This window comes from Bradyrhizobium sp. B039 (assembly GCF_038965675.1).
Taxonomy (GTDB): domain Bacteria; phylum Pseudomonadota; class Alphaproteobacteria; order Rhizobiales; family Xanthobacteraceae; genus Bradyrhizobium; species Bradyrhizobium diazoefficiens.
In genome coordinates this window covers 8,082,820-8,130,000 of record NZ_CP152416.1, presented here as the reverse complement: position 1 = coordinate 8,130,000, position 47,181 = coordinate 8,082,820, and the positions used below count along the sequence as shown (strand labels likewise).

45 protein-coding genes and 1 pseudogene (2 of these 46 cut by a window edge) are annotated in these 47,181 nt (G+C 64.6%); 18 read left to right on the top strand and 28 right to left on the bottom strand.

What is annotated here, in order from left to right; translation table 11 throughout:
• On the bottom strand, positions 1–214 hold the beginning of the coding sequence (locus AAFG50_RS38295) for a GFA family protein (protein ID WP_049832490.1). The gene continues 236 nt to the left of window position 1, outside the view; only the first 214 of its 450 coding nucleotides appear in the window; its start codon is at positions 212–214; its stop codon lies off the left edge, out of view.
• Between the two features lie 234 nt (positions 215–448).
• Between AAFG50_RS38295 and AAFG50_RS38290 the strand changes: the two genes are divergently transcribed.
• Together AAFG50_RS38290 and AAFG50_RS38285 are read left to right on the top strand one after the other, a co-directional pair.
• The gene (locus AAFG50_RS38290; RefSeq protein WP_011084225.1) at positions 449–1,039 is read left to right on the top strand and encodes a hypothetical protein; all 591 of its coding nucleotides are present in this window, start codon (positions 449–451) and stop codon (positions 1,037–1,039) included.
• A 136-nt stretch (positions 1,040–1,175) separates the two neighbouring features.
• Complete coding sequence (locus AAFG50_RS38285; RefSeq protein ID WP_028173526.1) at positions 1,176–1,949, top strand: SDR family oxidoreductase; 774 nt, start codon at positions 1,176–1,178, stop codon at positions 1,947–1,949.
• 3 nt (positions 1,950–1,952) lie between these two features.
• Here the strand turns inward: AAFG50_RS38285 and AAFG50_RS38280 are convergent, their stop codons facing one another.
• On the bottom strand, positions 1,953–2,840 hold the full coding sequence (locus AAFG50_RS38280; protein WP_131234208.1) for a hypothetical protein: 888 nt from the start codon (positions 2,838–2,840) through the stop codon (positions 1,953–1,955).
• Between the two features lie 11 nt (positions 2,841–2,851).
• A complete protein-coding gene (locus AAFG50_RS38275) occupies positions 2,852–4,210 on the bottom strand; it encodes an MBOAT family O-acyltransferase (RefSeq protein ID WP_028173524.1) in 1,359 nt (452 codons plus the stop codon).
• Between the two features lie 185 nt (positions 4,211–4,395).
• Between AAFG50_RS38275 and glpK the strand changes: the two genes are divergently transcribed.
• Both glpK and AAFG50_RS38265 read left to right on the top strand, forming a co-directional pair.
• Positions 4,396–5,898, top strand: coding sequence for a glycerol kinase GlpK (glpK, locus tag AAFG50_RS38270; protein WP_011084227.1), 1,503 nt, complete (start codon positions 4,396–4,398; stop codon positions 5,896–5,898).
• A 242-nt stretch (positions 5,899–6,140) separates the two neighbouring features.
• The gene (locus AAFG50_RS38265) at positions 6,141–6,734 is read left to right on the top strand and encodes a GNAT family N-acetyltransferase (protein ID WP_028173523.1); all 594 of its coding nucleotides are present in this window, start codon (positions 6,141–6,143) and stop codon (positions 6,732–6,734) included.
• Between the two features lie 437 nt (positions 6,735–7,171).
• Here the strand turns inward: AAFG50_RS38265 and AAFG50_RS38260 are convergent, their stop codons facing one another.
• Both AAFG50_RS38260 and AAFG50_RS38255 read right to left on the bottom strand, forming a co-directional pair.
• On the bottom strand, positions 7,172–7,579 hold the full coding sequence (locus AAFG50_RS38260) for a DUF6636 domain-containing protein (RefSeq protein WP_231166600.1): 408 nt from the start codon (positions 7,577–7,579) through the stop codon (positions 7,172–7,174).
• A 12-nt stretch (positions 7,580–7,591) separates the two neighbouring features.
• Positions 7,592–8,562: pseudogene (locus AAFG50_RS38255) on the bottom strand (threonine/serine dehydratase).
• A 27-nt stretch (positions 8,563–8,589) separates the two neighbouring features.
• Here AAFG50_RS38255 and AAFG50_RS38250 point away from each other — a divergent pair.
• Complete coding sequence (locus AAFG50_RS38250; protein ID WP_011084231.1) at positions 8,590–8,892, top strand: winged helix-turn-helix domain-containing protein; 303 nt, start codon at positions 8,590–8,592, stop codon at positions 8,890–8,892.
• Between the two features lie 131 nt (positions 8,893–9,023).
• The gene (locus tag AAFG50_RS38245; RefSeq protein WP_028173522.1) at positions 9,024–9,653 is read left to right on the top strand and encodes a glutathione S-transferase family protein; all 630 of its coding nucleotides are present in this window, start codon (positions 9,024–9,026) and stop codon (positions 9,651–9,653) included.
• A gap of 16 nt (positions 9,654–9,669) precedes the next feature.
• Here the strand turns inward: AAFG50_RS38245 and AAFG50_RS38240 are convergent, their stop codons facing one another.
• The 4 genes from AAFG50_RS38240 to metF form a co-directional block, all read right to left on the bottom strand.
• Positions 9,670–10,677, bottom strand: a complete 1,008-nt coding sequence (locus tag AAFG50_RS38240; RefSeq protein ID WP_028173521.1) for a DUF3592 domain-containing protein — start codon at positions 10,675–10,677, stop codon at positions 9,670–9,672.
• A 358-nt stretch (positions 10,678–11,035) separates the two neighbouring features.
• Positions 11,036–11,824 (bottom strand): hypothetical protein, encoded by a 789-nt coding sequence (locus AAFG50_RS38235; RefSeq protein WP_028173520.1) that lies wholly within the window; start codon positions 11,822–11,824, stop codon positions 11,036–11,038.
• Between the two features lie 596 nt (positions 11,825–12,420).
• A complete protein-coding gene (gene metH, locus AAFG50_RS38230) occupies positions 12,421–16,278 on the bottom strand; it encodes a methionine synthase (RefSeq protein ID WP_028173519.1) in 3,858 nt (1,285 codons plus the stop codon).
• Between the two features lie 6 nt (positions 16,279–16,284).
• Positions 16,285–17,196 (bottom strand): methylenetetrahydrofolate reductase [NAD(P)H], encoded by a 912-nt coding sequence (gene metF, locus AAFG50_RS38225; RefSeq protein WP_028173518.1) that lies wholly within the window; start codon positions 17,194–17,196, stop codon positions 16,285–16,287.
• A gap of 384 nt (positions 17,197–17,580) precedes the next feature.
• Here metF and AAFG50_RS38220 point away from each other — a divergent pair, with 384 nt between their 5' ends.
• Positions 17,581–18,594 carry an LLM class flavin-dependent oxidoreductase gene (locus tag AAFG50_RS38220; RefSeq protein ID WP_011084237.1) on the top strand — a complete coding sequence of 338 codons (1,014 nt, stop codon included), beginning with the start codon at positions 17,581–17,583 and terminating at the stop codon, positions 18,592–18,594.
• Positions 18,595–18,685: 91 nt separating this feature from the next.
• Here AAFG50_RS38220 and AAFG50_RS38215 read toward each other — a convergent pair whose 3' ends face one another.
• Together AAFG50_RS38215 and AAFG50_RS38210 are read right to left on the bottom strand one after the other, a co-directional pair.
• On the bottom strand, positions 18,686–19,546 hold the full coding sequence (locus tag AAFG50_RS38215; RefSeq protein ID WP_028173517.1) for a prephenate dehydratase: 861 nt from the start codon (positions 19,544–19,546) through the stop codon (positions 18,686–18,688).
• Between the two features lie 21 nt (positions 19,547–19,567).
• Complete coding sequence (locus AAFG50_RS38210; RefSeq protein ID WP_028173516.1) at positions 19,568–20,308, bottom strand: 3-deoxy-manno-octulosonate cytidylyltransferase; 741 nt, start codon at positions 20,306–20,308, stop codon at positions 19,568–19,570.
• Positions 20,309–20,528: 220 nt separating this feature from the next.
• Here AAFG50_RS38210 and AAFG50_RS38205 point away from each other — a divergent pair, with 220 nt between their 5' ends.
• The 6 genes from AAFG50_RS38205 (at position 20,529) to AAFG50_RS38180 (ending at position 29,043) form a co-directional block, all read left to right on the top strand.
• Entirely contained in the window at positions 20,529–21,083 is a 555-nt protein-coding gene (locus AAFG50_RS38205) for a cytochrome c family protein (RefSeq protein WP_011084240.1), read from the top strand.
• Positions 21,084–21,293: 210 nt separating this feature from the next.
• Positions 21,294–23,210, top strand: coding sequence for an extracellular solute-binding protein (locus tag AAFG50_RS38200; RefSeq protein ID WP_028173515.1), 1,917 nt, complete (start codon positions 21,294–21,296; stop codon positions 23,208–23,210).
• A 14-nt stretch (positions 23,211–23,224) separates the two neighbouring features.
• Entirely contained in the window at positions 23,225–25,111 is a 1,887-nt protein-coding gene (locus tag AAFG50_RS38195) for an extracellular solute-binding protein (protein ID WP_028173514.1), read from the top strand.
• A gap of 2 nt (positions 25,112–25,113) precedes the next feature.
• On the top strand, positions 25,114–26,223 hold the full coding sequence (locus tag AAFG50_RS38190; protein ID WP_011084243.1) for a microcin C ABC transporter permease YejB: 1,110 nt from the start codon (positions 25,114–25,116) through the stop codon (positions 26,221–26,223).
• The gene (locus tag AAFG50_RS38185; protein WP_028173513.1) at positions 26,223–27,401 is read left to right on the top strand and encodes an ABC transporter permease; all 1,179 of its coding nucleotides are present in this window, start codon (positions 26,223–26,225) and stop codon (positions 27,399–27,401) included. Before AAFG50_RS38190 ends, AAFG50_RS38185 begins: the two co-directional genes overlap by 1 nt.
• Before the next feature lie 4 nt (positions 27,402–27,405).
• Entirely contained in the window at positions 27,406–29,043 is a 1,638-nt protein-coding gene (locus tag AAFG50_RS38180) for an ABC transporter ATP-binding protein (protein ID WP_028173512.1), read from the top strand.
• 87 nt (positions 29,044–29,130) lie between these two features.
• Here the strand turns inward: AAFG50_RS38180 and AAFG50_RS38175 are convergent, their stop codons facing one another.
• A complete protein-coding gene (locus tag AAFG50_RS38175) occupies positions 29,131–29,361 on the bottom strand; it encodes a hypothetical protein (protein ID WP_028173511.1) in 231 nt (76 codons plus the stop codon).
• Between the two features lie 37 nt (positions 29,362–29,398).
• The gene (locus AAFG50_RS38170; RefSeq protein WP_028173510.1) at positions 29,399–29,680 is read right to left on the bottom strand and encodes a hypothetical protein; all 282 of its coding nucleotides are present in this window, start codon (positions 29,678–29,680) and stop codon (positions 29,399–29,401) included.
• A gap of 286 nt (positions 29,681–29,966) precedes the next feature.
• Here AAFG50_RS38170 and AAFG50_RS38165 point away from each other — a divergent pair, with 286 nt between their 5' ends.
• Positions 29,967–30,215, top strand: a complete 249-nt coding sequence (locus AAFG50_RS38165; RefSeq protein WP_131234207.1) for a hypothetical protein — start codon at positions 29,967–29,969, stop codon at positions 30,213–30,215.
• A 116-nt stretch (positions 30,216–30,331) separates the two neighbouring features.
• Here the strand turns inward: AAFG50_RS38165 and AAFG50_RS38160 are convergent, their stop codons facing one another.
• Both AAFG50_RS38160 and AAFG50_RS38155 read right to left on the bottom strand, forming a co-directional pair.
• Positions 30,332–31,186 carry a C40 family peptidase gene (locus tag AAFG50_RS38160; protein WP_028173509.1) on the bottom strand — a complete coding sequence of 285 codons (855 nt, stop codon included), beginning with the start codon at positions 31,184–31,186 and terminating at the stop codon, positions 30,332–30,334.
• On the bottom strand, positions 31,179–32,552 hold the full coding sequence (locus tag AAFG50_RS38155) for a leucyl aminopeptidase family protein (protein ID WP_028173508.1): 1,374 nt from the start codon (positions 32,550–32,552) through the stop codon (positions 31,179–31,181). The genes AAFG50_RS38160 and AAFG50_RS38155 overlap by 8 nt, the downstream gene beginning before the upstream one ends.
• A gap of 204 nt (positions 32,553–32,756) precedes the next feature.
• On the opposite strand from AAFG50_RS38155, the gene AAFG50_RS38150 reads away from it, so the two are divergent.
• Both AAFG50_RS38150 and AAFG50_RS38145 read left to right on the top strand, forming a co-directional pair.
• Positions 32,757–32,960, top strand: coding sequence for a hypothetical protein (locus AAFG50_RS38150; protein ID WP_011084249.1), 204 nt, complete (start codon positions 32,757–32,759; stop codon positions 32,958–32,960).
• Between the two features lie 209 nt (positions 32,961–33,169).
• A complete protein-coding gene (locus tag AAFG50_RS38145; protein ID WP_028173507.1) occupies positions 33,170–33,985 on the top strand; it encodes a tetratricopeptide repeat protein in 816 nt (271 codons plus the stop codon).
• Between the two features lie 62 nt (positions 33,986–34,047).
• Here the strand turns inward: AAFG50_RS38145 and AAFG50_RS38140 are convergent, their stop codons facing one another.
• From AAFG50_RS38140 to AAFG50_RS38095, 10 genes are all read right to left on the bottom strand, one after another.
• Entirely contained in the window at positions 34,048–35,022 is a 975-nt protein-coding gene (locus tag AAFG50_RS38140) for a type II secretion system F family protein (RefSeq protein WP_011084251.1), read from the bottom strand.
• 9 nt (positions 35,023–35,031) lie between these two features.
• Entirely contained in the window at positions 35,032–36,009 is a 978-nt protein-coding gene (locus AAFG50_RS38135) for a type II secretion system F family protein (RefSeq protein ID WP_028173506.1), read from the bottom strand.
• Positions 36,010–36,025: 16 nt separating this feature from the next.
• Positions 36,026–37,489, bottom strand: coding sequence for a CpaF family protein (locus tag AAFG50_RS38130; protein WP_028173505.1), 1,464 nt, complete (start codon positions 37,487–37,489; stop codon positions 36,026–36,028).
• A 21-nt stretch (positions 37,490–37,510) separates the two neighbouring features.
• Positions 37,511–38,779: an AAA family ATPase gene (locus tag AAFG50_RS38125; RefSeq protein ID WP_011084254.1), complete on the bottom strand. Its 1,269-nt coding sequence runs from the start codon at positions 38,777–38,779 to the stop codon at positions 37,511–37,513.
• Positions 38,776–39,510: a pilus assembly protein CpaD gene (locus tag AAFG50_RS38120; protein ID WP_011084255.1), complete on the bottom strand. Its 735-nt coding sequence runs from the start codon at positions 39,508–39,510 to the stop codon at positions 38,776–38,778. The genes AAFG50_RS38125 and AAFG50_RS38120 overlap by 4 nt, the downstream gene beginning before the upstream one ends.
• A 20-nt stretch (positions 39,511–39,530) precedes the next feature.
• Positions 39,531–41,006: a type II and III secretion system protein family protein gene (locus AAFG50_RS38115; RefSeq protein WP_028173504.1), complete on the bottom strand. Its 1,476-nt coding sequence runs from the start codon at positions 41,004–41,006 to the stop codon at positions 39,531–39,533.
• An 11-nt stretch (positions 41,007–41,017) separates the two neighbouring features.
• Positions 41,018–41,818 carry a Flp pilus assembly protein CpaB gene (gene cpaB, locus AAFG50_RS38110; RefSeq protein ID WP_028173503.1) on the bottom strand — a complete coding sequence of 267 codons (801 nt, stop codon included), beginning with the start codon at positions 41,816–41,818 and terminating at the stop codon, positions 41,018–41,020.
• Between the two features lie 127 nt (positions 41,819–41,945).
• The gene (locus AAFG50_RS38105) at positions 41,946–42,470 is read right to left on the bottom strand and encodes a prepilin peptidase (RefSeq protein ID WP_028173502.1); all 525 of its coding nucleotides are present in this window, start codon (positions 42,468–42,470) and stop codon (positions 41,946–41,948) included.
• A gap of 122 nt (positions 42,471–42,592) precedes the next feature.
• Complete coding sequence (locus tag AAFG50_RS38100; protein ID WP_165448137.1) at positions 42,593–42,739, bottom strand: hypothetical protein; 147 nt, start codon at positions 42,737–42,739, stop codon at positions 42,593–42,595.
• Between the two features lie 70 nt (positions 42,740–42,809).
• Positions 42,810–42,974 carry a Flp family type IVb pilin gene (locus AAFG50_RS38095; protein ID WP_011084259.1) on the bottom strand — a complete coding sequence of 55 codons (165 nt, stop codon included), beginning with the start codon at positions 42,972–42,974 and terminating at the stop codon, positions 42,810–42,812.
• Between the two features lie 265 nt (positions 42,975–43,239).
• On the opposite strand from AAFG50_RS38095, the gene AAFG50_RS38090 reads away from it, so the two are divergent.
• Both AAFG50_RS38090 and AAFG50_RS38085 read left to right on the top strand, forming a co-directional pair.
• A complete protein-coding gene (locus AAFG50_RS38090; RefSeq protein WP_028173501.1) occupies positions 43,240–44,067 on the top strand; it encodes a sterol desaturase family protein in 828 nt (275 codons plus the stop codon).
• A gap of 154 nt (positions 44,068–44,221) precedes the next feature.
• Positions 44,222–44,719, top strand: a complete 498-nt coding sequence (locus AAFG50_RS38085) for a pilus assembly protein N-terminal domain-containing protein (protein WP_011084261.1) — start codon at positions 44,222–44,224, stop codon at positions 44,717–44,719.
• Positions 44,720–44,818: 99 nt separating this feature from the next.
• On the opposite strand, the gene AAFG50_RS38080 is transcribed toward AAFG50_RS38085, so the two are convergent.
• The 3 genes from AAFG50_RS38080 to AAFG50_RS38070 form a co-directional block, all read right to left on the bottom strand.
• Positions 44,819–45,031, bottom strand: a complete 213-nt coding sequence (locus AAFG50_RS38080; protein ID WP_011084262.1) for a cold-shock protein — start codon at positions 45,029–45,031, stop codon at positions 44,819–44,821.
• A 276-nt stretch (positions 45,032–45,307) separates the two neighbouring features.
• Positions 45,308–45,598 carry a translation initiation factor IF-1 gene (infA, locus tag AAFG50_RS38075; RefSeq protein WP_011084263.1) on the bottom strand — a complete coding sequence of 97 codons (291 nt, stop codon included), beginning with the start codon at positions 45,596–45,598 and terminating at the stop codon, positions 45,308–45,310.
• Between the two features lie 23 nt (positions 45,599–45,621).
• Positions 45,622–47,181 carry the 3' portion of a DEAD/DEAH box helicase gene (locus AAFG50_RS38070; protein WP_011084264.1) on the bottom strand. It continues 33 nt past the right edge of the window, so 1,560 of the gene's 1,593 nt are visible here — the last part of the coding sequence; its start codon lies beyond the right edge, outside the window; it ends in the stop codon at positions 45,622–45,624.

The following is a 47,181-nucleotide window of genomic DNA, read 5'->3' as shown; positions in this document are numbered from 1 at the left end:
AGCAGAAAAAATGCTTCGCGCGGTGCGTATTCCATTCGTAGGCCGACAAGAGATCCTCGCCGCTCTCAACGGTGAGCGCACTCTCGTGCACCTTCGCCATCAGCGCGTGCTTCCGCCGGCACAGCGAGCAGTCGCAGGTCGTGAGCTCCGTGATTTCTGACACGAGGCTGAACGTCACCGCGCCGCAATGGCAGGATCCCCGATAGGTCGGCATCTTCGTCCCTGTGCTTGTCGATGCGTTCGAGCATCGGCGAGACGCTACCCGCCGTACAACAGACGAATTGCACGCAGGACAATGTTTGGTGATCGCCGCCGCCTCTACCGGGTTGTGATCATTCAGCCATGATCTCCCGCTAGCAGAACCACGCAAAGTTCATGCGTAGTTCATTTCAGGTTCCCTAGCTTTCCAGCGCCAAAACCAGCCAGCCCCCTTCAGGAGGAGACTCTTATGCCAGCATTGCTTCGTCCCGCCCTCACCGCGCTCGGCGTCGCGTGCCTTCTGTCCGCAGCATCGCTTGCCTCCTCCGGCACCGCGTTCGCGCAAGCCAAGCAGCAGACCGCGCCGGCCCCGCAGGCCGCGCCCGCGCAGGCACCGAGCCTCAAGCAGGTCGCGCTGACCGACAAGCAGCTCGACGGCGTGCTCGCCGCGCAGAAGGACATGGATGCGATCACGGAAAAGCTTCCCGAAAACACCGCGCCCGATCAGAAGGTGATCGCGCAGCTCGACGGCGTCGCCAAGAAAAACGGCTTCGCCGGCTACGACGATTACAACAACGTCGTCGACAATATCAGCCTGGTGCTCGGAGGCTTCGATCCCGCGACCAAGAAATATGTCGGCACCGAAGCCGTGATCAAGGCGCAGATCGCGCAGATCCAGGCCGACAAGAAGATGCCGGCCAAGGACAAGAAGGAAGCCCTCGACGAGCTCAACGAGGCGCTGAAGACGCCGGCGCCGGCGATCGAGAACAAGGGCAACATCGATCTGGTCGGCAAATATTACGACAAGCTGGTCGCAGCGCTCGGCGACGACCAGAACTGAGCCGTCAGGCGAAGCCTCCGTCAGCGCTACATCTGCCCCTCGACGGATCGAGCGAGGCCGGCCACACTCACCGCCGTCACGTCGCCCGGCCCCGGCCGGGCGATGTCGAATGAACAGGCGGAGGCTGGGAGGCACAATGAAAAACACCCCGTTCGATCTCACCGGAAAGGTCGCAATCGTCACCGGCTCGAGCCGCGGCATCGGCCGTTCCTCGGCAGAGCTGCTGGCCAGGTTAGGGGCCAAGGTCGTGGTCTCCTCGCGCAAGGCTGACGCCTGCAAGGAGGTCGCCGACGGCATCAACGCGGCCGGCGGCGATGCCATCGTCGTCCCCTGCAACATCGCGCGCAAGGCCGAGGTCGAGGCGCTGATCGCGGGCGCAACCACGCATTACGGCAAGATCGACATTCTCGTCTGCAACGCCGCGGTGAACCCGTATTACGGCCCGCTGCTCGACATCACCGACGAGGCCTTCGACAAGATCATGGGCTCGAACGTGAAGAGCAACATCTGGCTCTCCGCGCTTGCGATCCCGCAGATGGCCGAGCGGGGCAACGGCTCGGTGATCATCATCTCCTCGATCGGCGGCCTGCGCGGCTCCACCGTGATCGGTGCCTACGGCATCTCGAAAGCCGCCGACTTTGCGCTGTGCCGCTCGCTCGCCGGCGAATGGGGCCCGAAAGGCGTCCGCGTCAACTGCATCGCGCCCGGCCTCGTCAAGACCGACTTCGCCCGCGCGCTGTGGGAAGACGAAGCCATGCTGAAGCGCCGCACCGCCACTACGCCGCTGCGCCGCATCGGTGAGCCCGACGAGATCGCCGGCGCCGTGGCCTACCTCGCCTCCGACGCGTCGAGCTTCATGACCGGCCAGACCATCGTCATCGACGGCGGCGTGACGACGGCGGCGGTGTAGCCGTCACTTGTCCCGGCGTAGGCCGTCGCGTTCGCCGAGCGCGCTTTCGATGGCGCGCACGACGATCAGAGCCGATCGCTCGTCGAGATGTACACCATCGGCCCAGCGCAATTGGCCCCGCGGCGGATTGATCGGTAGCCACAGCGACTGATCCGGAAAAGCTGCGTGGACAATCGCCTTGCTCATGGCGACGAGGCGGGAGTCCTCGATCCCGGCCTCGAACGGAATCTCGATCAGGAAGGCACGGGATCCACGCCGCTGGACGTCGTCGATCAGCTCTCTGGTGCGCGCGACATTGACGCGCACCGGCCCTGTCGCCTCACCTTCATTCATCTGTCGCAGCGCCAGGTCGAGATAGGCCTTGTTGTCGAACGTGCTCGGCGGTTCCTTGAGCAGGCGATCCTGCTCGGCGCGAGCCTGTGCGGGATTGGGCGGCGCGTGATTCCACCTCTCATAGGCCGCAACCGCTGTGCGCACGGGGCGTAGGAACGGCGCTTCCGCGCGCGCGCTACCGGAGAATTGTCCGATCAGCTCGCTGTCGGGCTCGCGCGATAGGACGTTCGTCTCGATCAGGATGATCTTCGGCAAGCTCGGCTGTTTCGCGAGGATCTCGAGGACGGTGACCGGCGAGCCTCCGGCCAGCGCGAGATTGCGGAAGCGGGGAAGCGAGAAATATTCCTCCTTGAGACGCCAGGCGACAGAGCTGCCGACCAGCACGACGTCTGGGACCGGCTCTCTCAGATAGCGATTGAGGGTGATGCGGCTGCCGTCGCGGGTCGTGACGGACGGCTGCTCGAGCGCGGAGCCGAACCGCGCCGTGGCAAGACCGCAGACCAGCAGCAGCGCGACGGCTGCAGCCGCACATCTGATCAACCATGGAAGTCCGGACATCTGTGCCATCATCAGAACTGGAAATAGATGAAGGCGGCGTCTGGCCCCGCCTCGAGATAGGCCAATGCCGCAAGCGCACCATAGAGATACGGCTCCCATCGCCGCAACCTGCCACTGGCGAGCGCACCGAGGCCGAGATGCTGGATGAGAACGGGAAGGGCGTAGAGCAGGGCCATGCTACGAAACAGTTTTGTCGGATTGGGATTGTCCGTCGGCGTGAACATGCCTGCGAGGTAGCCGAGCGCGTGATCGAAGCTCGGCAGCTTGAAGAAGATCCAAAGCATCGTCACGCAGAAGAAGACGACGCCCACGCGGGCGACGCGCACGACAGGGCCGGCTTCGCCCAGCACCTTCAGAAACGGCCGCTCGACGACGAGCAGGAGGCCGTGCAGCATGCCCCACAATGCGTAGCTCAGGCTCGCGCCGTGCCAGAGGCCGCCAAGCGTCATCACGATCATCAGATTGAGGCCGGTTCTAGCCGGTCCCTTCCTGTTGCCGCCGAGCGGGATGTAGAGATAGGTCCTGAGCCAAACGGACAACGAGATGTGCCAGCGCGTCCAGAACTCGGAGAACGAAGCCGAGATGTAGGGCAAGTCGAAGTTGACCGGCAGGCGGTAGCCGAACAGCAGCCCGAGGCCGAGCGCGATTGCCGAATAGCCGAAGAAGTCGGCATAGATCTGGTAGCTGTACAGGAACACGAGCAGCCAGCGGTCCTGCGTGGCCACCGTCTCATAGAGCGGATAGTCCATGTAGGACGTCATCTCATTGAGATTGTTGGCGACGTAGAGCTTGAAGAAGAAGCCGGTCAGGATCCATTTGGCGGCTTCCGCGAAATCGACATTGGAGAGCTGTTTGGGGACGATCTGCGGCATAAACTGGCCCGCGCGCGTGATCGGTCCCGACACCAACTGCGGAAAGAAGATGATGTAGAGGAAGACGTCCCGCAGCGGCGGCGGCCGTTTCTCGCGCGTGAGGTCGACCAGAAGGCTGATGTTGTGGAACACGAAGAAGGAGATGCCGATCGGCAGCGGCAGCCGCAACAGGAAATCCACCGGCGCGAAGCCGATCGGGTAAGCTGTGGACGCATCGACGAGCAGAAATTTGTATTTGAAGAACGCCAGCAGCGCGAGATTGAAGACGATTCCAGCCGGCATCCAGATCGCGCGGTTGTCGAAGGCCAGCACCAGACAGAGATGGGTCCCGAGCACGGCGAGGAGCAGCAGAGGCAGCAGCGCTGGCTGACCCGAACCATAGAACACCAGGCTCGCAAGCACCAGCAGCTGGACCTGGAAGCGGCGTAAAGGCGGCAGATAATAGGCGCCGAACACGATCGCGACGAAGAGGCCAAACTGAAAGGAAGTGAATGTCATGTCGCCCCGAATTGCCCGGCCCGGCATGTATCATCTTCGCTCCCGCTGTCCTAGCCTCCCGGCTCGCCCGGGCGGTGCACCGTCAACCGCCTCGGCGGGCGTGGCGGCCTTGACCTTCCCGCTCTAATCCGCTCCTTTTGGCGCAACACAATGAACGCCACCAAGAAAACGCCAAGGTAGCTACCATGTCTTTCGTCCTCGCCATCGACCAGGGCACCACCTCCTCGCGCGCGATCGTGTTCCGCAGCGACATCTCGATTGCTGCGCGTGCGCAAGCCGAGTTTCCGCAGCATTTTCCGGCCTCGGGCTGGGTCGAGCACGAGCCGGAGGACATCTGGACCTCGACCGTGATGGTCTGCCGCGATGCGATCGCGCAGGCTGGCATCAGCGCGAAGGACATCGCCGCGATCGGCATCACCAACCAGCGCGAGACCACCGTGGTGTGGGACCGCGCCACCGGGCAGGCCGTGCACCGCGCCATCGTCTGGCAGGACCGGCGCACCGCCGACATCTGCGCGAAACTCAAGGCCGACGGCCGCGAGCCTGTGATCTCCGAGAAGACCGGCCTGATCATCGATCCCTATTTCTCCGGCACCAAGGTCGCCTGGATCCTCGACCACGTGCCCGGCGCACGGGCGCGCGCCGCGCGCGGCGAGCTGATGTTCGGCACCGTCGACTGCTACCTGCTCTGGCGCCTCACCGGCGGCAAGGTCCACGCCACCGACGCCACCAACGCCTCGCGCACGCTGCTGTTCAACATCCACACCGGCCAGTGGGACGACGAGCTGCTCGAGATCATCGGCGTGCCGCGCTCGATGCTGCCCGAGGTGAAGGATTCGTCCGCCCGTTTCGGTGAGAGCGTGCCCGACCTGTTCGGCGGCGCGATCGCGATCTCCGGCATCGCCGGCGACCAGCAGGCCGCGACCATCGGCCAGGCTTGCTTCCGCCCGGGCATGATGAAATCCACCTACGGCACCGGCTGCTTCGCGCTGCTCAACACCGGCACCACGCCCGTGGTATCGAAGAACAAGCTGCTCACCACGGTCGCCTACCAGCTCGACGGCAAACGTACCTATGCGCTCGAAGGCTCGATCTTCGTCGCCGGCAGCGCGGTGCAGTGGCTGCGCGACGGCCTCGGCATCATCAAGCACGCCGCCGAGACCGGACCTCTTGCTGATCAGTCCGACTCCATGCAGAGCGTCTATCTGGTCCCCGCCTTCGTCGGCATGGGCGCGCCCTACTGGAATCCGCGCGTGCGCGGCGCGCTGTTCGGCCTCACCCGCAACACGGGACCTGCCGAGCTCGCGCATGCCGCGCTGGAAAGCGTCTGCTACCAGACCTTCGACCTCTGGGCCGCGATGCGCGCCGACTGGCCGAGCTCGGAAACCGCCAGCGTCGTGCTGCGCGTCGACGGCGGCATGACCGCGTCGGACTGGACCATGCAGCGTCTCGCCGATCTCCTCGACGCGCCGGTCGATCGCCCCGTGATCCAGGAAACCACCGCGCTCGGCGCCGCCTATCTCGCCGGCCTCAATGCCGGCGTCTATCCCGAGCCGACCAAGTTCGCCGACAACTGGCGCCTCGAGCACCGATTCAAGCCGAACATGAGCGAGGCAACGCGCGAGCGGAAGCTCGCGGGCTGGGCGCGGGCGGTGAAGGGCGTGCTGGCGAGCGACGAGGGGGCGTGAGCGCGCCTAAAGCCGCGATGAAAGTGCGGCGAAGGAACGCGGCCCCAACACTATGGTCGTCCCGGCGAAGGCCGGGACCCATACCCGCAGGGAGAAGTTTTGCGAAAGCTCGGAGTGGGCGTCTTCGCGCCACGAACAGTCGTGGTTATGGGGCCCGGATCTGCGCTTACGCTTGTCCGGGACGACAATGGAGTGTGTAGCGCCGCTCTGGAGCCTCTCGCGATGAATCGGAACAAGCACGAATGATCCTCCCCGACGGCTATTCCGACATCCCCGCCGGCAAGATCGCCGCCGTCGTCACGCATCTTGAGATGACCGCACCTCCTGCGCGCCGTGACGATCCGCCCGGCGCCTGGACCCTGCGCAAGGCCGACGCGCCCGCGCTTCATTGGTATCGCGACCTCTTCCGCCGCGTCGGCGAGGAGTGGTTGTGGTTCTCGCGTGCGCGCATGAATGATGCCGAGCTCGCCGCAATCATCCACGCGCCGGACGTCGAGGTCTACGCCCTGGTCGCGGACGGCCGCGACGAGGGCCTGCTGGAGCTGGATTTCCGCGAGGCCGGCCAGTGCGAGCTGGTCTATTTCGGCGTCACCGCCGGCCTGATCGGGACGGGCGCCGCGCGCTTCCTGATGAACCGCGCGCTGGAGCTCGCATGGTCGCGCGACGTCCGCCGCGTCTGGGTGCACACCTGCACCTTCGACCATCCCTCCGCCGTCGCATTCTATCAGCGCTCCGGCTTCCGCCCCTTCCGCCGCCAGATCGAGATCGCCGATGATCCACGTCTCGATGGCACGGCGCCGCGGATGGCGGCGAAGCACGTGCCGATTATCGAATAGTGCGCGGCTGCCGCCCCACCGTCATTGCGAGGAGCTATTGCGACGAAGCAATCCAGGCTGTTTCCGCGGAAGGATCCTGGATTGCTTCGCTGCGCTCGCAATGACGGAGTGTGGGCGCCGCCCTCGCTCTTCGAATCGGCACATCAACGCGTGATGGCGCCGTAGCCCCGACGGAGCCAAGCGTAATCCCAGACGATGTCCCCGCATTCCGCTCCATGCGCGCTACGCCTCGCTCCTCGCCGTCATTCCGGGGCGCGCCACTTGGCGCGAGCCCGGAATCCATTTTGTCCGCATGAGACGGTGCACGATGGATTCCGGGTTCGCGCTCCGCGCGCCCCGGAATGACGGCAAGCCGCGAATTCGTAGCCCGATGGAACGCAGCGAAATCCGGGGCGGTTTCCCCGCATTCCGCTCCGCTCCATGCGGGCTACGGCTCGTCAAAACAACTCCTGCTTCCCCCTTGCCAGCGAGAACCCGTGCTGCATGGCGTTGAAGCAGGTCAGCCCCGCCTGCTCCGAGCGGCACGTGAACCCCGCCCGCCGCCACACCTCGCCATAGGCGAGCACCGGCAGCGATGGGTCCATCACCGTGTCGCCGGCGCAGATGCGCTCCGCGTTGCCCTTCGCGCTCATCTCGAAGGCGTGGCCGTAATCGAGATCGCAGTCAGCGGGCCGGCGCGGGCGCGTCTCCATGTTCATGATGTCGCAGCGGAGCACGCCTTGCCCGTTGTCGATGAAGAACTGGCAGACGATGTTTTTCGACGGCCCTCGGCGCTTGCGGCGCCGCCCCCGATCAACAGAAGCAGGGTCGATGCCAGGACGACGGCGCGGAGCCCGATCATGCAATCCCGCTTGAGACTAGCCGTCGAACTTCACCGCCGTGGTGTTGGCGCCGCAGAGCAGCACTGCGACGCGCTCGCGGGGTGAGGGACGATAGCGGCCGGACAGTAGCGCGGCAAATGCGGCTGCGCCGCCGGGCTCGGCCACGAGACGCAGGCTCGACCACAGCGCTGCCTGCGCCTGTCGGATCGCCTCGTCGCTGACCAGAACGACCCGCTCGACATGGGCCTGCGCGATCGGGAACATCAATTCACCGACGCGCCGCGGCGCGAGGCTGTCGGCGGCGAGGCCGCCGGCCGGCGCATCGACCGGTGCTCCCGCCGCGATAGCGGCGTGCAGGGTCGGTGACTGCTCCGGCTCGATCGCAACAACACGCGTCCTGCCAGCGTACCACGCCGCGATGCCGCCGATCAGGCCGCCGCCGCCAACCGCCACCAGCAGCGTATCGATGCCGGGCGCGTCCTGCTCCAGCTCCAGGGCGACGCTGCCCTGGCCGAGCAGGGTTTCGGCCTGGTCGTAGGCGTGAACGGCCATCGCACCGGTCCGTGCGACATGCGCTTCGCTCGCGGCGAGCGCATCGGCGTAGCGGCTGCCCGCGATCACGAGTTTCGCACCATTCCCCTTGATCCGCTCGGCCTTGGCTGGCGAGGTGATGTCGGGCACGAAGATCGTGGCGGGGATGCCGAGCCGCTGCGCCGCATAGGCGACCGCCGCCCCGTGATTGCCGCCGGATGCGGCGACCACGCCCGCCTCCGGCACCGGCCGCAGCAGCAGGTTGGCAAAAGCGCCCCGCGCCTTTGCTGCAGCATCTCGAGCTTGAACGTGATGGGCGCCGCCGGCAGGCCGAAATCGGCAAGATCGGCCATAACGAGTGGCGTGCGCCTTATGTGCGGACGAATGACGACCTCGGTCGCCGCAATCCGCTCCCGCGTGATGTCCATTGTCGCTGTCATGATGCCGTTCCCTATAGCGCATCGGAGAGTTGACATCAATTAGGTAATTAGCAAAATGGCTAAATGAAAGTCACTGTCGCCCTGCGCGCGCTGGCCAACGAGCGCCGCCTGCAGATCCTGGACTGGTTGCGGGATCCGCGGAAGCATTTTCGCGAGCAGGCCGATGGCGATCTGGTCGATGACGGCGTCTGCGGATTGCTGATCGCAGAGAAGCTCGGTGTCAGCGCGCCGACCCTGAGCGAGCACATGCGGGTCCTGACCGCCGCAAAGCTGGTGCGCGCCAAGCGGATCAAGCAGTGGACGATGTACAGGCGCAACGAAACCGCGATCGCCGCCATCAAGCGCTCGATCCAGGACGGCCTTTGATCGCGCAGATGTTGCTGCAGGCGACGTTGCACCCGACGCAATGCTCCATTTCCATCTTCTTTCTTGCGCCGAGCCGATCTTGTCGTGGAAACTGACCGGCCCTGCCGTGTTCCAACGAGTGAGCGCGAACCATGTTCCTGATCGGCCAATACGACTCCCCCTTCGTCCGCCGCGTCGCGATTGCGCTGCGGCTTTACGGGCTCGCCTTCGAGCACAGGCCGTGGTCCACCTTCGGCGATGCCGACAAGATCGCGCCCTATAATCCGCTGCGCCGCGTCCCGACGCTGGTGCTTGACGACGGCGAGGCGCTGATCGAGAGCGCGATCATCCTCGAATATCTCGATGAGCTGGTCGGCGAGGGCAAGGCGATGCTGCCGCGCAGCGGCGCCGAGCGACGACAGCACCTGCGCATCTGCGCGCTCGCTTCCGGTCTCGGCGACAAGGCGGTGAGCCTGCTCTATGAGCGCGTGCTGCGGAAGGAGCAGCTTGCGCTGTGGGTCGAGCGCTGCCAGGCGCAGATCGGCGACGTGCTCGGCGTGCTGGACGCCGAGCGCGCCAAGGTGACGACGCCATACTGGCTGGGCGACCGCATTGGCCACGCCGATATCGCGGTGGCCTGCGTCGTGCGCTTTACCCGCGAGGCGCATCCGCAATTGTTCGACGCGGCGCGCTATCCGGCGCTCGCGGCGCATGCCGAGCGCTGCGAGGCGCTGACGCCATTCCAGGAGATCGTGCAGCCGTTGGCACCGCCGATGGGGTGAGCCGCATCAAGCGCCTCTATGCGAACCCGACCTTGATCAGGATTGTCAGGAAAAGACCTCCGACGACCGCGCAGACCGCGGCACCGATCAGCGGCCCCAGCGCGCCCTCCCGGCTCGCAGGCTCCAGCACCGCATGTCCCGGTCGTTCCGGATCGTAATAAACTTTGACGTTCTGCCCGGGACGATATTTCGCTGCGGCCTTTTCGGCGACCTCGCGCAGCCCGGAGATCATGGTGCCGCCCCAATCGACCTCGGTGCCGATGAAGTCGCGCTTGTCGACCCTGTAGGCGTAGCGCAGGTCGACCTGATAGCGGTGCTGGAGCTTGCTGGACCGGGACTTGTCGTCGTCGTCGCTCTTCTCCTCGATGATTTCCTCGATCACGTCGCAACGGGTGACCCTGCCAGCCGCGGTCGGCCAGCGCAGGCTGGCGCTCGCCAGCCGGCGCGTCCGGACATACTCTGCGACGCAGAACACGCCGCCTACGAGCACGATGATCGGCAACGCGAACGCGAACAGCGGAACGCCGTTGTTTGTGTAGAGCACGTGACCCGCGAGCGAATGCGCGGTGAGGGTGGTGGCAATGAAGCCGAACACGATTGTGAACGCCACCAGTGCCGCGACGTTCTGCGCGGCAGCAGGTTCGAGCAACGCCTCGGTCGGTTGCTTCGGATCGACATGGACGTCGACATGCGCGCCGACCGGATATCGTCCGATCAGTTTTGCGGCCAGTACCCTCGTCGTGATGGCGGGGCCGCCGACAAAGACCTTGTCGCTTTCCAGCTCCTGGCCGCCGGCCTGATAGCGATAGCGGATGACAGGCTTGGCGTCGTTCCGATCGTCCGAGGCGTGCGTCGCCGGCTGATCGACCCTTGAGATCGTGATGATGCCCTCCACCTTGTCCCAGCTCCGCGCGGCCTGCATCCGGCCCCGCATGCGGACCAGATTGAACAGCATCAATCCAAACAGCGGCACCGAGATGCCGGCGGCAATCTGCGTCCACATCAATTGTTGGGCGTCCAGCATCCGATTCCCGGCTCCTCGGCGGCGATCGCCATTGGTCGCGGCGAGCGCGCGTTGCGTTCACGGCACTGCCGCCTTTTCGGGAGATCATGCAACCGCTGGTGCCGCCGAAGGCAGTGCTATCGCATGTGACTTCCTGGCGGAGGCCTGAGCGCACGCCTCGTCCTTCGAGACGACCGCTTCCAGCGGTCTCCTCAGGATGAGGCTGAGCGGCATCTTTGCCGGTCGAAATTGCTGCCGCGCACTCCGTCCTTATCCTGAGGGCCCGCCAAAGGCGGGCGTCTCGAAGGATGGGCCGCAGCGCAACGGCCTTAAGTGCGATTGCCCTGCCGCCGAAGGGATGAAGCGCGGGACGCAGGCCTTATTTCCGCGAACAGGGCTTGATCTCGCCCGCCGCGGTCTTCAGGACGATCGGATTGGGCGACAGTCTTATGCCGAAGAACAATTGGGAGCCGGACACCTTGTCGTCCGCCCCCTGATGGACGTCCAGGTCGAGCTTCGCTGCGATCTCGGATGTCAGCTTGGCCTTCTCCTCCATCGAGATCTTGTTGTGATATTTGATCTCGTAGACGACATCGGCCTCGAGGACGGACCGTGTCTGGCATACGACGCCGCCACTCGAAACGTTCTGGGCCACCGCGTCCTCGCATTCCGCCTTCAGCAATGCGTTCCGGGCCGAGATCAGCGACTCGTCGGAAATCAGCAGGATGTTGGCGTTCTCGAGCTTGAGGTTGACCGCTTCGACCTGCTGCATCCCGGCGACAGCCGACAGCTTCTCCCTCACCTCGGCCGAGACGTCGAGTTTCTTCTCGAGCGTTTGCTTCAAGTCCCGGTCGACGGTCCGTGATTTCTGGATCTTGCTGGCCAGGAGCGCAGGGTCGACATCGCAGGTCGGATGCAGTTCCAGCCGGCCGTTGCTCAGATACTCGATCGTGTTGATCGTGCCGGGACCGCCGAACGTGCTCGGCGGTACCACTTCGAAATATCCGGTCTCGGAGAGGATGGCCGTGATCGTCTGCTTCTTGCGCGGGAATCCGGCCCAGACTGCGACCATCACCAGGCCGATCGCGACAAATACCCCGCTACCAAGCCAAAGCCATTTGCGGCTGGTTACTTTCCCGGGCAGCACAACTGACTTCGTTCGCCGCATGGCACGTAGCCTTTCGGACAGTCCGCCGCGGCAATCGTGGGCAGGACGACAAGGGCGATCGCGGCGACGAACAGTGCAATGAACTGCTTCATATGTTCGATCCCAAGCAAACCGTCGGTTTGAAGGTAGTAGGCCGATAGATTAGCGAATCAAGGTTGAGCGGACAAGTGAACGAGTTCACACGCGGCGGGTTCCGTTGATGCGTGGGCCGTTGAGGCGGAGCGTTGCCAAGGGGCACCGCGTTCAAGAATTCGTGCAGCGGTTGGCGCTACATGTAGGCTCCCCAATGTCGTCCTGGCGAAAGCCAGGACCCATTACCCCATGGAGCAGTTTGGCGAAGATTCGTTGTTCGGTATTGCTAGCGATACCCACCGATGGATCACGCGGTATGGGTCCTGGCTTCCGCCAGGACGACACCGAAGGTGTGGTGCGCGCTTCCAACCGACGACGACAGGCACGGTGGGCGATGATCGAATATTACTGGTGTTTTGCCCGACGTCGCAAGCCGCTTCGGTAAGATCGAAATTCCTCAGGCCTTTCAACCCCATCCCTACTGTGCATGGGGTTGTTTTCGCATTTTTGATTTAGAGGCGGGTCTATCCCGCCCCCGCGCGCTTCTTCTGCCAGACGAGGTGCACCGCGCAAGTGCAGCCCGGCGGATGCGAGGCGAGGTCCTTTGACGTCTCGTCGTTCGCCGGCGTCGCCGCGAAGGCCTTGTCGGTCCCCTCTCGCGCCGGGATGTAGTTCAGCACCGGCGCGAGCCAACGCTCGGCCTCCGTGACCGTCATGCCCTTGCGCGCGGCGTAGTCTTCGACCTGATCGCGCTCGATCTTGCCGACGCCGAAATAATAGCTCGCGGGGTTCGCGAAATAGAGCCCGGACACAGAGGAGCCCGGCCACATCGCAAAGCTCTCGGTCAGCTTCACGCCGGCCGTGGCCTCGGCATCGAGCAGCTCGAACAGCGTCGCCTTCTCAGTGTGATCGGGCTGCGCGGGATAGCCCGGCGCGGGACGGATGCCCTGGTATCTTTCCAGGATCAGATCGTCGCAGGAGAGCGCCTCGTCCGGCGCATAGGCCCAGAACTCGCGGCGCACGCGCGCGTGCATGCGTTCGGCAAAGGCCTCGGCGAGGCGATCGGCCAGCGCCTTGCACAGGATCGAGGAGTAGTCGTCGTTCGCCATCTTGAAGCGGTCGGCGACCGCGTCCTCGCCGATCCCGGCGGTGACGACGAAGCCGCCGACGTAGTCGGGCACGCCCGTGTCAACCGGCGCGATGAAGTCGGCGAGCGCCGCGTTGAAACGGCCCTCGCGCTTTTCGAGCTGCTGGCGCAGCGTGTGCAGCGTGGCGATCTGCTTGGTCCGGCTCTCGTCGGCGTACAGCGCGATGTCGTCGCCGACCGCGTTCGCCGGCCAGAAGCCGACGGTGGCGCGCGCCCGGAACCATTTCTCCTTGACGATCAGGTCGAGCATCTTGCGCGCGTCGTCATAGAGCGAGCGCGCGACCTCGCCGACCTTGGCGTCGTCGAGGATCGCGGGGAAGCGGCCGGCGAGCTCCCAGGTCTGGAAGAACGGCGTCCAGTCGATATAGGGCACGAGCTCGGCGAGATCGTATGCGTCAAAGCTCTTGGTGCCGAGGAAGGTCGGCTTCACCGGCTTGTTCGCGGCAAAATCGACCTGCACGCGGTTCTTGCGGGCGTCTGCCAGCTTCAGCCGCTTCTTGTCGGCCTGCGCGCGCAGATGCGCGTCGGAGATCTTGGCGTATTCGGCGCGCACCTCGGCGGCATAGGCCACGCGCTTCTCCGGCGAGAGCAGCGCGGAGGCGACGCCGACGGCACGGCTGGCGTCGTTGACGTGCACGACGGGACCGGCGCGGTAGCTCGGGTCGATCTTGACCGCGGTATGCACGCGGCTCGTGGTGGCGCCGCCGATCAGCAGCGGCAGCTTCAAGCCCTCACGCTGCAATTCGCCGGCAAAGAACGCCATCTCGTCGAGCGAGGGCGTGATCAGGCCGGACAGGCCGACGATGTCGGCCTTCTCCGCCTTCACGGTCTCGACGATCTTGGCGGCCGGCACCATCACGCCGAGGTCGATGACCTCGAAATTGTTGCACTGGAGCACGATGCCGACGATGTTCTTGCCGATGTCGTGGACGTCGCCCTTGACGGTCGCGAGCACGATCTTGCCGGCGGAAGAAGAGCGTTCGGTGCCGATGCCGTTGGCGAGGTTGCGCGCCTTCTCTTCCTCCATGAACGGCATCAGCCAGGCGACCGCCTGCTTCATCACGCGCGCGGACTTCACCACCTGCGGCAAAAACATCTTGCCGTCGCCGAAGAGGTCGCCGACGACGTTCATGCCGGCCATCAGCGGGCCTTCGATGACGTCGAGCGGACGCGACGACGCCTTGCGGGCTTCCTCGGTATCCACTTCGATGAATTCGGTGATGCCGTGCACCAGCGAATGCGACAGCCGCTTCGCCACCGGCCATTCGCGCCAGGCGAGGTCGGCTTCCTTGGTCTGGGTCTTGTTGCCGCGGAATTTTTCCGCGAGCGCCAGCAGCCGCTCCGACGCGCCGGGGTCGCGGTTGAGGATGACGTCCTCGCACACCTGGCGCAGCTCGGGATCGATGTCGTCATAGACGATCATCTGTCCGGCATTGACGATGCCCATGTCCATGCCGGCCTTGATGGCGTGATACAGGAACACCGAGTGCATGGCCTCGCGCACCGGCTCGTTGCCGCGGAACGAGAACGAGAGGTTGGACACACCGCCAGAAATATGCGCGCCCGGCAGGTTCTGGCGGATCCAGCGCGTCGCCTCGATGAAGTCGACGCCGTAATTGTTGTGCTCCTCGATGCCGGTCGCAATCGCGAAGATGTTCGGATCGAAGATGATGTCCTCGGGCGGGAAGCCGACGCGGTTCACCAGGATGTCGTAGGCGCGCTTGCAGATCTCGGTCTTGCGCGCGAACGTATCGGCCTGGCCGACCTCGTCGAACGCCATGACCACGACAGCCGCGCCATGACGGCGGGCGATCTTGGCCTCGTGGATGAACTTCTCCTCGCCTTCCTTCATCGAGATCGAGTTGACGACCGGCTTGCCCTGCACGCATTTCAGGCCGGCCTCGATCACCGAGAATTTCGAGCTGTCGACCATCACGGGGACGCGGGCGATGTCGGGCTCGGCGGCGACGAGGTTGAGGAACGTCACCATCGCCGCTTCGGAGTCGAGCAGGCCCTCGTCCATGTTGACGTCGATGATCTGCGCGCCGTTCTCGACCTGGTCGCGTGCGACTTGCAGCGCGGCCGTGTAGTCGCCGGCGGTGATCAGTTTGCGAAAGCGTGCGGAGCCCGTGACGTTGGTGCGCTCGCCGACGTTCACGAAGGGAATGGCGTCCGTCAGGATGAAGGGCTCGAGACCGGAGAGCCTCAAGCGAGGCTCGATCTCCGGCACGATGCGCGGCTTGTGCGGGGCAACGGCCGCGGCGATTGCGGCAATATGGTCCGGCGTGGTGCCGCAGCAGCCGCCGACGATGTTGACGAGGCCGTCGCGCGCGAACTCGCCGACCAGGCGCGCCATGTATTCCGGCGTCTCGTCATACTGGCCGAACTCGTTGGGCAGGCCGGCATTGGGGTAAGCGCAGACCAGCGTATCGGCGACGCGGCCGATATCGGCGATATGCGCGCGCAGATCTTCGGCGCCGAGCGCGCAATTGAAGCCGATGGTGACGGGTTTTGCGTGCCGCACCGAATTCCAGAACGCTTCCGGCATCTGGCCCGAGAGCAGGCGGCCGGATTTGTCGGTGATGGTGCCCGACACCATCACCGGCATGTCGATGCCGCGCGCTTCGGTGATTTCGGCGATGGCGTAGAGCGCCGCCTTGGCGTTCAGCGTATCGAAGATGGTCTCGACCAGCAGCAGGTCGACGCCGCCGTCGAGCATGCCGCGGATCTGCTCGCCATAGGACTTGCGCAGATCGTCGAAGGTGACGGCGCGGTAGCCGGGGTTGGAGACGTCGGGCGAGATCGAGGCGGTGCGGTTGGTGGGGCCGATGGCGCCGGCGACGAAGCGCGGCTTGCCGTCCTCGGCTTCGACGCGCCTTGCGGCATTGCCGGCGAGGCGGGCGCCTTCGCGCGCCATCTCGTAGACGATGTCGGTGAGGTCGTAATCGGCCTGCGCGATCGAGGTGGTGGAAAAGGTGTTGGTCGCGACGATGTCGGCGCCGGCGCGAAGGTACGCGGCGTGGATGTCCTCGATCGCCTGCGGCTGGGTCAGGATCAGCAAATCGTTGTTGCCGCGCAGGTCGCGGTGGAAGTTCTTGAAGCGCTCGCCGCGGAAGGCGGCCTCGTCGAGCTGGAGGTTCTGGATCATCGTGCCCATTGCGCCGTCGAGCACCAGGATGCGCTCGCGCGCGGCGGCGAGCAGGGCAGTTCGCTTGGGAGAGGTGGGTACGGTCATGGTGTCTTACGCCGCCTTCTGCGCGCTCTTGGCGCGAATGCCGAGCAAATGGCTGATCGCGAACACGAGATCGGCGCGGTTCATGGTGTAGAAATGGAAGGTGTCGACGCCGTGCTTCGCCAGCTTCTGCACCTGGCCGGCGGCGACGGTGGCCGCCACGAGCTTGCGGGTCTCGGCGTCGTCGTCCAGGCCCTCGAATTTCTCCGCGAGCCAGTCCGGCACGGATGTGCCGGCGCGCGTCACGAAGGCTCTCGCCTGCTTGAAATTGTGCATGGGCATGATGCCCGGCACTACGGGGATGTTGATCCCGCGGGCGCGGACGCGGTCGAGATAGCGGAAGTAGAGGTCGTTATCGAAGAATACCTGCGTGATCGCGCGGGTCGCGCCTGCATCGACCTTGGCCTTGAGCGTGTCGATGTCGGCATCGAAGTCGCGCGCTTCAGGATGCTTCTCGGGGTAGGCGGACACAGAAACTTCGATATCGCCGTGGCGCTTCTTGATTCCCGCAACGAGGTCGGCAGAGCTCTGGTAACCGTCGGGATGGCTGGAATAGGGCGTGCCGATGCCGCCGGGCGGATCGCCGCGCAAGCCGACGATGTGGCGGACGCCGACCTCGTGGTAGCGGTCGACGATCTCGTCGATCTCGCCGCGCGAGGCGCCGACGCAGGTCAGGTGCGCGGCCGGCAGCAGCGCGGTCTCCTTGAGGATGCGGGCGATGGTCGAATGGGTGCGCTCGCGGGTCGAGCCGCCGGCGCCGTAGGTCACCGAGACGAATTTCGGGTCGAGCGGGGCGAGCCGGTTGATGGTCTCCCAGAGATTGCGCTCCATCTCCTCGGTCTTGGGCGGAAAGAACTCGAAGGAGATCGCAGGCCGCTTCAGGTGCCCGTCGGCTGTCGCAGGCTTCGTCAGATCAGTCATGGCACCACTCACTCCGGGTCTTCGCGGCCTGCGGTCAGGTCTAGATCAGGAGCCGCTAAGATAAGCCAACGCGGCCGCACTCGACAGCCCATCGGGGATGGGAAATGGCCCACTTGGCCCGGGATGTGTTGAATTTTTGTGCCTTCGGAATGAATTGTGGGAAGTGCGTCAATTCAATAAACTATGTAAAATCAATAATATATTTCGAATTGCGGTAGTCAAATGGTTGATCGTCGCGATGGGCAGGATGGAATCCAGCGTCACGCCAATGTCGTCTGTCCCAACGCTTCGTTTGGCGGGGCGTATCGGCTCGCGGTCCGCACACGCCAGACCTGCGCTGTCTGCCCATTGCCGCCGCGCAGCCCTCCACTACGTTAGCGCGCCATGATCCCGCTCTCAGTCCTTGACCTCTCCGTCGTCACCACAGGCACAAAACCCGCCGCGGCGCTGCGCAACAGCATCGATCTGGCGAAGCATGTCGATGGGCTCGGCTATGTCCGCTACTGGCTCGCCGAGCATCACAACCTCGCCTCCGTCGCGAGCCCGGCGCCCGACGTGATGATCGGGCAGATCGCGGCGGTGACGAAGCAGATCCGCGTCGGCTCCGGCGGGGTAATGCTGCCCAACCACGCGCCGCTGGTGGTGGCCGAGCGCTTCAAGATGCTGGAGGCGCTGTTTCCCGGCCGCATCGACCTGGGCCTCGGCCGCGCGCCCGGTACCGATGGTGCCACGGCCTACGCCCTGCGCAGCCGGCTCGATCGCCGCGAGGGCGACGATTTTCTGGAGCGGCTGCACGAACTGATCTTGTGGGAGACGAGAGAATTTCCGTCAGGGCACCCCTACAACAACGTCGTCGCGATGCCCGACGACACCAAGCTGCCGCCGATCTGGCTGCTCGGCTCCAGCGATTATTCGTCGGAACTGGCCGCGCAAGTCGGCATGGGCTTCGCCTTCGCGCATCATTTTGCGTCCCATGATGCGATTGATGCGATGGTGCATTACCGCAACCGCTTCCAGCCCTCGGCCTGGCGCGCCACGCCGCACGCGATCCTTGCCGTCGCCGTCATCGCGGCGGAGACCGACGAGGAAGCTGAAAAGCTCGCGACATCCTTCGACCTCAATCGCCTGCGCCGCGACCGCGGCCAGTATCTGCCGCTGCCGAGCGTCGAGGAGGCGCTGGCCTATCCCTACTCCGACGCCGAGCGCATCTCGATCGCCCGCAACCGCTCGCGCCTGTTCGTCGGCAGCCCTGCGACCGTGCAGAAGAAGCTCCAGCCGCTGATCGATTCCAGCAAGCCGGACGAATTGATGGTGATCACGGCGGTGTACGACCACGAGGCGCGAAAGAAGTCGTATTCGCTGCTGGCGGCGGCGTTCGGATTGGCGAAGGCGGCGTAAGCACTCACCGTCATTCCGGGGCGATGCGAAGCATCGAACCCGGAATCTCGAGGTTCCGGGTTCACGCTTTGCGTGCCCCGGAACGACGGCATCAATCCTGCTGCGTCTCGCTGAACGTCGCGCGGAACGGGTGCCCCGGGTAAACGCCGACGATGCGGAATTCGCGCGAGAAGAATTTCAGCTCCTCGATCGCGAAGGCGAGGCCCTTGTCTTCAGGATGGCCGTCGACGTCGGCATAAAACTGCGTGGCGAAGAAATTGCCGTCGACCATGTAGCTCTCGAGCTTGGTCATGTTGACGCCATTGGTGGCAAAGCCGCCGAGCGCCTTGTAGAGCGCGGCCGGCAAGTTGCGCACCCGGAAGACAAACGTGGTGACCAGCGGGCCCGACCCTTGCGCGGCCCATTTCGGCTCGCGCGCCAGCACCACGAAGCGCGTGGTGTTGTGGGCCTCGTCCTCGATATCCTCGGCGAGGATGTCGAGGCCGTAGATCTTTGCGGCCAGACGCGAGGCGATCGCGGCGACCGTCTTGTCCTTGCGCTCGGAGATGTCGCGTGCGCTGCCGGCGGTGTCGGCGTGCACGATCGGCTTGATGCCGAGCTTGCGGATGATGCGCCGGCACTGGCCGAGCGCGTGGACATGGCTCTCGACGGACTTGATGTCGGAGATCTTGGTCCCCTTCACCGCCATCAGCTGATGGCGGACCGGCAGAAACCATTCGCCGATGATGAAGAGGCCGGAGGCCGGCAGGAGGTGATGGATGTCGGCGACGCGGCCGGCGACCGAGTTCTCGATCGGGATCATGCCGAGATCGGCCTCGCCCGACGAGATCGCCGACAGGGCGTCCTCAAAGGTGGCGCAGGGCATCGGCTCGGCGTCGGGATAGGCCTCGACGATGGCGATGTGGGAATTGGCTCCGGGTTCGCCCTGGAATGCGATTTTCAGCTTGCTCATGATCGGCCTTGTAGCAGCGGCTCAGGATTTGGAAAGGATGCTGCGGGCGGTTTCGAGATCGGGCGGTGTGTCGACGCCGCGGGGTACGCTGTCGACGATCATGATGTCGATGCGCATGCCGGCTTCCACCGCCCGGAGTTGTTCCAGGCTTTCCTGCAGTTCTAAGGGCGAAGGCGGCAGCGACACGAACCGCTCCAGCGCAGCGCGGCGGTAGGCGTAAAGGCCGATGTGGTGGTAACGCGGTCCGTTGCCGTAAGGGGCCGTCGCGCGGGTGAAATATAGTGCGCGCAGCCGCCGCGGCCCGATCGGCGAGCCGACGGCCTTCACGACGCTCGGCGCGAGGTCCTCCTCCTCGGTGTGGATCTGCGAGGCCAGGGTCACGATGTCGACCGCGGGGTCGGCAAAGGGCGGCAGCACCTCGCGGATGGTCTGCGGCGTGATTGTCGGGAAATCGCCCTGGAGATTGATCACGATCTCGGCCTTGCCCTCGGGGTCGAGCTTCTGCATGGCCTCGTGGATGCGGTCCGAGCCGGAGGGGTGTGTGGCGCGGGTCATCACGGCCTCGCCGCCATGGGCTGCTACGACGGCCGCGATCTCCGGCGTGTCGGTAGCCACAGCGACGCGGCCGATGCCGGCGGCTTCCGCACGGCGCAGCACATGCACGATCATCGGCAGGCCCGCGATATCGGCGAGCGGCTTGCCGGGCAGGCGGGTGGCGGCCATGCGGGCCGGGATCAGCACCAGGATGCGGGGATCGGTCATCGGGTCAAGAGCCTGGAAACGGGGCGTTTTCCGCGCCGAGAAATGGGGTGGGGACGGGTTCAAAGCCGGGTCGCTTATACGGGTTGCCAGACCCCGGGCAAACCGATATCTCAATGGCAAAACTCGGGGGAAAGACAAGGAACGTGTGATTCTCCCGGGGCTCGTCCTGGCGGCCGCCCGGCCGCTCAATCCTTCTCAGCGGTGTGGGGCCTGGCCGGAAATGGACTCTTTCGAACTCAATAAGATTCTCGGTGCCGTGCTCGGCACCTGTCTCATCCTGCTGGTCACGAGCTTCACCGCGAATGCGCTGTTCTCGCCCAAGATGCCGGAAAAGCCGGGCTTCGAGATCGCCGTGAAGGAAGACGCCGGCCACGGCAAGGAAGGCGGCGCCGCCGCTGCGGCTTCCGAACCCATTGAGAAGTTGCTCCAGACCGCCTCGGTCGAGAAGGGCGCTGCCGCCGCCAAGAAGTGCGGCGCCTGCCACACCTTCGAGAAGGGCGGTCCGAATCGCGTCGGTCCGAACCTCTATGGCGTCGTCGGCGAGGCACGGGGCGAGGGCCGCAATGGCTTCAACTTCTCGGCGGCCATGAAGGGCAAGGGCGGCACCTGGACGTTCGACGACCTCAACAAGTTCATCGCCAATCCGAAGGGCTTCATCCCGGGCACCGCGATGGGCTTCGCCGGCATTCCCAAGGATTCCGAGCGCGCCGATGTCATCGCCTATCTGAATTCGCTGTCGGAGCATCCCAAGCCGCTGCCGACGGCGTCGAAGTAAGGCCTTAAAAACCCGTCTTGGAATATGCGGCCAGGCTGAAAAGCCTGGCCGTTTCCTTATCCGGGCCTCGCGAGGTCGTTATCGGGGCGTTTGGCCGCAGCGAATGGCGCGGCGGGCTACCAAGATGAGGAAAAAGCAACATATTCCGTCGAAACCTCGCCTATATTGGGAACTTAAAGGAGTAGCCTCCTTCAAGACAGGAATGTTGATTTGGCCATTACCCGACGCGATCTCCTGCTCACCGGCACTGCGGCTGCAGCGCTCCCCGCCCTCGGTTCCGTCGCGGGCGTTCCCGTCATCGGCACGGCCGCGGCGCAATCTGCCGGAGAAGCGGCTTCAAGCGCGTTCCCTTGGCGCCATGCGTTGTCGCTGTTCGGAAAGGTCAAGTACCCCGCCGACTTCAAGCGCTTCGACTACGTCAATCCGGAAGCGCCCAAGGGCGGGGTCGCGCGCCAGATCGCGGTCGGCACGTTCGACAATTTCAACATCGTCGTCTCCGGTGTGAAGGGCCAGGTTTCCGGAGCCGTCGCATTCATCTACGAATCCCTACTGACGCCCGCGCTCGACGAAGTCTCGACCGAATACGGCGCGCTGGCCGAAGCCGTCAGCCACCCGGACGATTTCTCTTTCGTCACCTATCGGTTGCGGTCACAAGCCAAATGGCATGACGGCAAGCCGGTGACCGCGGATGACGTGATCTTCTCGCTCGATTCCTTCAAGAAGCACCATCCGATGTACTCGGCGTACTACAGTCATGTGGTGAAGGCCGAAAAGGTCGGCGAGCGCGAGGTCAAATTCGTGTTCGACGCGCCGGGCAATCGCGAGCTGCCGCAGATTGTCGGGCAGCTCACGGTCCTGCCGAAGCACTGGTGGGAGGGAACGGACGCGCAGGGCCGCAAGCGCGATGTTTCCGCCACCACGCTCGAAGTGCCGCTTGGCTCCGGCCCCTACAGGGTCAAGGAATTCGTTGCCGGACGATCGATCGCGCTCGAGCGCGTCAAGGACTATTGGGGCCGCGACCTGCCCGCCAATGTCGGCCGCAACAATTTCGACGAGCTGCGCTACGAGTATTTCCGCGACGCCACCGTCGCGATCGAGGCTTTCAAGGCTGACCAGGTGGATTGGCGCACCGAGAACAGCGCCAAGAACTGGGCGACTGCCTACGACTTCCCGGCCGTCACCGAAAAGCGCGTGATCCTCGAGGAGTTCGCAAATCGCAGCTCGGGCGTGATGCAGGCCTTCGTGCCGAACCTGCGCCGCGCCAAGTTCAGCGATCCCCGCGTGCGCCGTGCGCTCAACTACGCGTTCGATTTCGAGGAGATGAACAAGCAGATATTCTACGGCCAGTACAAGCGCATCAGCAGCTATTTCGACGGCATCGAAGATCTCATGGCGACCGGCTTGCCGCAGGGCAAGGAGCTCGAGATCCTCGAAACCGTCCGCTCCGAGGTCCCGCCCGAAGTCTTCACGACGGCCTACGCCAATCCGGTTGGCGGCAGTCCGGAAGCCGTTCGCGACAATCTGCGCGAGGCGCTGCGCCTGTTCAAGGAGGCCGGCTATGAGGTGCGCGACCGCAAGCTGATCGACGTCAAGACCGGCACACAGTTCTCCGTGGAATTGCTGAATTCCGATCCGAGCTTCGAGCGGATCACGCTGTTCTACAAGCCGTCGCTGGAGCGGCTCGGCATCGCCGTCAGCGTGCGGACGGTCGATCCCACCCAGTACGAGAACAGGACACGCGAGTGGGATTTCGACATCGTCACCAACTCGTGGGGCGAGTCGCAGTCGCCGGGCAACGAGCAGCGCGAATTCTGGTCGTCCAAGACGGCCGACATCGCCGGTTCGCGCAACATTGCCGGCATCAAGAATCCGGCGATCGACAAGCTGATCGAGCGGGTGATCTACGCCAGGGATCGCGACGATCTCGCCGCAGCGACCAAGGCGCTCGATCGCGTGCTGCTGTGGAATCACTATGTCGTGCCGCAGTGGACCTATACGAAGGTGCGCACCGCGCGCTGGGACCGCTTCGGCCGGCCGTCGGAATTGCCCAGATACGGTCAGTCCGGCTTCCCGTTCATCTGGTGGTACGACGCAGACAAGGCGGCGCGGATCGCAAAGAAGTCGTGAAGGACATTTCCCGCATGACGCAGATGTCACGCCGCCATGTGCTTGTTTTGGGTGCCGGCGGCGCCCTCGGTGCATCCCTTGGCGCACCGCTGCTGCGCGGCGCGCGTGCTTCGGAGGCGGGGACCGAGGCGCACGGCATTTCGGCATTCGGCGATCTCAAATATCCCGCCGGCTTCCGTCATTTCGACTACGTCAATCTGGACGCGCCGAAGGGCGGCACGTTCTCGCTCATCCCGTCGGTGAAGGCGTACAACCAGTCCTATCAGACCTTCAACTCGCTCAACGCCTTCATCCTGAAGGGCGACGGCGCGCAAGGCATGGACATGACGTTCGTGCCGCTGATGGTGCGCGCCAACGACGAGCCGGACGCGATGTACGGCCTTGCCGCCAAATCCGTGCGGATATCGCCGGACAGGCTGGTCTATCGCTTCACGATGCGGCCCGAGGCGAAATTCCACGACGGCACCAAGCTCACTGCTCATGATGCGGCGTTTTCGCTGACGGCGCTGAAGACCAAGGGCCATCCGCTGATCATCGTGCAGATGCGTGACATGGTCAGCGCGGAGGCGATCGACGACGCGACGCTGGTCGTCACCTTTGCCAAGGGACGCGCGCGCGACGTGCCGCTCTATGTCGCGAGCCTGCCGATCTTCTCGAAGGCGTACTATGCGTCCCGCCCGTTCGACGAAACGTCGCTGGAGATTCCGCTGGGCTCGGGTCCGTACAAGGTCGGCAGGTTCGAGGTCAATCGTTACATCGAATACGAGCGGGTGAAGGACTGGTGGGCCGCCGATCTGCCGGTTTGCCGCGGCAGCTACAATTTCGACGTCGTGCGCTATGAGTTCTATCGCGATCGCGATGTCGCCTTCGAGGGCTTTACCGGCAAGAGTTATCTTTACCGCGAAGAGTTCACCTCCCGCATCTGGGCGACACGCTATGACTTTCCGGCCGTGAAAGATAATCGCGTCAAGCTCGAAACCGTACCCGACGACACGCCGTCCGGCGCGCAAGGCTGGTTCATCAACACGCGGCGCGAGAAGTTCAAAGACCCGCGCGTGCGCGAGGCCCTGATCAATGCCTTCGACTTCGAATGGACCAACAAGACCATCATGTACGGCGCCTATGCCCGTACGGTATCGCCGTTCCAGAACTCCGATCTCATGGCGGGCGATAGCGCGCCTTCGCCGGAAGAGCTGAAGCTGCTGGAGCCGTTTCGCGGTCAGGTTCCCGATGAAGTGTTCGCAGCACCGTTCACGCCGCCGGTCTCGGACGGCTCCGGGCAGGATCGAAGCCTGTTGCGCAAGGCGCAGCAACTGCTGAGCGAGGCCGGCGTGCCGATCAAGGACGGCAAACGGGTGCTGCCGAACGGCGACGTCTTCAGGATCGAGTTCCTGCTGGACGAGCCCTCCTTCCAGCCGCACCATGCGCCCTACATCAAGAACCTGGGCACGCTCGGCATCGAAGCGAGCGTGCGCCTCGTCGATGCCGTGCAACACAAGGCGCGCCAGGAAGATTTCGACTTCGACATGACGATCCAGCGTTTCAGCATGTCGGCGACGCCGGGCGATGCCATGCGTGCGTTCTTCTCATCGCAGGTTGCGAACACCAGGGGCTCGTACAATCTCGCCGGCGTTGCCAGCCCGGCCATCGACGCCATGATCGAGAAGATCATGGCGGCCGACAACCGCGAGGACTTGACGATCGCTTGCCGGGCCTTCGATCGGCTGTTTCGCGCCGGCCGCTATTGGGTGCCGCAGTGGTATAACAAGACGCACCGGCTCGCTTATTGGGATCTATTCGGTCATCCGCAGAAGCTGCCGCGTTACGCAAATGGCGTAGGCGCTCCCGATATCTGGTGGTCCGACCGCGCCAAGGCGGCCAAGCTCGAGCAGGCGAAATAATCATGAGCGCGTATATCGCCCGCCGCATCCTCCTGATGATCCCGACATTGCTCGGGATCCTCTTCGTCTCCTTCGTCGTCGTGCAGTTCGCGCCTGGCGGTCCTGTCGAGCGCGTGATTGCGCAACTCTCCGGCGCCGATACCGGCGGCACTTCGCGCATTTCGGGCGGTAGCGACTTTGCGCAGCGTGCCCCGGGGCAAGTCGGCGCGGGCGGCGATTCCATCAACTCGAAATATCGCGGCGCGCAGGGGCTCGACCCTGATTTCATCAAGAAGCTGGAGGCGCAATTCGGCTTCGACAAGCCCGCACCGGAACGCTTCGCGCTGATGGTGTGGAATTTCGCCCGCTTCGATTTCGGCAAGAGCTATTTTCGCGACGTCAGCGTGATTCAGCTGATCAAGGAGAAGCTGCCGGTCTCGATTTCGCTCGGCATCTGGTTGACGCTGATCACCTATCTGATCTCGATTCCGCTCGGCATCCGCAAGGCGGTGAAGGACGGCACGCGTTTCGACACCTGGACGTCGACCATTCTCGTGCTGGGCTATGCCATTCCCGGCTTTCTGTTCGCAATCCTCCTCATCATCCTGTTTGCCGGCGGCTCCTTCTTTAACTGGTTCCCGCTGCGCGGACTGACTTCGGACGGCTGGTCGCAGTTTCCCTGGTACTGGAAAATCCTCGATTATTTCTGGCACCTGACGCTGCCGCTGATCGCCATGGGGCTCGGCGCGTTCACCACCATGACGTTCCTGACCAAGAATTCGTTTTTGGATGAGATTCGCAAGCAATACGTCATGACCGCGCGCGCCAAGGGCTGCAGCGAGGGCCGGGTGCTTTACGGCCACGTCTTCCGCAATGCGATGCTGATCGTGATCGCCGGATTCCCCGGGACCTTCATCCACGCCTTCTTCTCAGGCTCGCTTCTGATCGAGACCATCTTCTCGCTGGACGGGCTCGGGCTGCTGAGCTTCGAGAGCGTGCTCAACCGCGACTATCCCGTGGTGTTCGGCACGCTCTACATCTTTTCGTTGGTCGGCCTCGTGATCAACCTGATCTCCGACCTGACCTATATGTGGATCGACCCCCGGATCGATTTCGAGGCGCGGGAGGTCTGATGACGGTTATCGCGCCGACGCCGATCGAGACCACGACCCAGTCTCCGCTGGGCGAGATCGTTCCGATCACGCGCAAGCCGTTCGCGCCTTCGCCGCTGAACAGGCGGCGATGGCAGAACTTCAAGGCCAACCGCCGCGGCTATTGGTCGTTCTGGATATTCATCGCCCTCTTCGTGATCTCGCTGTTCGCCGAGCTGATCGCCAACGATCGACCTTTCCTGGTCAAATTCGACGGCCGTCTCTATTGGCCCGCCTTCGTGACCTATTCGGAAACCACCTTCGGCGGCGATTTCGAGACGGCGGCCGACTACCGCGACCCCTACTTGCAGAAGCTCATCAAGGACAAGGGCGGCGCCATCGTCTGGCCCCTGATCCGCTATTCCTACGACACCCACAATCTCGACTTGCCGACGCCGGCGCCGTCGCCGCCGACCTGGATGCTCACCGAAGCGCAATGCAAGCCGGTGGTCGAGAAGAAGGGGCTGAAGAGCTGCCGCGACCTCGAATACAACTGGTTAGGTACGGACGACCAGGGGCGCGACGTGGTGGCGCGGCTGATCTATGGCTTCCGCATCTCGGTGCTGTTCGGCCTTTGCCTCACGATCATCTCATCCGTCATCGGCATCGCAGCGGGAGCGGTGCAGGGCTATTTCGGCGGCCGGGTCGATCTCATCTTCCAGCGCTTCATCGAGATATGGACGGCAATTCCGTCGCTCTATCTTCTCTTGATCCTGTCCTCGGTCCTCGTGCCCGGCTTCTTCGTGCTGCTCGGCATTCTCCTGCTGTTCTCCTGGGTCTCGCTGGTCGGTCTCGTGCGGGCCGAGTTCCTGCGCGGGCGCAACTTCGAATACATCCAGGCCGCCCGCGCGCTCGGCGTCTCCAACCCGGTCATCATGTTCCGTCACCTGCTGCCGAACGCGATGGTCGCGACCATGACGTTCCTGCCGTTCATCGTCTCCTCGTCGGTGATGACGCTGACGGCACTCGACTTCCTTGGCTTCGGCCTGCCGCCGGGCTCACCCTCGCTCGGCGAGCTGCTGTCACAGGCCAAGTCCAACGTGCAGGCGCCGTGGCTCGGTTTCTCCGGCTTCTTCTCGGTCGCGATCATGCTGTCGCTCCTGATCTTCATCGGCGAAGCCGTGCGCGACGCCTTCGATCCGCGCAAGACGTTCAGGTAAGCCAATGGACGCGATCAACCAGCCCCTGCTTGCCGTGCGCGACCTTTCGGTGGCCTTCCACCAGGGTGGCGCCACGACACTCGCGGTCGACAAGGTCTCGTTCCAGATCAAGCGCGGCGAATGCCTGGCGCTGGTCGGCGAATCCGGCTCCGGCAAGTCCGTGAGCGCGCTCTCGATCCTGAAGCTGCTGCCCTATCCGAACGCCTCGCATCCCTCGGGAAGCATCCGCTTCAAGGGACAGGAGCTGATCGACCAGTCCGAGCAGCAGATTCGGGAGGTCCGCGGCAGCGACATCTCCATCATCTTCCAGGAGCCGATGACCTCGCTCAATCCGCTGCACACGATCGAGGCGCAGATCGGCGAGATCATCCAGCTGCACAATCCCACCAGCAACGCGCTGGCGCGCAAGCGGACGCTGGAGCTGCTGACCCAGGTCGGCATCCCCGATCCGGAGACGCGGCTCAACAGCTATCCGCACCAGCTCTCTGGAGGCCAGCGCCAGCGCGTGATGATCGCGATGGCGCTCGCCAACGAGCCCGATCTGCTGATCGCCGACGAGCCGACCACGGCGCTGGACGTCACCGTGCAGGCGCAGATCCTGGCGCTGCTCGCCGAGATCCGCGCGCGGCTCGGCATGAGCCTGCTCTTCATCACCCATGATCTCGGCATCGTGCGCCGCATCGCCGACCACGTTTGCGTCATGAAGAGCGGCGAGATCGTCGAGCAGGGGCCGGTCGAGCAGGTGTTCAAGACGCCGAAGCATCCCTATACGCGCGACCTGCTCGCGGCCGAGCCGAAGCCGGATCCCGCGCCGCCGCAGCCGAATGCGCCGGTGGTGATGTCGGCCGACGATCTGAAAGTGTGGTTTCCGATCAAGCGCGGCTTGATGCGCAAGACGGTCGGCCACATCAAGGCGGTCGACGGCGTCAGCCTCGCCGTGCGCAAGGGCGAGACGCTCGGCGTCGTCGGCGAATCCGGCTCGGGCAAGACCACGCTGGGGCTGGCGCTGCTGCGGCTGATCTCCTCGAACGGGCGCATCGTGTTCCTGGGGAGAGACATCCAGGGCCTGCGCTTCAAGGAGATGCGGCCCTTCCGGCGCGACATGCAGATCGTGTTCCAGGATCCGTTCGGCTCGCTCAGCCCGCGCATGTCGGTCGCCGACATCATCGCCGAAGGCCTCACCGTGCATCAGCCGAAACTGTCGGGCGAGGAGCGTGAGGTGCGCGTCGTCAAGGCGCTCGAGGATGTCGGACTGAAACCGGACACCCGCTACCGCTATCCGCATGAGTTTTCCGGTGGCCAGCGCCAGCGCATCTCGATCGCGCGCGCGGTGGTGCTGGAGCCGGATTTCGTCGTGCTGGACGAGCCGACCAGCGCGCTCGACATGCTGTTCCAGGCGCAGATGGTCGATCTGTTGCGCGAGCTGCAGCGCAAGCGCGATCTCACCTACATGTTCATCTCGCACGATTTGCGCGTCGTCGCCTCGCTCGCCAGCCATCTGATCGTGATGCGCGGCGGCAAGGTGGTCGAGGAGGGGCAGGCGGCCGAGCTGTTCAAGAACCCGAAGAGCGATTACACGCGCGCGCTGTTCGCGGCAGCCTTCCGGCTGGAGACGGCCGGGAACGGCTCGGTGGCGACGTAGCCCGGCATTCCGGTCGCGCGACAGCGCGAGCCCCAGGGACGCTTCTGCTGGTGGCCGAAGCGGGCCGCACCTACCAGTCGGGTTGATCTACGCGGCGCGTTCCTTGTCTAATTGTTCCTCGACCGTGGTCGCTGTTTCTTCCAACTTCTTTTCGTAATTGCCCGCGAGCTTCTCAATACTATCGGCCCACATCCTCAGCATTGAGACCTGAAAGTGGATCATCGGCATCAAGGCATTCATGCCGATTGCTGTCGCTGCGGCGATGCGCCGTTGTGGGTCGCCCGCGAGATGGTTTGCAGTAACGGTCTTGTCTGCCATGCTGTTCGCTCCTTCGCGCTGGTGTTATGGCCTAAAGTCACCTCTCGGGTTGTGAATTGCGTGCTTCCAAACACTCGGCCAAAACGTGATCTGCCGCGAGTCGCGCACATTGGTCGTCATGCAATTCATCCAATTTTTTCAAGTAGGCGACTGCGGCGACTTGCAGGAGATCGAAATCATCTTCGCCGGTATCGCGAAGACTGGCGATGTAGCGATAGAGGGCGGAACGCCTGTTATCATTCTCGCTGATGCCGCTGTGGAGCAGCAGGTAGTTCCGCCAAGCGAACGCACACGCGCCTTCTCTGGCCTGAGAACTCATGGGGCACCTCCCAAAGGCAGAAAGACTGACGACATGTTTCGTTCCGCAATTCTCCCAATTGTAACGTTGTTCCGTAGTTGCGCCGCGAGATGCCTATCAGCCGGGGCGGGTTGCCTTTCGAGTGACGGGTTGCCCGAATGATCGTGCGTGTATTCCCTGGAAAATGAGCCTGGGGAACGTACGAGACTTCCGGTTCTCTCTGCGCTGGAGTGTCGCAGCCCGCTTCGCTCAAATATGTCGATATCCACGGTAATATCTGGCCGTCGAGCTTACCGCGGAGGCGGTGATGGCTTCAAAGCTGTCTTCTGGCACCGTTGTCTTGCTACTGGTTGGAGCAACGGTGCTTTTGATCGCAAGGCCACCTGTGTGGATGCTGCTGCTGCTCGGTTCCTTCGCGCTGGCGGCGCTGTATATCGTCGTGCGAACAAAGTCGCGTTACGATCCGCTCGATCCACGCTTCGGCAGCTGCATCCCTCCGATTTCCAAGCCGAAGGCCAGCGCCGGTAATGTGCCCAAGCAACATAGCGACGTCTGACATCCATCAGATGCGGATCCGCTTCCAAGACCGACATTCGGCCATACCGGTTTCAACGTCGCCTTCGGAGAGTAAAGCGGACGCGGCAAATTAGCGGTGAATTATGAGCACACGCCCTAGAGCCGCTTGATCGCCACGACCTCGCTGCCGGCCTGCTTGATCCGTGCAATGGCCGGCTCGATCGGCTCGATCACCGTCGCCATATGATGCGCGTTGGCGTGAACCATGGTACCGGCGTCGCGGACGATGGCGACGTGGCCCTTCCAGAAGATTAGGTCGCCGCGTTGCAGCTTGCTCTGCTCGTGAGGCTCCAGGGCTCGTCCAAGGCCGGCCTGCTGCATGTCGCTGTCGCGCGGGCAGCCGGTGCCGGCCGCCGTCAGCGAGACCTGCACGAGACCCGAGCAATCGATGCCGAGGCTGCTCTTGCCGCCCCAGAGGTAGGGCGTGCCGACGAAGCGTTCGGCCACCGCAACGAAGTCCGGCTCGCGATGATCGAGCGGGCCGAGATGCGCCTTCGGCAGATAAGCTCCGTCGCGCATCACCGCGAAGCTGCCGTCCTCGCGCGCCACCGCAATCTTCGATCCCATCACGAGCGTGCCGGCTGGCGGCAGCTTGATCGAGGGGCCCGGGAACGCAAACGTCCGCAGCGCGCTGACCTTGTGCGTCGGGGCGGCCGTCGGCTTCGTGAGCGCCGCATCGGGAAGCCAGCCGACATAGCCGTCACTTCCCAGCTGGCCCCAGGCCCAGCCCTCGCCATTGCGATCGTAGACCGTGACGCGCTCGCCGCGCAGCGCCTCCGTCATCAGCATCGCGTCCGAGGACGGCTGTTCGCGCACCGCTGCAATCGCGTCCGTCACCTCGAATTCCTCGCCGGTGACGAAACGCTCCGCCTGCACCTTGCCTTCGAGATATTTGGCGGCGAGGTCGGCCCGCGCCGGTGTCAGCCTTGGATCGTGTCCTGGATCATGCATAGCGCTCGCTCAGCAATGTGTAGATGGCGCGCGCGGCCTGGCACTCGCCGCCTTCGGGGCGCGCCGGCTTCGCCGACGGCGTCCAGCCATAGATGTCGACATGCAGCCAGCTCTTGGCCTGGTCGACGAAGCGTTGCAGGAACAGCGCGCAGGTGATCGAGCCGGCAAAGCCGCCGGACGGTGCGTTGGTGATGGTGGCGGTCTTGGAGTCCAGCCACGCATCGTAGGCCGGCCACAGCGGCATGCGCCACAACGGGTCGTTCTCCTTGACGGCGCAGCGCGCGACGTCGGCGGCAAGCGTCTCATCATTGGTGTAAAAGGGCGGTAAATCCGGCCCCAGCGCGACGCGTGCAGCTCCCGTCAGTGTGCCGAGATCGATCAGCAGGTCGGGCTTCTCCTCGTCGGCGAGCGCCAGGGCATCGGCGAGCACGAGCCGCCCTTCGGCGTCCGTGTTGCCGATCTCGACCGTGATCCCCTTGCGCGATTTAAAAATGTCGAGCGGGCGGAAGGCGTTGCCGGCGACCGCATTCTCGACCGCCGGAATCAGCACGCGCAGCCGGATCTTCAGCTTCGCGTCCATTACCATGCGCGCGAGCGCCAGAACGTTGGCGGCGCCGCCCATGTCCTTCTTCATGATCAGCATGCCGCTCGACGGCTTCAGGTCGAGCCCGCCGGTGTCGAAGCACACGCCCTTGCCGACCAGCGTCACCTTGGGATGGGCGGGATCGCCCCAGCCGATGTCGATCAGCCGCGGCGCGCGGTCCGAGGCCATGCCGACGGCGTGGATCAGCGGAAAATCCGTCCTCAGATCCTCGCCGATGGTGCAGGCAAAGCTCGCGCCGAATTCGCTGGCGAGCTCTTGGGCGGCTGCGGCGAGCTCCTCCGGCCCCATGTCGTTGGACGGCGTGTTGATGAGGTCGCGCGCCAGCATCGCGGCATCGGCCATGCGGCTGATCTCGACGGCGTCGACGCCGTCAGGCGGCACCAGGCGGACATCGGGGCCATCAGCCTTGCGGTAGCGGGCGAAGCGGTAGCAGCCGAGCGCGAAGGCGAGTGCGGCGAGCCGTGCATCGTGCGGTGCATTCGCAAAGCGATAGGTGCCCGGCGGCAACAGGCCGGGCAGGGCGCCCGGCCGGAACAGGTCGCGGGATCTTGCGCCCTCGTCCTCGAGGCCGAACAGCACTTGCGCGATCGTACCGCCGGGGGCGGGCAGGGCGAGATAGCCGCCCGGCTTGGCGGCGAAGGCGTTCGCCGTGGCGAACTGGCGTTGCGCCGGCGGCAGCGTCTCGGCGACCTGATCCCAGCTCGACTTGGTGACGAAGGTGATCGGGATGGCGGTTGGCGACGTCTCGAAGACAGAAGGCATTGGCGGGTCCAGGTCGTCAGATCAAGCTGGTTATGCGGATGAGGGAGACTTCGCAGAGTTCTGCGGTGGCCGCAATCGGCTTTGCCGTCACCGTTGAGCGAGCGGCTACTCGCAGCAAGGGGGCCATGCTAGGTTCCGGCAACGGCCGCCAGGTGCAAGGAGATCGCCGGTGGCCGAAAGCGAAGCCTGCCGGGAGGAAATGCAATGGACGTGGTGTGGAGTATGGTCACTTTCATCGGCCAGGTCGTCGAGGCGATTTTCAGCTATGTCGAGCATCATCATTGGATCTTCGCGTTCCTTGCCGGCGGCTACGTCTTCTATCTCCACGACCGCTCCGTCCATGCGCGCTTCGACGCGCTCGACAAGCGCGTCGACGAAATCCGCAAGCGGCTTGCCATCGAATATTGATCGGGTGAAACGAAACCGGCGACGGGCAGATCTCCAGACCTGAACGAGCAGGTGAAGGCGTTCGGCCTCGACCTCGGTCTCGGCGGAGAGGTGCCGCCGCGGACGCCGCCGTGAGAGGGGCAGGCATCCCAGCGTTAACCCGCCATTAGGGTTAACAGTCTATTGCTGGCGCGTTCGGCTCGATCCATCCGCTCGAGAGTCAAAGCGTCATGCGTCAACGGTTCAGTCCTGCCCGGCTTCTCGCATCTGCCTCGCTCGTTGCGGTGGTGGCCATGAGCCTCGGCGGCTGCACGGCAATGTCAAAGCTCTCCGACGTCACCGGATCGATCGGGTCGCGCGCGGAGGCCCCCCCTCCCAGCGATCCCGCAGGCGCCGTCGAAGTCTATGGCGAGCGTTACCGTGCCAATCCCAAGGACGCCGAGGCCGCGCTCGGCTATGGTCAGGCCTTGCGCGCCAACGGCCAGCGCGCCCAGGCCGCCGCCGTTCTCGAGCAGGCGACCATCGCCAATCCCGGCAACAAGGCGCTGCTCGCCCAGTACGGCCGTGCACTCGCCGACAACGGCAATTTCCAGCAGGCCTTCGACGTGCTGTCGAAAGCGCATTCACCCGACAATCCGGACTGGCGTCTGCTCTCGGTGCAGGGCACGGCGCTCGATCAGATGGGCCGTCACGATGAGGCGCGTTCCTATTATGCGAGCGCGCTGAAGATCGCGCCGGGCGATCCCGGCGTGCTGTCCAATCTCGGCCTGTCCTACATGCTGTCGAGAGACCTTCCCAAGGCCGAAGAGGCGTTGCGGCAGGCCTACGCCTCGCCGCGCGCGAGCGCGCGGGTGCGGCAGAATCTCGGCCTGGTCGTCGGTCTCCAGGGCCGCTTTGCCGAAGCCGAGACTATCGTGAAGGCGGACCTGCCGCCGGAGCAGGCCGCAGCCAACGTCGCCTATCTCAAGGAAATGCTGAGCCGCAGCGACGTCCCACGCGGCGCACCGAAGCGGACGCCCGTCGCCGCGCTCAGCCGACCCGACTGATCCGACCCGATCGTCTCATCCCAAAGCCGCTCGCGCGAACCGCACGCGGCTCAAGTCTTGCGTCACTGCATCTCGGAGATCTTGATGCCGGTCGGCCCGAGAATGACGACGAACAGCACCGGCAGGAAGAACAGGATCATCGGCACCGTCAGCTTCGGCGGCAGCGCAGCGGCCTTCTTCTCGGCCTCGGTCATGCGCATGTCGCGGTTTTCCTGCGCCATGACGCGCAGGGAATGTCCGAGCGGAGTGCCGTAACGTTCCGCCTGCTGGAGCGCCAGACACACCGACTTGACGCCCTCGAGCCCGGTGCGCCGCGCCAGGTTCTCATAGGCGACCTTGCGGTCCTGCAAATAGGACAGCTCGGCGGTGGTCAGCGTGAACTCTTCCGACAGCGCGATCGACTGGCCGACGATTTCGGTGGCGACTTTCCGGAATGCCATTTCGACCGACATGCCGGATTCGATGCAGATCAGCAGCAGGTCGAGCGCGTCGGGAAAGGCGCGCTTGATCGAAAGCTGGCGCTTGGAGATCGCGTTCTTGAGGAACAGCATCGGGGCCTGAAGCCCGAGATAGGCGGCGCCGATGCAGATGCCGATCTTGACCGGCACCGGTTTCTCCATATGCGCGATCAGGAACACGTACAGGACCGAGCCCACGAACAGGGTGATCGGAGCGACCATGCGCGCAAACAGGAAGGTGATGTAGGGCGCCTGACCGCGGTAGCCGGCCATGATGAGCTTGTCGCGGGCAGCTTCCTGCGCGAGCCATTTGGTGAGGTTGAAATCCTCGACGACCTTGGAGACGAGCTGCTTCGGGGTCTGGCGCAGCGAGACCTTCTCGCTCTTGTTGAGGCGCTCGCGCTCGCGCTGCCGGATCCGCTCGCGCTCGCTCGCCACCGCCTTCATGCGCTTGGAGAGGCCTTCGCCGGCGAACAGCGGCATCACCAGCGTATAGACGGTAGCGCTGGCGGCGATGGCCGCCAGCAGCATGGTCATGAAACGGACGTCATGCAGTTTCGAAACCAGAAATTCGACCATACGCCACCGTCAGAAATCGAAGTTGATCATCTTCTTCATCACCATGATGCCGACCGACATCCAGACGACGCAGCCGACCAGCATGAGCTGCCCGGTAGGATGGGTCCACAGCAGGGAGATGTAGTGCGGCGTCGTGAGATAGACGAGAAACATCACGATCGGCGGCAGCGAGCCGATGATGGCGGCCGAAGCCTTGGCCTCCATCGACATCGCCTGGATCTTTTCCCTCATCTTCTTGCGGTCGCGCAGCACCTTGGAGAGGTTGCCCAGCGCTTCGGAGAGGTTGCCGCCCGACTTCTGCTGGATCGAGATGACGATGCCGAAGAAGTTGGCTTCCGGCAGCGGCATGCGATCGTAGAGGCGCGAGCAGGCTTCGCCGAGCGGCATGCCGATCGCCTGCGTCTCGATGATGGCCAGGAACTCGCTGCGCAGCGGCTCGGGCGAATCGGCGGCGACCACCTTGATCGATTCGAACAGCGGCAGGCCCGCCTTGATGCCGCGGACGATCACGTCGACGGCGTCGGGCAGCGCGGCCAGGAATTTGCTTTCGCGGCGCTTCTTCAGGAAGCTGAGTGCCCAGCGCGGCAAGCCGAAGCCGCCGGCGAAGGCGAGGCCGGCGCCGCCGAGCAGGCCGCCACCGACGAACATGGCGGCTACGAACAGCACGCCCGCCACGACGGCGGACACGATCCAGAATTTCTGCGGCGTCCAGTCCAGCCCCGCCTGCGACAGGCGGATGTTGAGCGGAACGCTCTTCTCCTGCTGACGTCGTGCCTCGAGATCCTTCAGCGAAGTCTCGACCTGCTCACGGCGTGAGCGCTGGCTCTTTTCGGTCTGCTTGGCCGCGGGCGCGTCGGCGCGCGCGATCGAGGCACGGCGGTTTTCCGCCTTCCGCTCCCCGGACAGCAACGGATAGAGGAAGACCCAGGCGATGCCGCCGACAGCGGCGGTGGCGAGGAAGGCGAGGGCGAGGACCTGCATGTTCATGGCGGCGCTGACCTGCTCACGTCGTTGGCGCCACTTCCGCCGCATCGAGTGCGGCGGCAAGGCGCTTCTCGTCGCCGTAATAGCGAGCGCGTTCCCAGAACTTCGGACGGCCGATGCCGGTCGAGCGGTGCCGCCCGATGATCTTGCCGTTGGCGTCCTCGCCGATCATGTCGTAGAGGAAGATGTCCTGGGTGATGATGGTGTCGCCTTCCATGCCCATCACCTCGGTGATGTGCGTGATGCGGCGCGAGCCGTCGCGCAGGCGCGCGGCCTGGACGATGACGTCGATCGAGGCGCAGATCATCTCGCGGATGGTCCGCGACGGCAGCGAGAAGCCGCCCATCGTGATCATGGATTCGCAGCGCGACAGCGCCTCGCGCGGGTTGTTGGCGTGCAGCGTGCCCATCGAGCCGTCATGGCCGGTGTTCATGGCCTGAAGCAGGTCGAACGCCTCGGGTCCGCGGACCTCGCCGACGATGATGCGTTCGGGGCGCATACGCAGGCAGTTGCGCACCAGCTCGCGCATGGTGATCTGGCCCTCGCCCTCGATGTTGGGCGGGCGGGTTTCGAGCCGCACCACGTGGGGCTGCTGGAGCTGAAGCTCGGCCGCGTCCTCGCAGGTGATGATGCGCTCGTCGTGCTCGATGTAGTTGGTGAGGCAGTTGAGCAGCGTGGTCTTGCCCGAGCCGGTACCGCCGGAGATCAGCACGTTGCAGCGGACGCGGCCGATGATTTGGAGGATCTCGGCGCCCTCCGGCGAGATTGCGCCGAACTTGACGAGCTGATCCAGGGTCAGCTTGTCCTTCTTGAACTTGCGGATGGTGAGTGCGGGCCCGTCGATCGACAGCGGCGGCACGATCGCGTTGACACGGGAGCCATCGGCAAGGCGCGCGTCGCAGATCGGCGAGGATTCGTCGACGCGCCGGCCGACCTGGCTGACGATGCGCTGGCAGATGTTGAGGAGCTGCTGGTTGTCGCGGAAGCGGATACCGGTGCGCTGGATCTTGCCGCCGACTTCGATGTAGACGGTGTTGGCGCCGTTGACCATGATGTCGGCGATGTCGTCGCGCGACAACAGCGGCTCCAGCGGGCCGTAGCCGAGCACGTCGTTGCAGATGTCGTCGAGCAGCTCTTCCTGCTCGGCGATCGACATCACGATGTTCTTGATCGCGATGATCTCGTTGACGATGTCGCGGATTTCCTCGCGGGCCGATTCCGAATCGAGCTTGGCGAGCTGGGCGAGGTCGATGGCCTCGATCAGCGCGCCGAAGATGGTCGCCTTGACCTCGTAGTAATTGTCCGAGCGGCGGGTTTCCATCGCCGGCGCAGGCCTCGCCGGGGCAAGCGGCGGCGAGGCGACGGCCGGCGGGGGCGGCGCGCGCGACACCGTCGGCGCCGGAGCCGGGGCAGGCTCTGGCGACACGGCGCCGGGCTTCGGGGCCCGAAGGTCGGTGTCTGTTCCGCTACGCTTACCGAACACTTAACGACTCCATGCGGCGGCTTATTTTCCCCGCAACTTATCAATCAGGGGTGAAAGCAGGGACGACTTTTGTTTCTTCGTTTCGCTGCGGCCGGTCAGGCGCTGGGCGATCTGGAGGAACATCTCGATCGATTTGTGGTTGGCGGAGATCTCCGCGATCATCTGGCCGTTGTTGGCCGCCGAGCCGAAGATCTGCGGCTCGAACGGGATCGAGACGACCGGCTGGCTCTCGATCGCCTTGGCGAACTCCGTAGCGGCGATTTCGGGACGTTTCGGCACTCCGACCTGGTTCAGGCAGTAGAGCGGCGGCCGGTCGTTGGGGCGCGAGGCCTTCAGCAGGTCGAACAGGTTCTTGGTATTGCGCAAATTGGCGAGGTCGGGCGCCGCCACGATCAGGATGTCGTCCGCCCCGATCAGAGCGCGCTTGGTCCAGCCCGACCATTGGTGCGGGATGTCGAGCACGATGCAGGGCATGGTGGAGCGCAGCGTGTCGAACACGGAATCGAAGGCGTCGGTGCCGAAATCGTAGACCCGGTCCAGCGTCGCCGGCGCCGCCAGCAGGCTGAGGTGGTCGGTGCATTTCGACAGCAGGCGGTCGATGAAGGCGGTATCGACGCGATCGGGCGAGAACACGGCGTCCGCAATGCCTTGCGGCGGGTCCTGGTTGTAGTCGAGCCCGGCGGTGCCGAAGGCGAGGTCGAGATCGGCGACGACCGCGTCCATCGCGAGGTCGCGCGCGATCGCCCAGGCGACGTTATGGGAGATGGTGGACGCGCCGACGCCGCCCTTGGCGCCGACCACGGCGATGATGCGGCCGACCGCCTTGGCTTCCGGCGCGGAGAACAGGTTGCAGATCGAGCGCACGACGTCGATCGCGCCAACCGGCGCGAGCACGTAGTCGCTGACGCCGCGGCGCACCAGCTCGCGATAGAGCATGACGTCGTTGATGCGGCCGATCACGACCACGCGGGTGCCGGCGTCGCAGACGGTGGCGAGCTGGTCGAGCCCGCCCAGGAGGTCGTTGCGGCCGTCGCTCTCGAGCACGATCACGTTCGGCGTGGGCGCCGAGCGGTAGGCTTCGACCGCAGCCGCCATGCCGCCCATCTGGATCTTCAGGTGGGCCTTGCCGAGACGGCGATCCTCGCCGGCCGACTGTACCGCGGCAGCAGTTTCCACGGTCTCGCAGAAGGCCTGGACCGAGACGCGCGGCGCAGGCGCGATATGCTCCTCGGCCGGCGGCGGAGCTGCTTCCGGCTGCTCTTCGTGTGTTTGCCTGGCGTAGCTGATCATTTGCCGGTGTCGCTGAGTTTGGCCCTGTCGGCCTCAGGATAGGAGACCGCCGTCGGTACTCCCTTGCGATACTTCTCGAACGCGGCGGTGCGCCGTGTCGTATAGGAAGGTGTCTCCGGCCGCGGCTGCTCGAGGTCCGAGGGATTGTCGACCATGGCTGCGAGGTTGCGCTGATAGGCGCAGCCGTAATTGTAGTATTCCTTGTTCTCGAACCAGCCCTTGTTCTTCATCGAGGGGCCGATGTCCTCCGGCCACAGGCCGCAGGGGCCCGCGACTGCGGCGATCTTGGAATAGGTCAGCCGGATCGGCGGCAGGAAACGCTTGTCTTCCGGCTGGTAGGGGCGGGCGATGATGCCGCGTGGCGGAACGCCTGCCGCCGCCAGCATCGCCTGGATCTCACGCATCGACTCCGCGACCGGACGCGCGTTGGGCGTGCCGGACGGCGCGTCGATATGGATGGCGCCGGTGCCCTCATGCAGCCAGGCCGATGCCAGGCCCATCACGTCGGCGCGCTGGGCCGCAGTCAACCCGCCGCGGGCGTGGCCGACGAAGACGACGATCGAGCGGTTCTGCTCCTCGATCGCGATCGGATGACGCTGCTTGTAACTGTCGGGAATGGAGGCGGTGACCGCTTCGTCGTGCTGGCAGCCGCCGAGCGCAAGCCCGATGCCGACGAGCGCGCCACCGAAGCCGATGGCGCCTCTGCGAATCTGGGGTGGTCTTGTGGTCATAACGAAGTCCCCGTTCCGCCTTAGTCGGTGATGAAGCCGTAGGTGCCGCGGTAGTTCCGGCCCGGCTCGGTCCGGCCAGGCACGCCGTAGATGCGGTTGATGTTGCCGAGCAGCTCGACCTGCGGATCGGCAGGCGCGGAGAATCCGTCATCCGGCCGCGACAGATCCTTTTGCGCCACCGCGCGAACGATATAGGGCGTCACGATCACGACCAGCTCGGTCGCGTTGTTGACGAAGTCGCGGCTGCGGAACAGCGTGCCGAGGATCGGGAGCTGCATCAGGCCCGGCAGCCCGCTGACCGCCTGCTTGGTCTGCTGCTGGATCAGGCCGGCCATCGCCATCGCGCCGCCGGAGGGAATCTCCAGCGACGTCTCCGCCCGGCGGGTCTTGATCGAAGGCACCGTGAGCGAGTTCACCGACGTGGAGGTCACGGCCTGCGACAGCGTGATCGCATTCTCGTTCGACAGTTCCGAAACCTCGGTCATCACCCGCAGGCTGATCTTGCCCTCGGTCAGCACCACGGGCGTGAAGTTGAGCGAGATGCCGAACTTCTTGAAGCTGATCTGGGTGGTACAGACATGCGTCGTGGGATCGCACGCATAGCCCGCCGGTACCGGGAATTCGCCGCCGGCGATGAAGGTCGCCGACTCGCCGGAGATCGCGGTCAGGTTCGGCTCGGCCAGCGTCCGGATCACGCCGGCGGTCTCCATCGCGCGCAGGGTGGCCTGCACCGACGGCGTCGCGCCGAACTTCGTGGTCAGACTGTTGCCGTCCACCAGATTTTTGCCAAGAGCGGTGAACGGGTTGGAGTTGCTGAAGGTCACCACGGAGGTACCGTAGTTGAGGTTGGCGGTGAGGTCGATGCCGAGCTGCTTGACGATGCTGCGCGCGACTTCGGCGACTGTCACCTTGAGCATGACCTGATCGCGGCCGCGGACCACGATCGAGTTCACGACCTTGTCGGCGCCGCCGGCGAGGCGCGCGGCGAGATCATTGGCCTGCTGCGCTTCCATCGGATTCGCCGCCGTGCCGGTCAGCACGATGCCTTCGCCGAGGCCGTCGATCTGGATGTCGGAATTGGGCAGGATCTGCTTCAGCGCGGCGCGCACGCCGTTGAGGTCGCGCTTGACCGCGATGTCATAGGCCGCGATCTGCTGGCCGGCGGAATCGAAGAACACGATGTTGGTCTGCCCGACCGCGGCGCCGATGATGTAGGCGCGCTGCGACGAGCGGACCACCGCATTGGCGATCTTGGGGTCGGCGACCAGCACATCCTTGATGTCGCGCGGAAGGTCGATCACGATGGACTTGCCGACGCCGAGCGAGAGGAAGCGCGCGTTCATCTGGCCGTCGGCCGCGACCGGCGCTGCGGGGCGATAGTCGGCGGCGACCACGGGGGTCAGTGCCGGGTTGAGCACCAGCGCGAGGGCGGCCGAAAACGACAGGGCGCGGACCATTGAGGTTCGCATCGTCGCCAAATCTGCCCTGCATTTCATATCGACTGACCTCATCGTGCCTTCGCCGTCGAGCTTGGGATACCGTAGCGAATGATCGAAACGCCATCGCGCCTCTGTGCGGAATCATCGAGCGTGATCTCGCTCATCTTGACGTCGACGATGCTGCGCAGCGCCAGCGACAGCGTGCCGCTCTGGCGGGCGGCGGAAAGCGTCGCCGTCTGCGTGGGGTTGAGCTCGAGGGTGGCGGTCTTGCCGACCACCGTATTCTGGCCGTCCTTCTCCTTCGGCGCCTGGTCGATGGCCAGGACGCGGATGTTGGCCAGGATGATCTCGGACGTGACGATATCGGGGGCGCCGTTGCTCGGGTCCGGGTTCTTGAGGCGGCGCGTCAGAAGCACGTCGACGCGATCGTTGGGCAGGATGAAGCCGCCTGCGCCGGTCTCCGGCGAGATCTCGGTCGAGATCGCGCGCATGCCGGTGGGCAGGATTGCCGCCATGAAGCCGGAGCCTTCGGCCTTGACCAGTTTCTGGTCGCGGATCGGCTCACCCTGGATGAAGGGGGCGCGCGCGATCGAGCCGGTCACCTGGGTCACGCCCTCGGGGCGCTCGTTGCGGCGGATGAAGGTGGCGCTGGCGGTCGCGGCCGGCCAGGTCTGCCATTGCACGTCTTCCGGTTTCACGGTCTGGCCGAGGCCGATGTCGTTCTTGGCCACCAGCACGTCGACGGTTGGAAGCTGCGCGACCGGAGCCGCCGGAGGCGGCGCAGAATTGTCCGAGCCGCTCGCCAGGTACGCGGCGACACCGCCGGCGCAGATGGCGACCGTCAGGACGACAATGCGTGCCCTATTCATACGCTTCACTTTCCAACAAACGCCGCGACGCAGCCGCCGCCGTAATCGGCAGTTGACCAGCTATTCGTCAAAGCATGGTTAATGAGGCGTATCTAAATCGCCTTAACGCCTGGTTTACCCGGAGCGTTCAACGCAGTGCGAGATGAGTGAGGTCGATCGCCTTTACCCACTCGGTTTCCGGGTAGACCATCAGCGCGCTCAGTGCGAGCGCGATGCCATAGGGAATGCCGCTCTCCTTGGCGTGCAGTCGCGCAAGCCAAGCCTGGCCCGCGAGGCCGTAGGGCAGCGGCCATTGCCGGAACTGGAGCAGGAGCAGCGTCAGCGCTCCGCCGAACAGCGAGGCGTAGAGCAGGAAGTTCATCAATGGCGCGAAGCCGAACCAGAGCGCGACGGAGGCCGCGACCTTGGCGTCGCCGCCGCCGACCCAGCCCATCGCAAAACAGGTGAAGGCCACGACCAGGACAAGCGCGCCGGCGCCGACATGGCCCAGCATCTCGTAAGGTGCCATGCCACCGGTGAGGGCGAGCGCGAAGAAGCCTGCGACCAGCGCCAGCGAGACGCGGTTCGAGATCGTCATCGTGAAGAGATCGCTCGCGGCGGCGAACGCCATCAGGGCCGGGAAGAGCAGAAGGCGCGCAAGGTCGAGGATCATGGGCTGCGTCTTGAGGCCTGGGTTCGTCGCGATATCTGGCGTCGCCCGATGCTACCCTGCAGAGCTAAACAAACCGACAACGGCGGCTGTGGCCTCGACAGGGCGGATCGCGCGAGGCGTGCTCACCAGAGGCTGGCAATGCGCGCGGCGAGTGCGAGCGTCGCAAGCAGCAGTGCAAGGCAGACCCAGTAGGCCGGCGAGCCGGTCTGCGCCGCCTCCGCCTCGCTCGCCGCAACCGCGGCATCGGTTCTGTACTTGCGTAACGCCACTGGAACTCGCCGTACTCAGAAAAACAAAGGCCCCGGATGTCCGGGGCTTTTGCCGTCGCCTGTCGGTCGCTTACTTCAGCGAGGTGCTGATCGAGGTGAACTTGGTGTTCAGCGTGCTGCCGAGGTTGTTGACGACGGTGATGATGGCCAGCGCGATGCCGGCGGCGATCAGGCCGTATTCGATGGCGGTGGCGCCGGATTCATCCTTGGCGAAACGCGCAATCAGGTTCTTCATGAACAAACTCCATCTGGGGTTGGATCGCCTCGTTCGGCGCTGTCTTTGACGCTAAGAGCATGAAAGCCGAGCTCTTTCGGTAGAGTTAATTCGATCGTGCAAACCCGATCCCTGCGCGATGCTTTTGCCCAGAGTGAATTTCGCCTTAAGGCCCGCTGGAATTCGCTGCGGTTCTAACGTACCGCAAGTGCGTCGCCGGCTTCACCCTCCCTTAAATTTCGCGGAGTAGGCGTAGGAGGACCAGCAATCCGGAAGAGAGGCGACGATGTCGAGCCTGCCCATGCAAGTCGCCCTGATGCTCGGCGAGACCATCGCGAAGGTGGTCCCCATCACCCTCGCGCTCGCGGCGGTCTTCACCGTGCTCGAGCATTTCTGGGCCTGCAATCCCGGCACGCCCTGGTGGCGCAAGCGGGAGATCGTCACCGACATCTGCTATTGGTTCTTCGTTCCGGTGTTCGCCCGCACCATGCGGATCGGGCTCTTGATCGTCGGCGCGAGTCTCCTCTTCAACATCCACGATGCCGACGGTCTCATCGCCTTCTACGACAATGGCCACGGCCCGCTGGCGCTATTGCCGCTCTGGGTCCAGGCTGTCCTCTTCCTGGTCCTGTCGGATTTCATGTTGTACTGGCTGCACCGGTTGTTCCACGGCGGCGAGTTCTGGAAGTATCACGCGATCCATCACTCCTCGGAGGAGATCAGCTGGATTTCGGCGGCCCGCTTCCATCCCGTCAATCTCGTGCTCGGCTCGATCGGGGTCGACGTCGTGCTGCTGATGGCCGGCATTTCCCCGAATGTCATGATCTGGCTTGCCCCGTTCACGACCTTCCACTCGGCCTTCGTGCACGCCAATCTGAACTGGACCTTCGGACCGTTCAAATACGTGCTGGCGACGCCGGTGTTCCACCGCTGGCACCACACCTCGCTCGAGGAGGGCGGCGACACCAATTTCGCCGGGACCTTCCCGCTCTGGGACGTGCTGTTCGGCACCTTCCGCATGCCGGAGGGGCAACTGCCGCAGGATTACGGCAAGGACGAAGCGACCATGCCCAGGGAGATCGCGGGCCAGCTCGCTTATCCGTTCCGCCGCTAGCACGACCGCGAGGACTTTAAAACGCCAGTCCGCTCAAACAATAGTCGGCGAATTTGCGGAACGTTCACGAATTGAGGGCAGGTTAGCGCGGTCGGGCACCGGCTCCGCTGTATCAATCGCTTCTGCCGGTTTGTGACGTCCCGGGGGTAAGAGTATGCGTAAAGAACTGCTGCGCCGCCATGCGCGCGTGTGTCTTCTGGTTGCGGCCGCGGTGCTGGCATCGCCGGCTGCCGGTCTTGCCGAATCCACCGCCGATACCATCGCCGTCAATGTCGACCAGGCCAAGCTGGTCCGGCTGCCCGGCAAGGTTGCGACCATCGTGGTCGGCAATCCCCTGATCGCCGACGTCACGCTCCAGCCCGGCGGCATGATCGTCGTGACCGGGAAGGGCTACGGCGCCACCAATTTCATCGCGCTCGACAGGGGCGGCGAGATCCTGGTCGACCGCCAGATCCAGGTCGAAGGTCCGAGCGACCGGCTCGTCACCGTCTACCGCGGGGTCGAGCGTGAGTCCTATAGCTGCATGCCGATTTGCCAGCGTCGCGTGACGCTGGGCGACAGCGACAACTTCTTCAACACCACGATGAGCCAGGCCGGTTCGCTGAGCAGCAATGCCAGCGGCAACGCCGGCGCGGGCGCCAAGACCAACTAGCAGGACCGCCCCGTTCTTCGAACATGAAAAAAGGCCGTGCGTCGCGCACGGCCTTTTCTGTTGCGTTGGCTCGTTCGCGCGAGCCGAAACTCCGTCGACTCAGCCAGCGGAGCGAAGATTGTCGGCGGCCGACTTGCCGGACCGGCGATCGGCAACGATCTCGTAGGAGATCTTCTGGCCTTCGCGCAGCGTGCCGAGACCGGCGCGCTCGACGGCGCTGATGTGCACGAACACGTCCTTGCCGCCGTCGTCGGGCTGGATGAAGCCAAAGCCCTTGGTCGCGTTAAACCACTTCACGGTTCCCATGCTCACGGGGGTAGTTCCTTCTCAGATACACAATGTAAGAGCCCGCTCGCGCGGGCAGGTTAGATCGAATTTCTGGAAGGGTCGTCAGCGTGTCTGAACCGGCTGTACCGGTGGATGCCAATGTCGTCCGGCCGAAAATCGATTAATTCATTTTATTGGAAATGAGGCTTCAAAACAATCCTGACGCGCACGATTTTTTGATCCGCCGCGATGTGCGCGGCAGATCAGCATACAGGTCAGCATTTCGATTCCGCGCTTGCGCGCGGAATCGTCGTTCGCCGCCTAGCGGCGGCGGAACTGGCCACCGCGCTGCGCGCCACCCCGCGGCGGTCCGCCGGATGTTGCGGGACGTTCGTCCTTGTGGCGGAAAATCAGCCGGCCCTTCTCGAGATCGTAGGGCGACATCTCCACCGTCACGCGATCGCCCGCGAGCGTCTTGATGCGGTTCTTCTTCATCTTGCCGGCGGTGTAGGCAACGATCTCGTGCCCGGCGTCGAGCTGCACGCGGTAGCGGGCGTCGGGGAGGATTTCGGTGACCAGTCCTTCGAACTGGATCAGCTCTTCCTTAGCCATGAATGTCTCCAGGTCGTGGACGGCTAGTGCGAATAGGGTTTGCGAGTTGGTTGGCCCATCGGCCGACTGTCCCGGCGCAAAAAGGCAACGCCTTGTATCCCATCAGGCGTCCCAGCGCTATGCGCGGAACGCTGTTCAGGGCGGTCGGTTTGCGAAGAGTGCATCTTGCCGCCGGAGCGGCGGCGACGAGACCCCTTTGAGGCCTTCGGGCCGCTGCCGGGCCTTCCGTCGACGTGGCGCGCGTCGCCATGCCGGCCTTCACCGGGCCGTCCATCACCCTGCTTGCCGGCGCTGTGGTGGCGTCCGTCGCCGTGCCTTTCGTCGGTACGCCGTCCGTCACCGTGGCGCTCACCATGCCTTGCGCCTTGCGGACGCTGGCCCGGGCGGCCCGGCCGGCCCTGTCGTTGCTGCGACGGGGGCGGACCCGCATCGCGGCGGCCGGCATCGGTGCGGAGGTCTTCGCGCGGCAGCGCCACCTTGATCAGCCGCTCGATGTCGCGGAGATAGCTGAGCTCCTCGCCGCCTGCGACCAGCGAGATCGCGGTGCCTTCGGCGCCGGCGCGCGCGGTGCGGCCGATGCGGTGGACGTAAGTCTCGGGCACGTTGGGCAGGTCGAAATTGATGACGTGGGTGATGCCGTCGACATCGATGCCACGGGCGGCGATGTCGGTGGCGACCAGCGTGCGGATGTCGCCGGAGCGGAACTGGGCGAGCGTGCGCTCGCGATGGTTCTGCGACTTGTTGCCGTGGATGGCGCTGGCGGCGATGCCGGCCTTCTCGAGCGTCTTCACGACCTTGTCGGCGCCGTGCTTGGTGCGGGTGAAGACCAGCGCGCGGTTGATCGGCTCGTCCTTCAGGAGCTTGGTCAGGAAGGCGGGCTTGGCCGAGAAGTCGACTTGGAGGATACGCTGGTTGATGCGCTCGGCGGTCGAGGAGACCGGGGTCACCGCGACACGGGCCGGATCACGCAGCATGGAGTCGGCGAGCTCGGCGATGTCCTTGGGCATGGTGGCCGAGAAGAACAGCGTCTGCCGCTTGATCGGCAGCTTGGCGACGATCTTCCGGATGTCGTTGATGAAGCCCATGTCGAGCATGCGATCGGCTTCGTCGAGCACGAGGAATTCGACGCTGCCAAGCTTCAGCCCGTTGCTCTGCACGAGGTCGAGCAGGCGGCCGGGGGTGGCGACCAGCACTTCGACGCCCTGCATCAGCGAGCGGACCTGGCGGCCCATCGGCACGCCGCCGATGGCGAGCGTCGAGGACAGGCGGATGTGGCGGCCATAGGCGTTGAAGCTGTCGAGGATCTGGCCGGACAGCTCGCGGGTGGGCGACAGAACCAGGACGCGGGTCGTCTTCGGCTGCGGCTTGATGCGGTGCTCGAGCAGGCGATGCAGGATCGGCAGCGCGAAGGACGCGGTCTTGCCGGTGCCCGTCTGGGCGATGCCGACGACGTCGCGGCCGGTCAACGCCGTGGGGATGGTCTGGGCCTGGATGGGGGTGGGGGTGACGTAATTCTCTTCGGAGAGAGCGCGAGCGATCGGTTCGGCGAGGCCGAAGTCCTGAAACGAAGTCAAAAGATGGGT

Excerpts from the sequence above, each read along its gene's own strand:
- AAFG50_RS38115 (WP_028173504.1), bottom strand. The coding sequence starts at position 41,006 with ATGAAATGCAGGGCAGATTTGGCGACGATGCGAACCTCAATGGTCCGC.
- AAFG50_RS38205 (WP_011084240.1), top strand. The coding sequence starts at position 20,529 with ATGGACTCTTTCGAACTCAATAAGATTCTCGGTGCCGTGCTCGGCACC.
- glpK (WP_011084227.1), top strand. The coding sequence starts at position 4,396 with ATGTCTTTCGTCCTCGCCATCGACCAGGGCACCACCTCCTCGCGCGCG.
- AAFG50_RS38175 (WP_028173511.1), bottom strand. The coding sequence starts at position 29,361 with ATGGCAGACAAGACCGTTACTGCAAACCATCTCGCGGGCGACCCACAA.
- AAFG50_RS38185 (WP_028173513.1), top strand. The coding sequence starts at position 26,223 with ATGACGGTTATCGCGCCGACGCCGATCGAGACCACGACCCAGTCTCCG.
- AAFG50_RS38235 (WP_028173520.1), bottom strand. The coding sequence starts at position 11,824 with ATGCGGCGAACGAAGTCAGTTGTGCTGCCCGGGAAAGTAACCAGCCGC.
- AAFG50_RS38090 (WP_028173501.1), top strand. The coding sequence starts at position 43,240 with ATGTCGAGCCTGCCCATGCAAGTCGCCCTGATGCTCGGCGAGACCATC.
- cpaB (WP_028173503.1), bottom strand. The coding sequence starts at position 41,818 with ATGAATAGGGCACGCATTGTCGTCCTGACGGTCGCCATCTGCGCCGGC.
- AAFG50_RS38290 (WP_011084225.1), top strand. The coding sequence starts at position 449 with ATGCCAGCATTGCTTCGTCCCGCCCTCACCGCGCTCGGCGTCGCGTGC.
- AAFG50_RS38285 (WP_028173526.1), top strand. The coding sequence starts at position 1,176 with ATGAAAAACACCCCGTTCGATCTCACCGGAAAGGTCGCAATCGTCACC.
- AAFG50_RS38105 (WP_028173502.1), bottom strand. The coding sequence starts at position 42,470 with ATGATCCTCGACCTTGCGCGCCTTCTGCTCTTCCCGGCCCTGATGGCG.
- AAFG50_RS38250 (WP_011084231.1), top strand. The coding sequence starts at position 8,590 with ATGAAAGTCACTGTCGCCCTGCGCGCGCTGGCCAACGAGCGCCGCCTG.
- AAFG50_RS38160 (WP_028173509.1), bottom strand. The coding sequence starts at position 31,186 with ATGCATGATCCAGGACACGATCCAAGGCTGACACCGGCGCGGGCCGAC.
- AAFG50_RS38265 (WP_028173523.1), top strand. The coding sequence starts at position 6,141 with ATGATCCTCCCCGACGGCTATTCCGACATCCCCGCCGGCAAGATCGCC.
- AAFG50_RS38190 (WP_011084243.1), top strand. The coding sequence starts at position 25,114 with ATGAGCGCGTATATCGCCCGCCGCATCCTCCTGATGATCCCGACATTG.
- AAFG50_RS38135 (WP_028173506.1), bottom strand. The coding sequence starts at position 36,009 with ATGAACATGCAGGTCCTCGCCCTCGCCTTCCTCGCCACCGCCGCTGTC.
- AAFG50_RS38180 (WP_028173512.1), top strand. The coding sequence starts at position 27,406 with ATGGACGCGATCAACCAGCCCCTGCTTGCCGTGCGCGACCTTTCGGTG.
- AAFG50_RS38170 (WP_028173510.1), bottom strand. The coding sequence starts at position 29,680 with ATGAGTTCTCAGGCCAGAGAAGGCGCGTGTGCGTTCGCTTGGCGGAAC.
- AAFG50_RS38145 (WP_028173507.1), top strand. The coding sequence starts at position 33,170 with ATGCGTCAACGGTTCAGTCCTGCCCGGCTTCTCGCATCTGCCTCGCTC.
- AAFG50_RS38280 (WP_131234208.1), bottom strand. The coding sequence starts at position 2,840 with ATGTCCGGACTTCCATGGTTGATCAGATGTGCGGCTGCAGCCGTCGCG.
- AAFG50_RS38220 (WP_011084237.1), top strand. The coding sequence starts at position 17,581 with ATGATCCCGCTCTCAGTCCTTGACCTCTCCGTCGTCACCACAGGCACA.
- AAFG50_RS38195 (WP_028173514.1), top strand. The coding sequence starts at position 23,225 with ATGACGCAGATGTCACGCCGCCATGTGCTTGTTTTGGGTGCCGGCGGC.
- AAFG50_RS38125 (WP_011084254.1), bottom strand. The coding sequence starts at position 38,779 with ATGATCAGCTACGCCAGGCAAACACACGAAGAGCAGCCGGAAGCAGCT.
- AAFG50_RS38095 (WP_011084259.1), bottom strand. The coding sequence starts at position 42,974 with ATGAAGAACCTGATTGCGCGTTTCGCCAAGGATGAATCCGGCGCCACC.
- AAFG50_RS38245 (WP_028173522.1), top strand. The coding sequence starts at position 9,024 with ATGTTCCTGATCGGCCAATACGACTCCCCCTTCGTCCGCCGCGTCGCG.
- metF (WP_028173518.1), bottom strand. The coding sequence starts at position 17,196 with ATGACTGATCTGACGAAGCCTGCGACAGCCGACGGGCACCTGAAGCGG.
- AAFG50_RS38215 (WP_028173517.1), bottom strand. The coding sequence starts at position 19,546 with ATGAGCAAGCTGAAAATCGCATTCCAGGGCGAACCCGGAGCCAATTCC.
- AAFG50_RS38210 (WP_028173516.1), bottom strand. The coding sequence starts at position 20,308 with ATGACCGATCCCCGCATCCTGGTGCTGATCCCGGCCCGCATGGCCGCC.
- AAFG50_RS38155 (WP_028173508.1), bottom strand. The coding sequence starts at position 32,552 with ATGCCTTCTGTCTTCGAGACGTCGCCAACCGCCATCCCGATCACCTTC.
- metH (WP_028173519.1), bottom strand. The coding sequence starts at position 16,278 with ATGACCGTACCCACCTCTCCCAAGCGAACTGCCCTGCTCGCCGCCGCG.
- AAFG50_RS38165 (WP_131234207.1), top strand. The coding sequence starts at position 29,967 with ATGGCTTCAAAGCTGTCTTCTGGCACCGTTGTCTTGCTACTGGTTGGA.
- AAFG50_RS38240 (WP_028173521.1), bottom strand. The coding sequence starts at position 10,677 with ATGCTGGACGCCCAACAATTGATGTGGACGCAGATTGCCGCCGGCATC.
- AAFG50_RS38150 (WP_011084249.1), top strand. The coding sequence starts at position 32,757 with ATGGACGTGGTGTGGAGTATGGTCACTTTCATCGGCCAGGTCGTCGAG.
- infA (WP_011084263.1), bottom strand. The coding sequence starts at position 45,598 with ATGGCTAAGGAAGAGCTGATCCAGTTCGAAGGACTGGTCACCGAAATC.
- AAFG50_RS38275 (WP_028173524.1), bottom strand. The coding sequence starts at position 4,210 with ATGACATTCACTTCCTTTCAGTTTGGCCTCTTCGTCGCGATCGTGTTC.
- AAFG50_RS38085 (WP_011084261.1), top strand. The coding sequence starts at position 44,222 with ATGCGTAAAGAACTGCTGCGCCGCCATGCGCGCGTGTGTCTTCTGGTT.
- AAFG50_RS38120 (WP_011084255.1), bottom strand. The coding sequence starts at position 39,510 with ATGACCACAAGACCACCCCAGATTCGCAGAGGCGCCATCGGCTTCGGT.
- AAFG50_RS38140 (WP_011084251.1), bottom strand. The coding sequence starts at position 35,022 with ATGGTCGAATTTCTGGTTTCGAAACTGCATGACGTCCGTTTCATGACC.